Source organism: Microlunatus speluncae (assembly GCF_009299835.1).
Lineage (GTDB): Bacteria > Actinomycetota > Actinomycetes > Propionibacteriales > Propionibacteriaceae > Microlunatus > Microlunatus speluncae.
On sequence record NZ_VKCZ01000002.1, the window covers coordinates 172249 to 228273 of the forward strand.

Genomic DNA, 56025 nt, shown 5'->3' on the forward strand with positions numbered 1-56025 from the left:
CCCGAGCGCCGCCCGTCGGGCGACCCGAGCAGCCAGCTCGTGCTGATCGGCTCCGGGCTGGACCCCGTACGACTGAACGCCGAACTCGAGGCCTGCATCGCGACCGCGGACGAGGCCGCCGCCCTGACCGAGGACGATCTGATGGGCGTGCTCCGCTTCACCGGTCAACTCCAGGAGCAGGACCCGACGTGATCGCACTCTTCGCGGCCGGGGCCGCGTCCCTGATCTTCACGTTCGCGCTGACGCCGGTCGCGGTCAAGCTGTTCCGGCGGCTCGGCTGGGGCCAGATGATCCGGGCAGACGGCCCGCAGACACACCAGGTGAAGGCGGGGACGCCGACCAAGGGCGGCATCGTCTTCGTCACCGGAGCGATCTTCGGCTATCTCGTCGCGCACCTGATCATCCCGGCGACCCCGATCACGGCGAGCGGCCTGCTGGCGATCGGACTGATGACCGGCCTCGGCCTGGTCGGCTTCCTCGACGACTTCACGAAGACCCGACGCCGGCGGAGCCTCGGGCTGACCGGCCGGCAGAAGATCGCCGGGCAGGTGATCGTCGCGACCGCGTTCGCCGTCCTGGCTCTGCTGCTCCGGGATCCGGTCACCGGCGTGGCCCCGGCCTCGCCGGCCATCTCCTGGGTGCGCGACCTGCCGTTCCTCAACCTGGCCGCGCTCGGGGCGGCGGGCCTGGTGCTGTATGTGGTGTGGATCAATCTCCTCGCGGTGGCCACCTCCAACGCCGTGAATCTCACCGACGGCGCCGACGGTCTCGCGGCGGGCGCGACCATCATCGCGCTCAGCGCCTACACCTTCATCGCGCTGTTCCAGTCGCGGATGGCCTGTCAGAGCCTGCCGGTCGGGGACCCGACCTACGACCGGTGCTTCGTCGTCCGCGACCCGCTCGACCTCGCGATCTTCGCCGTCGCCCTGGCCGCAAGCCTGGTCGGCTACCTCTGGTACAGCGGTCCGCCCGGACAGATCTTCATGGGCGACGTCGGCTCGCTCGGCCTCGGCGGCGCCGTCGCGGCGCTGGCGATCTTCACCCGCACCGAACTGCTGTTGATCATCATCGGCGGCCTGTACGTCAGCGTCGCCGGCTCGGTGATCATCCAAACCACCTACTTCAAGCTCACCCGCGGCCGGCGGATCTTCCTGATGTCACCGTTGCACCACCACTTCGAGATGAAGGGCTGGCCGGAGATCCAGATCACCATGCGATTCTGGATCATCGCGGTCGTCTGCGCCATCGCCGGCGCGAGCATCTTCTACGTCAGTTGGCTGACCGGCTGAACCTCCCGGGGCTGACCACAGTCTTCGTCCATAGCGGGCGCGCCGAGAGTTCGGCGGGTCGTTCGTGATCCGAGTTTCACGGTACGTCAGCCGGCCGGGACGGTCGCCGGTGACTCCGGCCGCCAGCCCGGCGGCGGGTCCTCGCCGACGCGGCCGTCGACGGCCTCCCGGAGCAGGTCGGCATGACCGGTGTGCCGGCCGTACTCCTCGAGCAGGTCGCAGAGCAGCCGGCGCAGGCTGAGGTTTCCGCGGCCGGGCCAGGCCAGGTGGACCGGCTGACCAAGATCACCGGCGTCGAGGGCGGTCCGGAGCCGCTCCCGGGAGCGCTCGATCGTGCCGTCCCAGATCCGGTAGAGCTCGTCCGGTGAGTCGGCGGCGGCCGACTCGAAATCCCAGTCGGGCGCGGCGTCCCAGTCCACGCCGTTCCAGGGTGCGGCGGTCGGCGCTCCGCTCAGCTTGGCGCTGAACAGCTCGTCCTCGGCCCGCGCCAGGTGCTTGAGCAGGCCGCCCAGGGTCAGCGACGAGGCGCCGATCCGGAGCTGCAGCCCGGCCGTGTCGAGCCCGTCGGCCTTCCACCGGAAGGTCGCCCGTTGCCGCTCCAGCGCACCGATCAGGTGCTCGGCCTCGGTGCCGGCGAGCGGAGGTTCGCGCCAGTACGCATCGTTGGTCATGACCGAACCGTAGAACCGGTTCCGGACGATCCACGTCCGGAACCGGACCGACACCTCGACGAGTACGGTCAGCCGTCGCGACGCGGACTCTGCTCGACCGGGAACACCGTGTCCCGCTCGTCGGCCCGCTCAGCCGGCGGCGCCGCCGCCTGCTCGGGCGCCGCGGCGGCCGCGCCACCCTGATCGGGCGGTGCCGCGTTGGGATCGACCGGGGTCGACTCCGGCGGCTTGTAGCCGATCTTGGACACCAGGCTGTAGAGGACCGGGACCAGCAGCAGGGTCAGGATGGTCGACGACACCAGGCCACCGATCACCACCACGGCCAGCGGCCGGGAGATGAAGACGCCGCCGCCGGTCAGCCCGAACGCCATCGGGGTCAGCGCACAGATCGTCGCCGCCGCCGTCATGATGATCGGCCGCAGCCGGAGTCGGGCGCCGTCGATGATCGCGGCCTGCGGTTCGGCGCCCCGTTCCCGGTAGTGGTTGATCAAGTCGATCAGCACGATCGCGTTGGTGACGACGATGCCGATCAACATCAACAAGCCGACCATCGCCGGCACGCCGAGCGCAGTGTTGGTGGCCAGCAGGCCGACCAGGGCGCCGGTCGCGGCGAACGGGATGGACACCAGCAGGATCAGCGGCTGCAGCAGGCTGCGGAACGTCGCCACCATGATGATGAAGACCAGCACGATCGCCAGCAGCATCGCCAGGCCGAGCTGGACGAACGCCTCCTGCTGCTCGGTCGACGCGCCACCCTGCTCCACCGAGACACCGGCCGGCAGGTCGACGCCGTTCACGTTCGACATCAGCGCGGCCGAGACCGCTCCGAGATCGGCGCCGGTCGGCGTCGCCGTGATCGTCACCGCCCGCTGCCCGTCGACGTGCTTGACCGACACCGGGGTCTGCTCCTTCACCACCTTGGCGACATCGCCGACGGTGATCGCCCGTGCCTTCAGGTCGGCCAGGTCCTGCTGCTCCTCGGCGAGCGCCTTCTGCTCGTCGGCGAGGGCCTCCTGATCATCGGCGATCGCGTCACCCTCGTCGGCGAGCTCCTGCTGGTCCTGCTCCTGCTGCTGGCTCTCGTCCTCCTGATCCTGCATCGCCTCGAGTTGATCTTCGATCTGCTCGATGCCCGCCTCGGCCTGCTTTATCGCCGACTGGAGCTGGGCGATCGCCTGGGCCCGCTGTTCCAGCGCCTTCTGGTACGCCAACTGTTCCTGGGTCACCGGGGCGCCACCCGGCTGTCCCGGCTGCGGCGGGCCCGGCGGCGGCGCCGGCGGGGTGGGCTCCGGGCTATCGCGCAGCTCGCGAAGTTGATCACGCAGCTCGTCCAGGTCGTCCTCGGCGTCCGCGCGGGACTGCTCCAGGTCGTTGCGCTGGTCGTCGCCCTGTTCCTCGGCGTCCTCCTTCGCCTGGTCGGCCTGGTCCTCCTGCTTCTGCTGCAGAGCCTTCTGCCGGTCCTGAAGATCGTCCTGCTTCTTCTCCAGCGCGTCCGACTTCTCCTCCAGCGCGTCCTGCGCCTTCTGCTGCGCCTTCTGCTGCTGCACCTGGGATACCGGGAGCTTCAGCTTGGCGATCTCGGCCGGCTTGGCGTTCGGCGCATGGGTCCTGATCACCACGTCGTTGGTCTCGCCGTCCACGGTGATCTCGCCGACCGGCGTGCCCCGCAACGCGGCGGCGACCGCGGTCCCGATCTCGGTCTGGGTGAAGCCGTAGTCGGCGGCCTTGGTCAGGTCGACCTTGACCCGCAGCACCGGCCGCTGCTCGGACAGGTCGGTCCGGACGTCGCTCAGTCCGGGCACCGCGGCGACGGCCTGCTGCACCTTCTCGGTGGCGGTTGCCAACGCCTTCTGATCATCCCCAGTCACCGTGACGGTGACGTCGTTGGAGGTGTAGGCGGCGGTCGCCGACGTCACCCGGATCTCACCCGAGTCCGGCACCTCGGACACGGCGGCCCGCAACCGATCCGTCGCGGCACCGGCATCGGCCTGGTCGCCCAGCGTCACCGAATAGGTGACCACGTTGGGCTCGCCGGCCTGACCGATCGTCGACTGGTAGCTCTTGACGTCGGGGTCGTCACCGAGCACCTTCTCGATCTTGCTCGCGGCCTCGGCGGTGGCGTCGAGCCGGGTGCCGGACGGCAATTCCTGGTTGATCTGCAGCGCCCGGTCGTCACCCAGCGAACCGAGGAAGTCGGTCTTCAGCAGCGTCGACGCACCGAGGGTGCCGATGAAGATCACCAACGAGATCGCCAGCGTGATCACCGGGTGCCGCAGGGTCCAGCGCAGCACCGGCAGATAGCCACGCTGCAGCCGGGTCTCCCGTTCCGGATCCTCCTCGGCGGCTTTGGCCGGTGCTCCGGCCTTCGGCTTACGGCCGCGGAAGAACCAGTACGCCAGCAGCGGCACGATGGTCAGCGACACCAGCAGCGATGCCACCAGGGCGATCGCGACGGTGATCGAGAACGGCCGGAACAGTTCACCGGTCGAGCCGCTGACGAAGGCGACCGGCAGGAACACCGCGACCGTGGTCAACGTCGACGCGGTGACCGCACCGGCCACCTCCTTGACCGAGGTCACCACCTGATCGATGGTCAGTCGGCGGGCCGTGGAGCCGAGGCTGTGCCGTTTGATGTTCTCGACCACCACGATCGAGTCGTCCACCACCCGGCCGACCGCGACCGTCAGCGCGGCCAGGGTGAACAGGTTGAGCGAATACTCGCCGATCCACAGCCCGATCATCGCGATCAGCAGCGACAGCGGGATCGAGATCGCGGTGATCAGCGTGGACCGCGCCGAGAGCAGGAAGAGCAAGATCACGATGATCGCGAAGATCAGGCCGAGACCGCCCTCGACGGCAAGGTCATGCAGCGACTGCTCGATCATCGGTGCCTGGTCGAAGACCGTACTGAAGGCAGCGTTGTTGCCCAGCTCGTCCTGCAGACCCGGCAGGGCCGACTGGACGGCGTGCGAGATCTTCACCGTGTCGGCGTCCGGGGTCTTCATCACGGCCAGGCCGAGGGACGGCCGGCCGTCGGCCCGGGAGATCGAGCTGCGGGAGATCGATTCGAGCTTGACGTCGGCCAGCTCGCTCAGCGGGACCGGACTCTCGGAGGTGGCGATCGGCAGCTTCTTGATCGCGTCCACCGAACCTGGGGCCGAGCCGACCTCGACCGACAGTTCCTCGTTGCCGTCGAACGTGGTGCCGGCGGGCATCGAGGACAGCTGGGACTGGATCGCCTGGTTGACCTGCTGGGCGGTCAGTTCATGATCATCGAGCCGGTCCTGCTTGAGCGTGACCGTGACCTGCTTGGTGTCCTGGCCGGACAGGGTGACGTCGCGGACGCCGGGCAGTCCGCTCAGCGCGTTGACCGCGATGTCGTCGACCAGTGGCCCGAACTTGTCCAGCTCGAGGTCGGAGGAGACGGCCAGCTGGACCACCGGGATGTCGTCGGTGCTGCCCGCGAACACCTCGGTCTCGACGTCGTCGGGCAGGCCGGACTTGGCCGCCGAGACCGCCGAGTTGATCTCTCCGAGCACCTTGTCGTCGTCCTGCCCGTACTCCCACATCACGGTGATCTGCGCGGAGTTGGTGGAGGACAACGAGTCGACCGAGGTGACCCCGGAGACGTTGCGTACGGCCTGCTCGATCGGCGCTGTCGCCTCGTCGGCGACGATGTCGGGAGCGGCGCCCGGGAACTGCACGATCACCACGGCCTGCGGCGCGGTGATGCTCGGCAGCAGCTCCTGCTTCAGTGAGAAGGTGGCGATCACGCCGAAGACGATGATCGCCAACGACAGCAGCGCAACGACCAGTCGATTGATCAAGCTGAGCCGGGTCAGCAGGGCCATGACGGAACGGGTCCTCTCCTACACCTGGGCGGCCCAGAGTGAAGTCTCCCCCGAGGCCATGGTCCGCACCCTAGCGTTGCTAGGAGGACGCTGAGGAATCCTGACCTACCGCGCGACGCCCAGGCACGCACCCAGCTGCGTTGTCGTCGGCGTCCGTAGAACACCGCTACGACCTTCTCCTCCGCCTTGCCGGGCACGCACCTGGACGCCGCGCGCCACGGCCAGGATTCCCCAGCACCCTCCTATGAGGATGCTGGCAAAACCTTACGGATCAGGGGCAACCCTGGCCGGGTCCAGGGTGCGACTCCCCCGTTCGGGGGAGGTGGTTCAGGAAGCGTCGCGCTCGCCGGGCAGGACCTCGCGCAGTGCGTCGGCCGCGGCCATGACTTCGTCCTGCAGCGGGCCGACGGCCTCGAGCTCGGGCGGGATCGGGCCGGTGAAGACCGGCCGGACCTCGAAAGCCAGGTCGAGCATGCGATCGCGGGCCAGCTCCGACTTCCGCTGGGTCATCGCCTCACCGGCCAGCCGCCCGTATTCGGCGACCCGCTCCCGCCAGCCGGGATTCCGCAACCGGGATTGATCTTCCTTCATCGCACCGACCAGAGCGTCCAGCGCCCGCTCCAGCCGGAGCAGTTGCGCGCGCCGCTGCTCGACGTCGAGCGAGATCGGCAGATCGGGCCCCGACTCCTCGTCGTCGGACCTGCCGAACAGCCGCTTGAGGAAGTTCACGCTTCTCATTATTACTGCAGCTTTGCCGCCCGGTTCCCCACCCTTAGGTCGGGTCGGCAATAATCTGGGCGAGGAATAAGCCGATGACAATGTTTCGATCCATCGGGCACCCTGGTTGGTCGGACGGCTGATTCGACTCGAGGAGGTGCGGCATGTCCGTCTTGGCGACGACCGCCGGACCATTCCGCGCTGCCCCCGGAGTCCTGGTCCTGAACACCGACAACACCGCCCTGCACACCGTGACGGTGAAACACGCGATCCGGATGCTGGTCCGTGAGGTCGCCGTGGTCGAACAGGCCCACGAGCAGCGACGGATCGGTCCGTACCCCTGGCCGCTGGTGCTGCGGCTGATCCGCTACGTGAAGACGACCTTCCTGTACGCCCGCAGCCCGGTCTGGTCCAAGCGCGGCGTGCTCCGCCGGGACCGGCACACCTGTGCCTACTGCGGCCGGAAGGCGTCCACCGTCGACCACCTGATGCCGCAGTCCCGCGGCGGCCGGAACACCTGGCTGAACACGGTGGCCGCCTGCCAGGACTGCAACGCGCGCAAAGGGAACCGGACCCCGGCCGAGGCCGAGATGCTGCTCTCCTGGCGCCCCCGCGTCCCCGGCTGGCGCGAGCACGCCAGCGCCTCCTGAGCTTGTTCCGTTCCCTGAGCCTGTCGAAGCGCCGTCCTGAGCCTGTCGAAGGGGGCAAGCCACATCCAAGACCCTTCGACAGGCTCAGGGCACGTACCGAGAGATGAGCGTCAGGAGAGGGCGGGGTGTTGGGAGCTGGGGAGGCCGATGGCGATGCCGAGGCGGCCGTCGGCTTCGGCGAGCAGTTCCCGCGCCTTGTCCGGGCTGACGCCGCGGGTGATCATCACCGAGGCCGTCTTGACCTCCTGGTTCGCCGCGTCCAGGGCGGTTTCGGCCGGTTCGGCGTCGACCTGGGCGATCGTGCTGACCAGCCGGATCGCCCGCTGTCGCAGCTTGGCGTTGGTCGCCTGCATGTCCACCATCAGGTTGCCGTACGTACGGCCGGTGCGGACCATCAGGATCGTGCTGATCATGTTCAGCACCAGCTTCTGCACCGAACCGGCGTTGAGCCGGGTCGAGCCGGCGATCACCTCCGGCCCGGGCATCGCCTCGATCGGATGATCAGCGAACTCCGACAGCTCGGCCGGGCTGTTGCAGGACAGGGCGATCGTCACCGCCCCGCGCTCCCGGGCCCGGACCAGCGCCCCGCGGACGTACGGGGTGCGACCGCTGGCCGCGATGCCGACCACCGTGTCCAGCGGGGTGAGCTCGAGTGCGGCCACGTCCGCGGCACCGGCCGCGTCGTCGTCCTCGGCACCCTCGATCGAGTCGACCAGGGCGGTCCGGCCACCGGCGATCAGGCCGACCACCCGGGTCGGGTCGGTGTGGAAGGTCGGCGGGCATTCCGACGCGTCCAGCACGCCGAGCCGGCCGGAGGTGCCGGCGCCGACGTAGATCAGCCGACCGCCGGCGGCGAAGCCCGGCTCCGCGGCCTCGATCGCCGCGTTGATCTGGGGCGCGACCGCGGCAACCGCCTTCGGCACCGCTTGGGCCGCCTCGGTCATGGTGTCGACGATCTGAGCCACGCTCATCTCGTCCAGCAGACCGTAGCGGCGATCGTAGGCCTCGGTTCCGAGCCCGTTCACCGAGGGCCGCTCCAGAGGTGCCGTCATGTCACTCCTCGTTCCGGATCCAGCGTACGGATCCGGCGTACATGTCCAGCCGACCAAGTGCGGTATTTACCCGCACTGTCGACATTGGGTAATTTCTCTACCTACAACCCGCATCGTAACCGGAAAGGTCTCCGATGGCCGAGATATCCCCCCAGCCCGTCGCCAGCGGCGCGGACCGGCTGATCGTAGACCCTGGTCTGTTGGCCGGGAACGACCCGGTCGGCTTGATCACCAACTTCACCGGAGTGCAACGTGATCTGCGGCCGATCGCGGCCGGCCTGCTCGACGCCGGGCTCAAGCTGACCGCGCTGTTCGGGCCCGAGCACGGGTTGCAAGGGACGGCCCAGGCCGGCTTCACCGAGGATGCCGATCATGATCCGCTGACCGGGCTGCCGTTGTACGACACGTACCGCAAGACGCCGGCCGAGCAAGATCAACAGATCGAGGACTCCGGGGTCGCGACCCTGCTGTTCGATCTGCAGGACATCGGGGTGCGCTACTACACCTACGTCTGGACCATGTTCGACCTGATGCTCGCCGCCGGCCGGACCGGGCGCCGGTTCGTCGTGCTGGACCGGCCCAACCCGCTGACCGGGCTGGTCGCCGGCGGCCCCTGGCTGGAGCCGGGCAACGAGAGCTTCGTCGGCCGGGTCTCGATCCCGCTGCGGCACGGACTGACCGTGGGCGAACTGGCCGACCAGCTCAACCGGACCGCGGTCCGTGATCAACTCGGCCACCCGGTCGAGCTCGACGTGATCACCGCCGGCGGCTGGCAGCGCGGCCAGTGGCACGACGAGACCGGACTGGTCTGGATCCCGCCGTCACCCAACATCCCGACCCTGGACACGGCGCTCTGCTACGCCGGTACGGGTTTGTTCGAGGGCACCAACCTGAGCGAGGGCCGCGGCACCACCCGGCCGTTCGAGACCCTCGGCGCCCCGTTCTGCGATGCCCGGCTCGCCGCCGCGGTCACCGAGCGCGGCGTGCCCGGGGTGCTGCTCCGCGCGACCTCGTTCGTCCCGACCTTCCACAAGTACGCGGGCCAGACCTGCCACGGCGTGGCCCTGCACGTGGTCGACCGCACGGCCTTCGACCCGATCCGGACCAGCTGCGTGATCATGGAAGTCGCCGGCGAGCTCTATCCGGAGTTCGGTCAGCGCGAGGGCGGCGGCACCGGCGTGGACAACCCCGGCAGCACCAGCCACGCCCTGGACAAGCTCTGGGGCTCATCCGAGCTGCGCGACCGGATCACCGCCCGCGCCCCGCTGGAACCCCTCACCTCTCCCCCAACCCACCCCTCAACCTGGATCGCCACCCCCGCCCTCCTCCGCTACTAACGCCGACCCGTCACTAACGCACGCGTTTTGACGGCGTGTCGGAGCACAAGTGACGTCTCGGCACCGGGGTACGGAACCGGGCGGCCTACTCGGGCTTCTGCCAGACCGCGACCTGCTTGGTGCTCACCGCCGTCAGCTCGGAGCGGTCCCAATCGGACCAGCGGTGCTTCAGGGTCAGGCCGGCGATCCGGGCCATCAGGTCCATCTCGGCCGGCCAGGCATAGCGGAACGGGATCCGGTAGAACCGGCCCTGCCCGTCCGGGGTCACGGTCACGTGGTTGGACGAGAACTCCTGGGTCACGACGTCGTACTGGTCGAAGCCGAGGTAGCCGCCGCCCTCAGCGTTCGGCGCGACCGTGAACGGGACGGTGTCCTGGCCCGGCGGCAGCCGGCGCAGGTCCGGCAGCCCGACCTCGATGAGGAACAGCCCGCCCGGCCGCAGATGCGCGGCCGCGTTGCGGAAGACGTCGACCTGGCCGTCCTGGGTGGTGACGTTGCTGATCGTGTTGAACACCAGATAGACGAGCGAGAACTCCCCCGCGACCCGGGTCTTCGTCATGTCGCCGATCGTGACGTCGATGCCGGCCCCGCCGGGCTTCTCGGCGATCCGCGCCGCCATCGCCCGGCTCAGCTCGATGCCGCTCACCGTCACGCCACGCTCAGCCAGCGGCACGGCGATCCGGCCGGTCCCGATGGCGAATTCGAGCACCGGTCCATCCCCGGCCAGGTCGGCGATCACATCCACCGCGGGAGTGATCACCTCGGCTGCGTTGGCGCCGCCGGGGCTGTCATAGCCGGCAGCGACGCTCTCCGGGAACCAGCCGTCCGCCAGGTCGTCATCGGGTCCGAGTGGCCGGCTCGGTTGATCATTGCTCGCGTGGTCCGTCACGGGCGATGACGCTACGCCCCCGCACGTCCGGCGCTCCACTCATTTCCGGCGGCGCGTGTGAGGCCGAACGGGCCTGCCCTTCGACAGGCTCAGGGAACGAAACCCGAACGCCCCCTCACTCGGCCACCATCCTCGGTTCCAAACCGGGGTGCGATCGCCGTGAACTCTGATTGAGACGTCACTCGCGCACCGACACGCCGCAGAAACGCGTGCGTTTGTGCCCTGTCGGCGGATTCGGGGATGGGTTGAGAAGTCACGGGGTGGGATGGGTTGAGGGAAGTAATTGACCTCGGGTGGTGGGGCGGGTTGACTGATCATGATCACGCGCGAGAGAAAGACGGGTATGACCGACACCTCCACCACGGCCGGGGTCCGCGTTCGCGGGTTCCGGGCCGGCGACGGACCCCTGCTGGCCGAGAGCTGGACCCGGGCGGCGCCCGGGGATCCGATCAGCTATCAGAGATTCCGCGACCTGGTGCTGCTGGACCGCAACTTCGATCCGGCGGGGCTGCAGGTGGCCGAGGTCGACGGGGTGCCGGTCGGCGCGGCGTACGCGGTCCGCCGGCTGATTCCCGAGGCCGGATCGGATCTGCAGCCGGAGACCGGCTGGATCGGCTTCTTCTTCGTCGATCCGCGGGCCCAGCGGCGCGGGATCGGCCGGGCGTTGATCACCGCGGCGCTGGACTGGTTGCGGGGCCAGGGCTGCCGGACCGTCTTCTTCTCCCCCACCACGCCGAACTACTTCCTGCCCGGCCTGGACGCCGACCGCTATCCGGCCGCCGACACACTGCTCCGCGAGCTCGGCTTCGAGACCCATTACCAGGCGGTTGCCATGGACCGGAGCCTGAACGACTACGCGCTGCCGAACGACGTCCGTGATCAACTCGACCGGCTCGCGGCCGACGGCTACCGGTTCGGCAGCCCGACCTCGGACGAGCTTCCGAGCTTGATCACCATCGCCGGAGAGGCGTTCAACGCCGACTGGGCCCGGGGCATCAGGGAGGCCGTGATCGGCGGATTGCCGCTGGACCGGATCGTCGCCGTCTTCGATCCGGCCGGCGAGCCGCTCGGCTGGGCCATGCACGGCACCTACGAGCAGGTGCCGGAGCGGTTCGGGCCGTTCGGCGTGCTGCCGACGAAGCGCGGGCTCGGCCTGGGCAAGATGCTGCTACACCTCACCCTGGAACGGATGCGGGCGGCCGGCTGCCACAGCGCCTGGTTCCTCTGGACCGACACCAAGTCGGCGGCCGGGCAGCTCTATCTGAAGACCGGCTTCACCGTCACCCGGACGTTCACGATCATGAAGACGGGGCTCTGATCATGACCAACACCGTGCTGGCCGTCGGCGGCCACATCGGCGACATGGACCTCACCGCGGGCCCGACGCTGGCCAAGGTGACCGGCGACGGCGGCCGGGCCATCATCGTCGCGCTGACGTACGGCGAACGGGGTCACCCCAAGCTGTCGCCGGCGGAATACCAAGATCAGAAGGTGGCCGAGGGCCGGTCCTTCGCCGAGCAGATCGGGGCCGAGTTCCACGTCTTCGACTACAGCGACGGCTTCCTGCCCAACGACGACGAGGTGGCCCGGCAGCTGGAGACGCTGATCCGCGATACCAAGCCGGACACGCTGATCGCGCACTGGAAGCACAGCATCCATCGTGATCATGAACACGCCTCGGCGATCGCCGAGCGAGCGCGGTTCCTGGCCTCGCTGCCCAGTGATCATGAGCTGCCCCGGCACGGGATCAGACGATTCCTCTACGCCGAGAACTGGGAGGACGCCGAGGGCTACGCGCCCAATGTCTCGGTGCCGATCCCGGACGAGGCGTTCGAGCGCTGGCGGACGGCGATCTCCGGGCAGGCGTTCGCGCGCGGCGAGACGTACGGCTTCCGCTACATCGACTACTACACGGCCTTGATGACGGTGCGCGGCTGTCTGGCTGGGCACGCGCGGGCGGCCGGCTTCCGGCGCCCCGAATCCGGCAGTCAGGTGCTGACCGAGCTCTAGCGCCGATCAACTCCCGGCGGGGTCCGGGGGCGAGCCAGGCCCGCTCAGGATGTCGATGTCGGTCGCGCGCATCGGCTGGCCGCAGCCGGAACAGCGCAGTTCGACGTGGCTGATCTCGCCGCAGGCGTGGTGCCGGTACAACACCGGCGGGCCGGCTTCGCCGGCGGTCCAGCGGTCACCCCACCGCACCATCACCAGCAGCAGGTCGCACAGTTCGGTGCCCTTGACGGTGAGCACGTACTCCTGCCGCAGCGGGCGCTGCGAGTAGGCGCGCCGTTCCAGCACGCCGTTGTCGACCAGCCAGTTCAGCCGTTCGGTCAGCACCTTGCGCGAGATCCCGAGATCCTCCTGCAACTGGGCGAACCGGGTCATCCCGACGTAGACGTCGCGCAGGATCAGCGGCGACCACGGCTCGCCGATGACGTCCAGGGTGCGGGCGATCGAGCAGGCCATCTCACCGAAGTTGGTGCGCTGCATCCTCGGATCCTAGCGCAGTAGGTTCCCTTAAGGAACCGTCTTTGCTACCGTCGAAGGACGTGAACCTCCGAGGGAAGGAACCGTTGATGGCTCGCCCACAGGTCGTGACCGCCGAGCAGTGGCAGACCGAACGCGACGCGCTGCTGGTCAAGGAGAAGGAGCACACCCGGGCGCTCGACGCGCTGGCCGCCGAGCGCCGCCGGCTGCCGATGGTCCGGCTCCGCATCGACTACGAGTTCACCGCCCCGGACGGCCGTACGGTGGGCCTGACCGACCTGTTCGCCGGCCGCCGGCAACTGGTGATCTATCACGTGATGATGGCGCCCGGGCAGGACTGGATCTGCGACGGCTGTGCCTCCTGGACCGACAACGTCGGCGACCAGTCCCACCTCAACGCCCGCGACACCGGCCTGATCCTGATGGCGCCGGCCCCGCAGGACGAGATCGAGGTGGTCCGGCGGCGGTTCGGGTGGACCGTGCCCTGGTTCTCCTCCGGCGGCAGCGACTTCGACGCCGACCTCGGCATCGGCCCCGGCTTCGGGCTGAGCGTGCTGCTCCGCGACGGCGACGAGGTGTTCCGCTCCTATTACACCGACGGCCGCGGCGTGGACCGGCTGCGGCTGGACCTCAACCTGCTCGACCTGACCCCGTACGGCCGGCAGGAGGAATGGGAGGACTCGCCCGACGGCTGGCCGCAGACTCCCACCATGGCGTGGATGCGCCTCCGCGACGAATACTGACCGGGCCACCGAGACCACCGCCTCGACCGGTCCACACCCCCCCTCGCCCCACCTTGTGCGGCCTCGCGCCGGCAACAGGTGGGGCGAAGCACGAGCACGTGGGGCGAAGCAGCCGAAGAGCGACCGCACCACCTCACAAGCGGCCCGCACCGCGGGCCGGGCGAATCCGCCGGCGGGAAGGTCGAACGCGCCGCCCGCATCCGACTCGCCCGATGCCCACCCTCGCCCCACCGAGCGCGGCTCCGCGCCCACCACAGATGCCCCGAAGCATGAGTACGCGGCGCGAAGCCGGCAGCGACCCGGCCGGTTGGTGTCAGTGGCGCTTGCTGGTGTGCCGGGAACGAACGACCGCGTACGTGCTCTCCAGGGCCTCGATCGCCGTGTCGTAGTAGCGCTGGGCGACCCCGGCGAACAGGCAGTCGACCAGGGCCAGCTGGGCGATCCGGCTGGACATGGCGCCGGACCGGAAGGTGGTCTCCCGAGCCGCGGTGATCAAGAGGTGATCGGCCGCCTCGCCGATCGGTGAACCGCGGAAGTTGGTGATCGCGACAGTCGTCGCGCCCCGCCGCCGGGCCACGCCCAGCATGTCGATCGTGTCGACGGTGGTCCCGGTGTGCGAGATGCCGACGGCGACGTCGCCCTGGTTGAGCACCGCAGCCGAGGTCAGCGCCTGGTGCGGATCGGGCCAGATGAAGGAGATCAGGCCGATCCGGTGCAGCTTCTGGTGCAGGTCGTGGCCGACCAGGGCACTGGCACCGGCACCGTAGATGTCGATCCGGCCGGCCTTGGCAACGGCCTCGACGGCGGCCTCGAGCTCGGTCAGGTCCAACGCCGCGGCGGTCTCCTCGATCGCCCGGGCGTCGGCATGGGTGATCTTACGCACCACGTCGGAGAGCGAGTCGGTGGCACTGATCGTGCCGGTGATCGGGCCGTCGCCGTTCTGGCCGGACTCCTCCCACTGCGCCGCCCGGGCCAGCGCGATCCGCAACTCGGGGTAGCCGGCCAGGCCCAGCGCGCGGCAGAACCGCAGCACCGTGGTCTCGGACGTCTCGCATTGCCGGGCCACCGCCGTGATCGAACTCTCCGACACCGCGGCCGGGTCAGCCAGCACGGCCTCCGCGACGCGTTGCTCGGCGGGCCGCAAATTAGGCAGCACCCCTCGGACGCGGATCAGGATCGAGCCAGGGCGCCGGGTTTCGGCCGGGCCATTCGTCGTCGTCGGCATGTGTCCCTCTTCACTCGGTCGATACCAAAGGGGGTGGCCCCCTTTGAATCCCCCGCGTCGCGCCGCGAACCAACGCGGCACCCTAGTCTGCTGCTCCTGAGGCGAGCCTACCGAGCGCGGCCCCCGCGCGCTGGGAAGCCCGCCAGGAGGGAGCGCGATGTCGACTTCCGACCCCGCGGCGCCGGTCGTGCTGCTGCACGGCGGGATCTGGGCCGAGCTGGACGCCGAGCGTTTCTGGCATCGCCCGGGAATCAGCGCGGGCCTGACGGCCGCCGGCTTCCAGGTCGCGGCCCCGGATCGGCCCGCGCGGCCGGAGAGTTGGCGGACGGAGGCCCGGGCCCTCGCCGGACTGCTGCCCGACCGGAGGGCGGTGGTCGTCGCCGGATCCAACGGCTGCTCCGCGGCGGTACGGCTCGCGCTCGACACCCCCGACGCAGTCGGCCGGCTCGTCCTGGCCTGGCCGGCGACCGCGGGCGACCCGGCCGTCGACGCCGGCACCAGGAACCGGCTGACCCGCCTCGGCGCCCCGGAGCGGGTGGTCGGGGACCTCCTCGCCGGCGAAACCCTGCGCGGCATCGCCGATGCCGAGCTGGCCACGCTCTACGTCCCGGTCGCGGTGATCGGGTCGATCCCCGACAATCCGGCGCACCAACGGCGGACCGTCGACGCGCTGCTCCGGCTGGTGCCCGGGGCCAGGGAATCGGCCGGATCGCCGGAGCCGCCGCGGCCCGAGTTCCCGCCCCACCGGGACCGCTTCGTCGCCGCGTTGATCGCCCTGATATCTTGATGTCAAGATAACTTCGTGATCAAGGAGTACACGATGCCGACCTGGGATCCCGCTGTCTATCTCCAGTTCGCCGACCAGCGGTCCCGGCCGTACGTCGACCTCGTCAGCCGGATCGTCAGCGCCGAGCCGGCCACGGTCGTCGATCTCGGCTGCGGCCCCGGCCAGTTGACCGCCTCGCTGCGGCAGCGCTGGCCGGCGGCGACGATCACCGGCATCGACTCCTCGCCGGAGATGATCGAGCGGGCGCGGTCGTACGCCGACGAACAACTCTCCTTCGCCGTTGGCGATGTCCGGGACTGGGAGCCGGCGGCCCCCGTCGATGTGATCATCAGCAACGCAACCCTGCAGTGGATCCCCGAGCACCGGGCCCTGCTGCCCAAGCTGGCCGAGCAGCTGACCGGTGGCGGCTGGCTGGCGTTCCAGGTGCCGGGCAACTTCGACCAGCCCAGCCACACGCTGCTGTACGAGCTTGCCCGCGACCCGCGGTTCGCCGACTGGACCCGACGCAGCGAACTGCGGCCGGTCGTCACCGCGGCCGAGTATCTCGATGATCTTGCCGGGCTCGGGTTCACGGTCGACGCCTGGGAGACCACCTACCTGCATGTCCTGGAGGGGCCCGACCCGGTCTTCCGCTGGATCTCCGGCACCGGCGCCCGGCCGGTGCTGCAGTCGCTGCCGGAGCCGCAGCGCGCCGAGTTCGTCGCCGACTACACGGCCCGGCTGCGCGAGGCCTACCCGGCCCGGGACCACGGCACCGTGCTCCCCTTCCGCCGCGTCTTCGTCGTCGCGCACCGGACACAATAGGGCCATGACCACTGTCTCCGACTGGTTTCTCCCGGTCCCCCTGGCCGGCCGCCTGCTCCGGCTGGAGCCGTTGACCGAGGCCGACGCGGACGACTACGCCGCCGCGCTGGGGGACGCGCCCACCGCAGCCGAGGTGCTGGCCAACATGTCGTTCCGGCCGCCCACCTCGCGGGCCGAGGTGATCACGATCATCGCCGCCGCGCTGGCCGACCCGCTCCGGATCGCGTACGCCCAACGGCTGCGGGAGACCGGCGAACTCGTCGGCACCACCTCCTTCTACGAGATCGAGCCGAAGACCCGGGCGCTGGCCGTCGGGCACACCTGGATCGCCCGCCGACACTGGCGCACCGGGATCAACACCGACTCGAAGTTGATCATGCTCGGCCGGGCCTTCGACGGACTCGAGGCGGAGCGGGTGGTCTGGCACACCGACATCCGCAACACTCGTTCCCAGGCGGCGATCGAGCGACTCGGCGCGACCCAGGAGGGGGTGCTGCGGCATCACCGGATCAGGCCCGACGGCAGTTGGCGCGACACCGTGCAGTATTCGATGCTGCGCTCCGAATGGCCCGACACCCGCCGCCGGCTCGAGGCCGCCGGCGATCATGGACGACTGGAAGGACAGACCCGATGAGCACGATCGATCTCGATCGGTTGGAGTTCGGCCGGGATGACCGGTCCTCCCGCTACGAGGCGAGGCTGGAGGGAAAGCTGGCCGCCGTGGTCGAGTATTCGATGCGCGACCAGACCATGATTATCGTGCATACCGGCACGAAGCCGGAGTTCCGCGGCAACGGCATCGCCGCCCGGATCACCCGGCACGCCCTCGACGACGTCCGCAGTCGCGGCCTGCGCGTCGTCCCCGAGTGCCCCTTCACCGCCGAGTTCATCGCCGAACACCAGGACTACGCCGACCTCGTAGCCTGACTCCCCCGCCGAGTTGTCAGAACTGAGTTGTGTCATGGCACAACTCAGTTCTGACAACTCGGAGTGTATACGTATACACTCGCGTCAAGGCGAGAGGAGAATCACTGATGACGACAACACACGCCACCGGCCGGCAGGCCGGCTTCCCGGTCGACTCGACCCTGCTGAAGGAGCCGGCCGTCGGCCAGGCACCGCGCGGCGGGGATCCGCAGGTGCGGCAGACGGTCGAGGCGGTGATCGACGACATCGCCGAGCGCGGTGACGCCGCCGTCGCCGACTACTCGGCCAAGTTCGACAACTGGTCACCGGAGAGCTTCCGGCTCAGCCCCGAGCAGATCGACGAGATCGTGGCCCGCGTGCCGGCGCAGGTGATCGAGGACATCACGTTCGCCCAGAACCAGGTGCGCGCCTTCGCCCGGCGGCAGTTGGAGTCGCTGACCGACTTCGAGATCGAGACCCTGCCCGGCGTCCACCTGGGTCAGAAGAATGTGCCGATCCGGGCGGCCGCGGCCTACGTGCCGGGTGGCCGGTATCCGCTGCTGGCCTCGGCCCACATGACCATCGTCACCGCCAAGGTGGCCGGCGTCGAGCGCGTCGTCGCCGCGACCCCGCCGATCAAGGGCGAGATCCCCGACGCGACGATCGCCGCGATGCAGCTGGCCGGCGCCGACGAGATCCTGCTGCTCGGTGGTGTGCAGGCCGTGGCCGCGCTGGCGATCGGTACCGAGACGATCGCTCCGGTCGACCTGATCGCCGGACCGGGCAACGCCTATGTCGCCGAGGCGAAGCGGCAGTTGTTCGGCCGGGTCGGCATCGACCTGCTCGCCGGGCCGACCGAGATCTTGATCATCGCCGATGATCAGGCGGATCCGTATCTGGTGGCGGTCGACCTGCTCAGCCAGGCCGAGCACGGCCCCGACTCCCCCGCGATCCTGATCACCACGTCGGAGGAGCTCGGCCACCGAGTGCTCGAGCACATCGACCGGATCCTGCCGGGCATGCCGACCAGGGACTTCGCCGAGCCGGCCTGGCGTGATCATGGTGCGATCCATGTCGTCGCCGACCTCGCCGACGCGTGGCGGCTCGGTGATCATTACGCGTCGGAGCACGTCGAGATCCTGACCGCCGAGCCGCGCCGGGCGCTGACCGAGCTGCATCACTACGGTGCCCTGTTCCTCGGCGAGGGGACGTGTGTCAGCTACGGTGACAAGGTGATCGGCACCAATCACGTGCTGCCCACCCGGGGCGCGGCGCGCTACACCGGCGGGCTCTGGGTCGGGAAGTATCTGCGCACGGTCACCTATCAGGAGGTCACCGATCCGGCGTCGTCAGCTCTGCTCGGCGAGGTCTGCGGCCGGGCCTCGCGGACCGAGCGGTTCGAGGGGCATGCCCGGTCGGGCGATGTCCGGGCGGCCAAGTTCGGCTCCTACTCCTACGACTGGGACCCCGATCGTCCATGATCGACTTCTCGCTGGCCGGGCGGACGGCCCTGGTCACCGGTGCGAGCCGGGGGCTGGGGCAGGCCATCGCCGACGGCCTGGCCGAGCTCGGCGCGACCGTGTACGGGACGTCCCGCTCGGCCGGTGCGGCCGACAAGATCGCGGAGCGGTACGGCACCGCGCCGTGCGTGCTCGACCTGACCCGGCCGGAGACGTTCGCCGAGCTGGCCGAGCGGCTGGACGACGTCGACCTGTTGATCAACAACGGCGGGATGAACGTGCCCGAGGCCGCGGTGGACGTCCGGGTCGAGGACTACGACGCGGTGATGGCCACCAACCTGCGCGGCACCTTCTTCCTCACGACTGCCTTCGGCCGGCGTTGGATCGAGTCCGGCCGGGCAGCCGCCGTGATCAACGTCGGCTCGCAGACCGGGACAGTGGCGATCGAGGAGCGCTCGGTCTACGGCGCTTCGAAAGCGGCGCTGGACAACCTGACCAAGACCCTGGCCCTGGAATGGGGTTCCCACGGCATCCGGGTGAACGCGATCGCGCCGACCTGGATCCGCACCGAGCTGACCGAGTCGACGCTGTCCCGGCCGGAATGGGCGGCCGAGCTGCTCGGCCGGATCCCGCTCGGCCGGTTCGGCGAACCGATCGACGTCGTCGGCGCGGTCGCCTTCCTGGCCGGGCCGATGGCCGGACTGATCACCGGCCACACACTGCTCATCGACGGGGGTTACACGATCAGATGACCGAGGCACCGCAGGAGAATCTGGCCGTGATCGGCGGCGGCTACATGGGTGGCGGGATCGCCCAGTCGCTGGCCCTGGCCGGCTTCCGGGTCCGGATCGCCGATGTGGACGCCGGCACGACCCGACGACTGCGGGACGCGTTGATCACCGGCGTGGCGGAGTATGCCGAGCGCGGTCTGGTCGACTCCGAAGCCGCAAGCCGGGTGCCCGAATTGTTGATCGCCGCCGAGTCGATCGCGGACGCCGTCGCCGAGGCGGATTACGTCAGCGAGGCCGTGCCGGAGGATGTCGGGATCAAGCGGACCGCCCTGGCCGCGATCGGCGCCGCGGCGCGGGCGGACACGGTGATCGCGACCAACACGTCGTCGCTGCCGCTGGCCCCGCTGGCCGAGGTCGTGTCGCAGCCGCTCATCGCCGCGCACTGGTTCAACCCGGCCCCGTTCCTGCCGCTGGTGGAGCTGGCCGGCGACGACGAGGACGCGCTGGCGCTGGCCGAGCGGGTGCTGACCCGGGCCGGCAAGATCACCGTCCGGGTCCCGGCCGTCCCCGGCTTCCTGGCCAACCGGCTGCAGTTCGCCCTGTTCCGTGAGGCCGCCGCGATCGTCGAGGAGGGTCTGGCCACGCCCGAGCAGGTCGACCTGGTGGTGAGCAACTCCTTCGGCTACCGGCTGCCGTTCTTCGGCCCGTTCCAGATCGCCGACATCGCCGGTCTGGACGTCTACGCCGCCTCGTACGCACCCCTGACCGCTCAGTACGGTGAACGTTTCGCCGTGCCGCCCTCCCTGGCCGAACGGGTCGCCGCCGGTGATCTCGGGCTGAAGACGTCGGGCGGCTATCGCGCGACTCCCGGTGATCAACGCCAGGCCCTCGCCGATCACCGCGACCGGGCCTACGTCGCCCTCGCCGCCCTCCGGAGTGACCTCGATGATCATGGTCCGGTGGCGGACGTGACGATCCGGACCGGACGCGAGGAGGACGTGCCGCGGCTGCTGGTGATCTGGCGGGCGGCGGTGCAGGCCACGCACGACTTTCTCTCCGCGACCGACATCGACGAGCTGTCCGACCTCGTCGCCGGCTTCCTGCCGAGGATGAACGATCTCCGCGTCGCCGTGGACGCGACGGACACGCCGCTCGGGTTCATCGCCCAGGACGACGGCGAGATCCACATGCTCTTCGTCGATCCGGCCGTGCACGGCCGCGGCCTCGGCACCGCCCTGCTCGAGGACGTGGGCCGCGAGTTCCCCACCCTGCGGCTCGACGTCAACGAACAGAACCCGACCGGCCGGCGCTTCTACGAGGCCAAGGGATTCATCCAGGTCGGCCGCTCCGAACTCGATCAACAAGGCCGGCCCTTCCCCCTCCTGCAGCTGATCCGCGACTCCGGGGCGAGCGGTCAGCGGGTATCGCCGGCCAGCTGATCGGCGGCCCAGGAGCCGAGCAGCCGGAGCCGGTCGGCCGAGGGTGAGCCCGGCTCGGCGGTGTAGAGCAGCATGATGTGGCCCGGCTCGGCGGTGATCGCGAGTTCCTCGTAGACGAGGGTGAGTTCACCGACGACGGGATGGTTGAACCGCTTCGTGCCGGTCCCGTGAGTCCGCACATCATGCGATCCCCAGAGCCGGCGGAACAGCTCGCTCCGGGTCGAGAGCTCGCCGACCAGATCCTGCAGGCCCTTGTCGTGCGGGTCGCGGCCGGCCTCGGCGCGCATGATCGCCACGCACATCTCGGCGAAGAGATCCCAATCCGGATAGAAATCCCGCGACGCCGGGTCGAGGAACTGGAACCGGGCCAGGTTCGGCGTCCGGCCGCCGTCCCCGATCACCGGAGAGTAGAAGGCGCGACCAAGATCATTAGTGGCCAGCAGGTCGTGGCGGGCGTCCCGGACGATCGCGATCCCGTCCGTGAACGCGCCGAGGGCCCAATGCAGGCTGGGCCGCGTGGCCGGGTTTCCGGTCGCCCGCCGCCGCGCCCGGCCCGAAGCGGGGATCCCGTCGGCGGCGCGGGCCAGATCGAGCAGGTGGGACCGTTCGGTGTCGTCGAGTTGCAGCGCCTGCGAGATCGCGTCGATGACCGACGCCGAAGCACCGCCGATCGCGCCCCGCTCGAGCTTGGCGTAATACTCGACGCTGACCCCGGCGAGCAGCGCGACCTCGGACCGGCGCAGGCCCTTCACCCGCCGCTGGGTGCCGGCGGGCACCCCGGCCTGCTTCGGGGTGAGCTTCGCCCGTCGCGACATCAGGAACTCACGCACCTCGGCCCGGTTGTCCATGATGCCGAGGCTAGTCCCGGTCGATCGGATCAGGGATGCCCTGTCAGTACACCCCTTGACAGGGACTCCCGGAATTCGGCCGGAACTAGTTGTCTGGAAGTCATGACCGGTGCGAATCCCGGTCCTGCCCTACCGATTCTCGAGGAGTTCTGTCATGCGTGGTGTGGTGATGCACGCCCCCGGCGATGTCCGGGTCGACGAGGTTGCCGAGCCGATGATCTTGAAGCCGACCGATGCGATCATCCGGTTGTCGGCGACCTGCATCTGCGGATCCGACCTGTGGCCCTACCGCGGGGCGGACCCGGTGAACCAGCCGCTTCACATGGGGCACGAGTACGCCGGCATCGTCGAAGAGGTCGGTGCCGAGGTGAAGTTGATCAAACCCGGCCAGTTCGTGGTCGGCTCGTTCTTCGCCTCCGACAACACCTGCGAGATCTGCCGTGCCGGCTATCAGACCAGTTGCCTCCATCGCGAGGTGCTGGGCACCTCGGGCGCCGCCCAGGCGCAGCGGATGCGGGTCCCGCTGGCCGACGGCACCCTGGTGGCGACGCCGGAGGTGCCCGACGATGATCTTGTGCCGAGCTTCCTGGCCGCCTCCGACGTCCTGGGTACGGGTTGGTTCGGGGCGGTGGCCGCCGAGGCCGGTCCGGGCAAGACGGTGGCCGTGGTCGGCGACGGCGCGGTCGGGCTGCTGGCGGTGCTGGCGGCCAAGGAGTTGGGGTCTGAGCGGATCATCGCCATGTCCCGGCATCCGGACCGGCAGGCTCTGGCCCGGGAGTTCGGGGCGACCGACATCGTCGAGGAGCGCGGCGAGGCCGGCGCGACCAAGATCAAGGAGCTGACCGACGGGCTCGGCGCCCACTCGGTGGTCGAGGCCGTCGGCACCCAGCAGTCGATGATGCAGGCGATCGGCGCCACCCGGCCCGGTGGCCATGTCGGCTTCGTCGGCGTCCTCCACGATGTCGCCATCACCGGTGATCAGATCTTCATGACCCACGTCCAGCTGCACGGCGGCCCCGCCCCGGTGCGGCGGTTCCTGCCGGACCTGATGGAGCGGATCTGGCAGCGCACGATCGATCCCGGCCGGGTGTTCGATCTTCAGCTGCCGCTGGACCGGGCGGCCGAGGGTTACCGGGCGATGGACGAACGCCGGGCGATCAAGGTGCTGCTGCAACCGTGACCGATCCCGCCGCCCGGCTGGCCAGGGTCGCGGTGCCGGACCGCCGGCCGGCCGGCGTGACCGCGGGCCTGGTGGCGACCGTGGTGTTCCTGACGGCGACCGCCCCACTGGCCACTGACCTGTACGTGCCCGCCTTCCCGGCCGTGGCCGGCGAGCTGGTGGCGACCGCGACCCAGGTCCAGCTGACGCTGACCACGTTCTTCGTCGGGATGGCGCTCGGCCAACTGATCGGCGGCCCGGTCTCCGACCAGCGCGGCCGGCGGCTGCCGCTACTGGCGGGAGTGATGATCATGACGATCGCCTCGGTCGCCTGCGCGGTCGCGCCGACGATCACGGTGATGATGGTGGCCCGGTTCTTCCAGGGGTTCGCCGGCGGCTGGGCCATGGTGATCGGCCGGGCCGTGATCGTCGATCTCGCCACCGGCGCCCGGCTGATCCGCGTGCTCAACGTGATCGCCGCGGTCGGCGGGATCGCTCCGATCGTCGGCCCGCTGCTCGGCGCGTTGATCTTGCAGGTGTCGCACTGGCGCGTGTCGTTCTGGGCCGTCGCCGTGCTCGGGGTGGCGATGATCATCGCCGTGCTGGCGGCGGTGCCGGAGACCCTGCCGCGCGGTCACCGGCACGGCGGCGGCCTGCGCAGTTTCGCGCGGGCCGGCCGGGAGCTGCTGCGCAACCGCCGCTACGTCGGCTATGTGCTGGTCAGCGGATCCTCGATGGGCGCGGTGTTCGCCTACGTGGCGACCTCGGCGTTCGTGCTGCAGTCGATGAACGGGCTGACCCCGATCGCGTACTCGATCGACTTCGCCGCCAACGCCGGCGGGATGACCGTGGCCGCGCTGGTCGCGGCCCGGCTGGCCGGCCGGATCGCCACCCGCAAGATCGTCGCCGCCGGTCAGTTCGCCGCCCTCGGCGCCGGGATCGCCATGCTGGTCGGCGCCCTCTGGTTCGATGCGCCGCTGCCGGTGGCGATCATCGCGTTCTTCGTCCTGATGACGGCCCAAGGACTGATCGGTCCTAATGGAGGCGCGCTGGCCTCGGCCGAGGTGCCCGCGCATCCCGGCACGGGATCGGCACTGCTCGGGTTCGTGCAGTGGCTCGCGGCGGGCACCGTCGCGCCGCTGGCCGGCCTGGGCGGCGAACACACCGCCATCCCGATGGCGATCCTCATGATCAGCTGCATCGCCCTGTCCATGATCGGACTGCTCATCCTCGCCCGGCCGGCGACTGGCCTCAGGTCCGGCCGGACCAGCCTTCGGCGGTGGTGATCGGGCGGTCCTCGGGCTGCCGTTCCACCGGGCGGCCCTCGTACTGGGTGGACAGGACGATGTGGGTCCGCATGTCGCCGTGCACGCCGAGCCGCTCGATCAGGCCCTCGAGATGGGCCAGCGAGGTGGCGCGCGCCTTGAGCATGGTGCAGTGCTCGCCGGACAGCTTGTGCACCTCCACCACCTCCGGAAAGTCCTCGGCCGTGGTGGTGCGAAGCAGACAGTCCGCGGGCCGGCAGCGCAACTGCAGAAAGGCGAGCAGCGGCTGCCCGGCCCGGCCGGCATCGACCTTGGCGCCGTACCCGGCGATCACCCCGGCCGACTCCAGTCGCCGCACCCGCTCGGCGATCGCCGGCGCCGACAGGTGCACCCGGCGACCGAGTTCCTTGTACGACAGCCGGCCGTCGGCCTGCAGCTCACCGAGGATCCGCCAGTCGGTTTCGTCCATCTCGGACGCCTGGAAAGTCTTCACCCTGAAACTCCTTTCGCCCGGAACGCGGAAGGCCTGATCTGCCGTCAGTGGCTCATTCTCTTCCCGGTTCCACTTTCCTAGCGTAGTGGTACGAGCATCCACCGCAGGAGAACGAGGAGATTGATCATGTTCGACCAGCTGACGAGCACCGACCTGCCCAACCAGCTCTACGCCGAGCTGGTCCAGGCCCGGGAGCAGGAACGCCTGGCCCGCCGCATCGCCCGGCAGCGGCGAGCGGCCAGGGCCGCCGCCCGGATCCGGAGCCGGCGGCCGGCGTCGCTACTTCAACGACCCCGCGGTCAGGCCGCGGGTGATGTGCTTCTGTAGAAAGGCGAAGACGATCAGGACCGGCAGCACGGTGATCATCATCGCGGCGAACAGGGTGACCCACTGGCTGCCGTAGGTCGCGGCCTGGTTGAGCTGCCAGAGGCCGACCGGCAGGGTCATCCGTTCCGGCGTCGAGATGAAGACCAGGGCGTAGAAGAACTCATTCCAATTGTTCAGGAAGCTGATGATCGTGATCGAGGCCATGCCCGGCCCGAGCAGCGGCACGATCACCCGGACGAACGTCGCGGCCGGGCCGGCGCCGTCGACCGCGGCGGCCTCCTCGAGTTCCCGCGGCAGGGTCTTCATGAAGCCGACCATGACGAAGATGTTGAACGGCAGGTTGTAGGTCGCATACACCAAGATCAAACCGAGCTGGGTGTCCAGCAGCCCGAAATCCTGCAGGGTCAGATACAGCGGGATGAAGGTCACCATCCACGGCACCATCAGGCCGGAGACGAACACGGCGAGGATGATCGCCGAGCCGCGGAACCGGATCCGGGCCAGCGGATAGGCCGCCAGCACGGACAGACCGACGCCGAGCGCGGTCGCCCCGACTCCGACCAGCAGGCTGTTGCCGAAATAGGTGGCGACGCCGGCGCTGCGCCAGGCCTCGGCGAAGTTGCCGAACGACCAGGTCGCGGTGAGTGCGAACGGGGAGGTGCCGATGAAGTCGGTGTTCGTCTTCAGCGAGGCGTTCAGCACCCAGACGTACGCGCCGATCGCCGAGGCGCTGCCGATCCCCATGATCAGGTAGAAGATCAGGTGGAAGGTCCGGAACGGGGCAAGATCGCCGCGCGGCTGCCGCGCCCGGCGGCTGGTCCGGGCCGGGGCGGTCGCGGTGACGGGGTCGCTCACGGTGTCAGTACTCAAGATCATCTCGCTTCAACAGCCGGTTCAGCCCCAGCGCCACCACCAGCAGGATCGCGACCAGGACGATGCCCATCGCGGCGGCGTAACCGTAGTCGGCCTGATCGATCGCGGTCCGGTACATCAGCGTCGCGGTGATCTCGGTGGAGCCGAACGGGCCGCCGTCGGTCATGATGAAGACGAACGCGAAGGCTTGCAGACTCTGCACGAACCAGAGCACGATCAGCACCCGGAACAGGTCGCTCATCATCGGCAGCATGATCCGCCAGAAGACCTGCCACTCCCCCGCCCCGTCGATCCGAGCGGCCTCGAGCACCTCGTTCGGCAGCCGGGAGAAGCCGGCCGAGATCAGGATGATCCAGATCCCGATGCCGTGCCAGACTGCGGCGAAGGCCACCGCCGACAGCGCGGTCCGCGGATCGCCGAGCAGCACCGGGATCAGCTCACCGAGCCCGATCGTGGCGAACGCCGGATTGATCAACCCGAGGGTCGGATGGAAGATGAACTTCCACATCAGGGCGACCACGGCGACCGAGAGCACCACCGGCGAGAAGATCAGGAACCGGAAGATCCGCTCACCCCGTAGCCGGTGGTGGAACGCCCAGGCGACGGCGATCGCCGGCGGGAACAGCATGCAGCCGCCGATCACCGCCAGCAGGATCGCGTTGCGCAGCGACGTCAGATATTGGCCGTCGCCGAACACTGCCAGGTAGTTCTCGATCCCGACCAGCTTGGAGCGGCCGGTCCGGGAATACTCGCTGAGCGAGATCACCACGGTCCGGCCCAACGGATACAGGAAGAACGTGCCGAGCAGCACCAGGGCCGGCAGCAGGAACGGGATGATGATCCGACGCTGGGCCTTGGCGAACATGATCAGTTCTTGTGCTGCTTGCGCAGCGCCGCGTCCAACCGCTCGATCGTCTGCGGCGCGTCCTGCTCACCGAAGAACAGCCGGGCGATCTCGGCGTAGACCGTCTCGTACACCTTGGTCCCGCTCATCGAGAACTCGCGCGGCACCAGGGTCGACGCCTCGCTGATGATCTTGTCGATGCCGGTGACGCCGTCCGGGCTGGGCACCCCGCGCACGGCGGACAGGTCGCCGAGCTTGGTCGCCCGTTCCGTCTGCACCTCGACGCTGGTGACCCGGCTGGCCCAGGTCAGGGCCATGCCCTGGTTCTCGCTCTCGGCGTTGATCGAGATCAACTGCGCGGCCGCCATCAGCGCCTTCTGATCACCGGCGCCGCCGTCGACCGCCGGGAACGGCAGCACGCCGACCTCGAAGCCTTCCGGGATGACGTCCTTCATCTCGCTGACCAGCCAGTTACCCATCAAGATCATCCCGGCCTTGCCCTGGAAGAACAGGGCCTGCGCCGGGGTGAAGTCGGTGCCCTGGAAGCCCTTGATGAAGAACTCCCCGTCGCGCAACTCCTGCACGTGCTGCAGCCCGGCCAGGAAGCCCGGATCCTCGGTGATGTGGCCTTCGCCGCCGACCAGGACCTGGTTCGCCTTCTCCCAGCCGACCGTGCGCAGCCAGAGGTTGTCCGACCACATGCCCATGTACGGCTGGAACAGACCGGTGACCGCGATCGGGTCGACGCCGGCCGCCTTGAGCGCCTCGGCCGCGGCCAGCACCTCGGTCCAGGTGGTCGGCGGAGTGATCGACTTCTCGGTGAACAGCTTGGCGTTGTAGAAGAGCACCTGGGTCGACAGCTCGGTCGGCACACCGTAGATCTTCTGGCTCTCCGGGTGGGTCATGAAGCCCAGCGCGGCGGGCGAGAAGTTGTCCAGCCACGGCTTGCCCGAGGTCGGGTCGTTCTGCTCCAGGTACGGCCGCAGGTCGAGCAGCAGGCCGTCGTCGGCCCAGGCCAGCTGAGCCGGGTTGGTCCCGTCGAACATGCCGTAGTCGACGTCGAGCCCGTCACCGCCACGCCAGCGCTGCTCCAGGGCCGGCCGGGCCTCGGTGTTGGCGAAGGTGAGCGTGATCTTGGACCCGGCGATCTCGGCTTCGATCTTCTTCGCCAGTTGATCAAGATAGGCCAGGCCCGGCGTCCCCTTCGCGGTCAGTACGCCGACCTCGATCGGTCCGCCGGTCACCTCGGACCGCCAGTCCTCGGCCTTCGGCGCGTCGGTCGGCCCTGCGTTGCCGCCGGAATTGCACCCGGACAGCGCCAACCCGGCCCCGATGGCCCCGGCACCGAATAAGAGTTCCCGCCTTCTCATCGTCTCCCCCTCTCGCTGACTGCACTGTGGCGATCATCTTCCGAATGATCTATTTTCAGAATGTCGTAAACGTATCCAGAATACCGAGCACACTACGCCGAGCGGATCGGCTCCGCAAGCGATTCGGGGAATGTCCGGCCGCTGTTACCGACCCGCAACACGCCGGCGCGGAACACTCAGTCCAGCGCCGGCAGCAGGTCGTCGAATTCGGCCAGGAACCGGTCGATCATGGCCAGATCCTCGCCGTCCAACTCGTGCCGCGGCGGCCGGCAGTACGGGCTGCCGATCAGGCCACGCCGGAAGGAGATCATCTTCTCGGTCGCGATGATCCGCTCCGTGTCCAACATCCAGTACGAGATGTAGGGCAGCAACCGGGCGTGCAGCCGGTCTCCGCCGTCGAGATCACCGGCGGCGAACCGGCCCCAGATCTCCTGGTAGAGCTCGGTGAACGAGCAGCCCGGCTGGGTGCCGACGCAGCCGCGGCGGAACGCGTCCGGCAACTGCACCCCGGCGTAGCCCTCGACCGCCAGGATCGGTGGGTCGAGCCGGCCGAGCTCGGCGATGTAGGGGCCGGGCGGCGACGACTCGACCTTGACCAGGGCCAGATTCGGATGATCACGGACCAGGCCGGCCAGGCCCTGCGGATCAAGGCTGGTGCCGGTCTCGGTCGGCGCGTACTGCAGCACCACGGCCGTGTCCGGCACCGCCGCGAGCACGGCCCGGAGGTGCGCCTCGATTGCCGCCGCCGACGGCGCCAGCAGGTGCGGCGGCAGCAGGTTGATCGCATCCGCGCCGGCGTCGACCGACCAGCGGGCCCGGTGCACCGCCAGTCGGGTCGCGTGATCTTGGACCGCGGCGATCACCGCGACATCCGGATAGCTCGCCGCCTCCTTGATCAACACCTCGGTCAGCTGGCGCCGTTCTTCCTCGGAGAGCTTGTAGAACTCGCCGGCGAAGCCGGGGAACATGACACTGCTGACGCCGGTGTCGAGGACGTAGCCGACCACCCGGCGGAAGTCGTCGAACGCGACCTCGCCGTCATCGGTGAACGGCACCTCCAGCACCGGCGAGACGCCGCGGATCAAGGCCGAGGCCTCGACCGGGGTCCGGCTCTTGGACGCGATCATGGTCATCTCGGCTCAGTCCTTCCCGCGGGCGGACCCGTCAAGCAGCCCGGCCAGCGTCCCGCCGCTGACCGCCGCCTTGTCCTCGGCCGGGATCGGCCAGTCGTTGATCCGCTTCACCTCGCCGGCCGCGGTCGCGTACGGCAGATCGGTGCTGAAGATCACCCGGGAAGCGCCGATCTCCGGATCGCGGACGAACTCGGACAGGACCGTGTCCCACGGCGCGTAGCTGGTGTCGGCGTACAGGTTCGGCGCGTGCCGCAGCGCCGGCGCGGCGTCGATCCAGAAGTCGGTGGCGCCGCTGCGGCCCATCAGGAAGGACAGGCCGGGATAGCGACGGGCCAGCAGCGCCAGCGGCATCGGCAGGTGGCCCGGCGGCGTGCCGGTGCGGACGTAGACGAACCAGCCGACCGACTCGGCGTAGGCCAGCAGCGGATCGACCAGCCCGTCCAGCAGGTCGAAGCCCTGCAGGCTGGAGTCGACCGCCAGCGCGCGGGCGCCGGCGGCCCGGGCCCGCTCCAGCTCGGCCAGCGCCTCCTCGCCCAGCCACGGATTGGCCACGGCATAAGGGATCAGCCGGCCGTCCGAGGCAGCCGCGGCTGCCGTGGTCGCGTCGTTGCCGGCCCGATTGGCGATCGCGATCTGGGCCTCACTGGGCGCGATCATGGTCCAGTCGATGCCGTGTTCGTCCATGATCGACAACAGTTCGGCGACCTCGAGCGAGCACTCGCGGTGCTGCCCGATCCGGACGTGGGCGTCGATGATCATGAGCGGGTCCTCCTCGGATCGGCCAGCCCGAGCGCGGTGAGCGCGTCGGCGTTGATGATGTTTTCGATCACGTCCTCCGGGATCCGCGGGAACTTCGTCCCCTCGACGATGTCGTTGGCCCGGCGCAGCCCCGCCATCGCCTCACCGGTGGTGGCGATCGGGAAATCCGAACCCAGCAACAGTTTCCCGGCCGCACCCCACTCGGTGGCGAACAGCAGTGACTCGTACAGCACCCACGGCCGCAGGTAGATCGAGGAGACGTCGGCGTACACGTGCGGATGCTTGCGGATGGTGACCACGGTCTCCCGCGCCCACGGATGCCCCATGTGCGCCATCACGATCCGCAGCTCCGGGAACGCGATCGCGACCTCGTCGGTGACCAGCGGGAACGTGTAGCGCAGCGGCGCGTGCCGGATCGGCGAGGCGCCCTGGTGAAACAGGATCGGCAGCCCCTCCCGCTCGCAGTAGCGGTAGAACTCCATCGCCGGCTCGCCCAGCGGCTCGAACTCCTGGTAGTTGGCGCCGAGCTTGACGCCGACCAGCCCGAGCGAGCGGGCCCGTTCGACCTCCTCCCAGACGCCGGGCTTGGTCGGGTTGACCGACATGAAACCGATCGCCTTGTCCGGCCGGGAGGCGACGTAGGCCGCGGTCGCGGTGTTGGTGTCCTCCGGCTTGTAGGACAGCCCGGTCGAGGCGAGCGGATCGTCGGCGGCGATGTTGAACACGATCGCCACATCGGCCGGCTCGATCGCCTGATCGAAGTCCGCCCAGGTGTTGGAGGTGATCACGTCCCGGTCGGTCCGCCAGGCGCTGAACGACTTGAAGTCCTCCTCCGGCACCTCATGGGTGTGGGTCGGGGTGTGACAGTGCACATCAACGATCATGGGAGGCGCTCCAACAGCTTGGCGGGGTTGTCGATCAACATGGCCTGCTTCTCCGCGGCGGTGATCCCCCAGTGATCGATCTCGGCGACGCGGGCCTGCGCATAGTCCTGGCTGGCCTTGTCGGACAGCCCCGCGTCGGTGCCGAACAGGACCTTGCCCGGCGCGCCGCGGCGGCAGATCTCCCGGGCCGCGTACGGCGGCGTGCCGCAGATGCAGATGTAGAGGTTGTCGGTGGCGTTGGCGTACGCCAGCGACTCCCGCCACAGGTCGTGCAGGCCGGCATGGCCGAGGATCACCGGCACGGTCGGATGCCGCCGGGCCAGCGCGGCGATCTGGCCCGCGGTCGAATACGGCGGCGTGCCGTCGTGACAGAGCAGGATGCCGGAGTGTTCGGCGACGACTTCCATGATCGGATCGAGGATCTGCTCGTGCATGCTGAACCCCTGCAGCCAGGGATGCAGCTTGAGCCCCTTCAGCCCGAGCTCGGCGAAACTGCGCTTGGTCTCGGCCAGAGCCTCCGGCCGGCGCGGGTTGTAGGAGCCGAAGCCGATCAGGCGATCCGGGAATGCGGCGACGAACTCGGCCAGGGCCTCATTGGCCTGCGGGGTGGAGTTGAACAGCCCGTCGTGGCTGAGCACCACGGCCTGATCGATCGCCGACTGATCCATGAAGTCGACGAATTCGGCCGCGCCGAAGGTCGCCCCGCCGAGCCAACTGGCGGTCTCCCAGGCCGGGGTGTGGGTGTGGAAGTCGATCACTCTGCGGACTCCTCCTGTGCCAATTCGATCTGTGCCAATCCGATGATGGCGGCCTCGGTCGCGGCGACCAGCTCGTCGAGGAGCTCTTGGCCCTGCGCGGCGGTGGCCCGCTCCGGATGGTCGGTGTAACCGTCGATCGCCTTCCAGACGGCCGATCCGTGGATCGCCGCTCCGCCTGAGATCGAGCCCGCGGTCGGCGGGTCGGACCGGATCGGCCGGTCCAGCACCAGCTCGGGCCGGACGGCCATGATCATCGCCGTCTCGAACTCGCCGGCATGGCCCGGCACCGGGCCGGTGCAGGAGCGGCGGACCGACCACCGGTCGCGATCGGCACCGCCGGCCGCCCAGTAGTCGAGGTGACCGACCGTCAGCCCGGGGGCGGCATTGGTGGCCGCCGCGGCCGCCGCCGCGCAGCCGCCCATGTTGCCGCCGTGCCCGTTGATGATCAACACCCGGACGCCGCCGCTGGCCACGATCGAGGACAGGATCTCGGTCAGCATCGTGATCAACGTCGCCGGGGTGATCGACAGCGTGCCGCCGAACGGCAGATGGTGATCGGACGCGCCGACCGGCAGGGTCGGCGTGATCACCAGGTCGGTGCCCAGCACCGTGGCCGCCCGGTCGGCCGCCCGGGCGGCGACCTCGCCGGCCAGCAAGTGATCGGTGCCGGTGGGCAGAAAGGGGCCGTGCTGCTCGGTCGCGCCGATCGGCAGCAGCACCAGCGCCTCCGGCAGGATCCGGGTCAGCGTCGCGCGGTCGGTCTCGGCCCAGCGTCGTACGGTCATCGCTCGCTCCTCGTCGCGTCGTCGGCCCCGGCCGGCGGGGCGGTCGATCCGGAGTCTGCCAAAGAGCTGTCGGTGTCGAAGGGCAAGCCACTTCGTTCCCTGAGCTTGTCGAAGGGCAAGTCCGATCCATCAGCCTCCGGGGACGAACGGGCTTGCCCTTCGACAGGCTCAGGGAACGAAGGAGCCAGGGCGCGTTGCTGCAGGCGCTGGCTGGTGATCAGGGCCGCGATGCCGTCGTCCAGGCTCGGCTCGGCGGTGCCGCCGGCCAGCAGGTCGGCGAATCGGTCGACCTGCCGGTCGAAGCAGCGGGTCCCCCGGTCCGGCTCGAACCGATGGCGTACGGGTTCGCGGCCGGCCAGCTCGACGGTGAGGTCGAAGCTGCCACCGTCCAACGTCGCCAGGCCGCCGTCGCCGAAGAAGATCAACTCGCAGCGCGGCTGGGCCGGCGTGAACCAGCCGAACTCGAGCAGCACCGTCGCCCCCGGATACGTCAGCCGGCCGCCGATCAGATTCGGCGCGGCCAGGCCGGGCCGGGTGGTCGTGGCCCAGGCGTCCTCGATCTCCCCCACCCCGCCGAACAGGCTGCTCAGCCAATCGAAGACATGCGCACCCTCGTGGATCACCGGCGAGCCGTGCTGCAGGGTTTCGGTGATCAACCGATCATGATCATGATCGCCGTGGGCCAGCTCGTCGTAGATCGCGGCCCGGACCAGCAGCGGATCCCCCAGTGCGCCGTCGGTGATCAAGGTCCGCAACTCGTCCAGGGCCGGATCGTGGCGATAGGTCAGGCCGACCTGGATCCGAGCCCGCTCGGCGGCGTGCAGCACCGCGTAGAGCTCGGCGTCCTCGATCGACGGTGCGACCGGCTTCTCGGCCAGCACGGCCGGGCCGGCCCGCGCGATCCGTACGGTCAGATCGGGGGTGACCCACGGCGGCGTCGCCAGCACGACGCCGTCGGGCCCCTCCGCGAGCACCTGCTCCAGGTCCTGGTGGATCACCACGTCGGTCCGGCCGTGCCGTTCGAGCACCTCGGCCGCGAGCCGCCGCCGGTCGGACGAGGGATCGGCAACCGCCACCAACCGCAGCCGCTCGGAACGGAGCAGGGCCGGCAGATGTGCACCAAGCCCGATCTCGCCGAGTCCGACCAGCGCTACCTGCCCCGTCACTCGATGATCACCCCGTCCGAATCCGTACCGTCTAAATTCGAAATAACGAAGATACTTTCACTTCGTCGAACAAAGGCTAATGCCCGTCGAACTCGGATGCAAGATCAGCGACACCCTCCAGCCGAGTTGTAGCGGCTGGGCGCTAGGTGGCCACTCGGTTCTGACAGGTCGACACCGGGGATGTCAGCGGAGGGCGGCGTGGTAGCCGAGGCGGATCGAGATCGTCTTGGCGATCCGGAGCAGGCCGTCGGTGGTCTGCTGCAGCAGGTCGCCGACCAGGTCGCGCTTGAAGCCGGTCACCCCGACCGCGCCGGCCGGGCCGCCCTCGGCGTCGAAGAACGGCGCCGCAACACAGGAGATGTCGGCCCGCTCCTCCTCGACCTCCACCGCATAACCGCGCTTCTTGATCTCGGCCAGCTGGGTCTGGAACGCCTTCCGCCCCGGCGGCAGCGCGCCGGGGCCCTCGCCCTTGCGCAGTTGGTTCAGCAGCGGGCTGAGCCGCTCCTCGTCCAGGAACGCGGCGATCGCCTTGCCCAGCGCGGTCAGGTTGTAGGGCGCCATCTTGCCCGGATAGGTGTCGAACTGGATGAAGTCCGAGGTCGCCGCCTTGGCCACATAGACCACCGAGGCGCCGTTGAGCACGCCGATGTGCACCGGCATGTTGATCTCCGTCGCCAGCTCCCGCATCTCGTCGGCCGAGACAGTGGCAAGATCAACTTTGCGCACCAGTTGGGTGGCCAGACCGTACAGGCCGAGGGTGGCGCGCCAGAAGTGACTCCGGCCGACCACCTTGCGCGCCGCGTAACCCCGCTGTTCCAGGGTGTAGACGATCGACGCACAGGTTGCCAGCGGGATCCGCGTCGCGGCCGCCAGCGCGGTCAGCGTCATCCCGTCATCCGCGGCGACGAGCGTCTCCAACACGGTCAGCGTCCGGGCGACGGACTGCGACGGTGCCTTGGTCTCGGTCAGTTGGGTCCCGGCCATACCGGACAGGATAGGGCCGAGGACCGCCGGACGCCTTATGATCTCTGCGAAACCTCGGAGATATCTTCGAAATCTCGCACGCCCACCGACTTGGAGGAACCATCCGTGACCGCCGCCGACCGCCATCAGTCTGCCGCAGCCGAGCCGTCCCCGCTGGCTGATCCGCCGAAGATCGCCCCGGCCCGGATCTTCGGCGACCAGTTGATCACCTCCGGCCAGACCGCCCACATCGATGGTACGAACATCGCCGAGGGCATCGTCGGCGCCGGGATCGACCTCGACACCGCCCGCCGCTGCGCCCGGCAGTGCGCCCGCAACGTGGTCGAGGCCGCCCGCGGCGAGCTGATCCGGGCCGGCCAGGACCTGGACGCGATCACCGGCGTCACCCGGGTGACGATCTTCGTGGCCAGCGCCCCGTCCTTCACCGAGCAGCACCTGGTCGGCCACGCCGCGACCGACTACTTCCTCGAGGTGTTCGGCCCCGAGATCGGCTTCCACACCCGCGCCGCCCTCGGCCTCGCCGCCCTCCCCACCAACAGCCCGGTCGAGATCGAAGCCATCTTCCAACTCGCCAACTGAACCCCACCTAGAACCCCGACTTGTCAGAACTAGGGGACGCTATAGCGTGCTCTAGTTCTGACAAGTCGGGGTTTGGGGGCTTTAGGCGAAGCGGGCGGCTAGGTCTTCGGTGAGGGTTACGCCTAGGCCGGGGGCGTCGTTGAGGCGGGCGCGGAGGCCGGTGGCGTCGAGGCCGCCGGCGAGGATGTCGCTGTCGTAGTAGTGGGCGCCGATGATGTCGGACGGGATCTCCTCCGACAGGCCGTCCAGGGCGCAGGCCACGTGCAGCTGGGCGGCGGCGCCGACGCCGAGCTCGCCGTTGGAACCGATGATCACGTCCAGGCCGGCGGCGGCCGCGATCCGGCCCATCGCCACCGCCCGGCCCGGGCCGCCGCTCTTGCCGACGTACAGGCTGATCACGTCCGCGGCGCCGGCGGCGAGCACGGCCATCAGGTCGTCCAGGCCGAAGACGCTCTCGTCGGCGACGATCGGCAGGCCGAGATCGCGCAGCGACGCCATCCCGGGCAGGTCACCCGGCGGCACCGGCTGCTCGAAGAACGCCGGATCGTACGGGGCCAGCAGCCGGCCCGCCCGCCGGGCCCGGGCGCGGCTGTAGCCGCCGTTGGCGTCCAGGCCGATGAAGGTGTCCGGCCCGACCAGCTCCCGCAGCTCCCGCATCCGGGCCACGTCGGTGTCAAGGTCCATCCCGATCTTGATCTTGTACGCCTCGAAGCCGGCCGTCCGGGCGTGCTCCAGCCCGGTGCGCAGCCGGTCGCCGTTGCCGCTGAGCGAGCACTTCACCGCGACCTCGGTCCGCCGCGGGCCGCCCAACGCGACAGCCAGGGGCACGTCCAGCGTGCGCGCGTACGCATCCCAGAGCGCGATCGAGATCCCCGCCTTGGTGAACGGATGCCCGGCCAGCACCGTGTCCATCGCCGCCTCCAGCTCGGCCACCGGGGTCAGCGGCCGGCCGATCAGGGCCGGCCGGAGCACGGTGTCGATCACGTGCTGGGCGGTGGTCGAGTCCTCACCGCTCCAGGTCAGGGTCGCGCTCACCTCACCGATCCCGGTCACCCCGGCCGAGGTGATGATCTTGACCAGCAGGAAGTCGCTGCGGTCGTGGGTGCCGCGGGCGCCGCTGACCAGCAGCTCCGGCTTGACCCGCGGGCTGATCGCCACGGTGTGCAGTTCGGCCACGGTCGCCTGCAGTGAACGGCTCATGATCGGTGATTCTCCTCGCCTCGGCCCTGCGACGGGCTCAGGGAACGATCGGCGCGGCGCGCCAGGTCAGGTCGATGGTCAGGTCGAGCGATTCGCCCGGAGCCAGCAGGTGGTCCATCCGCTCGGCCGGGCTGGTCACCGGCTCGACGCAGATGCCCCGGGGATGCACCGAATAGACGGTCACCCACGGCGAATCGTGGCCGATCTCGAGCTCGCCCACGCCCGGCCAGGTCAGCGTGGTCGGCCCGTTCACCTGAAGGCAGTCGTTGAAGTCACGCTCGGCCGGATCGACCGACTGCCACAGCCCGGTCGGCGCCTCGGCCTCGTCCCGATGCTGCCGCCAGACCGGCCCGGCCAGGCCCAACTCGACCGGACCGGAGCCGGCCAGCTGCCGGACGAACCAGGGATGCCAGCCGATCGCTGCCGGCAGCTCGTGCTCGGCGGCCTCGACCCGGAGCACCACCCGCAGCCGGTCCGCGGTCAGCTCGGGCATGATCAACACCCGGACCCCGAACGGCCACCCGGTGCCGGCCGAATCGGTCAGGTCACAGCTCAGCCGGTCGCCGTCGATCCGCCACGGCAGCTTCCAGGTCAGCCCGAGCACGGCGTGCCGGCCGTCGTCGGCCGCCAGGCGATGGGTCTGGCCCCGGAAGTCGAAGCGGGCGTCCCGGATCAGGCTGGTCCACGGCGCCATCACGAACGAGCCCCAGAACCAGGGGCCCGGCTGCGGCTCGTCCGGCGGCCCGACGATCAGCTCCCGTCCGTCGAAGGCCAGGCCGGTCAGCCGTCCGGCTTCGGTGCTGAAAACGGCCCGGCTCCGATCGGTCTCCAACAGCAGCTGCTCCGGCCGTCGATGATCATTCACCGCTCCAGCCTCCCGTCTCGTCGCTCCCCTGGCGTCCCGGTGTCAAGAATTGATCACCGCCGTTGCCATCTGACATCCGGTAGGTTACGTTGATCAACGAGATATTGGTCGTATTTTCTGTTATTCGAAGATAGCTCGATCGGAGCACCGACACCATGTCCCAAGATCAACTCCCCCGCCGCTATCGTGCGCAGGGCTTCCGCGACAGTATTCCCGCCGGCGGCATCAAGTCCGCCCTGGCCGGCGGCAACACCGTCGGCGGCTGGATCCGCGAGGCCGAGCCACGTTCCGACGGCTACCGGCACGTCGACACCCCGGCCATGATCGAACTGCTGCAGCGGATCGGGGCCAACCACTACTTCTTCGGCATCTGGGACTCGCCGACCGACTTCGAGGACCTGGCCTCTGAGTTCGCACCCGCCGCCCAGCAGGCCGGCATCCAGCTGCTGCCCTACATCGTCCCGCCGTCGGAGACGTTCAGCTGGGGCCGGTCGTCGCAGCCGTACGTGATGGACTACGTGGCCTGGGCCCGCGCCTTTGCCGAGCTCTCGCTGAAGTATCCGGTACTCACCGGCTGGGCCATCGACGACTTCGACATCGGCCAGAACCCGGCCGTCTTCACCGGTGACTACCTGGCCCAGATCCGGGAGGCCCAGATCGCGATCAATCCCGATCTCGGCTTCTTCACCTGCGCCTACTACGGCTCGGCCACCTCGGACGAGTTCATGATCAAGTATGGGCCGTACATCGACGGCATCATCTATCCGTATCTGGACGGCCACAACGGCAACACGATCACTGCGACCGGGGTCCGCGATGACATCAAGGCGATCAACGCGGTGGCCGGGAAGCACGACGTCGGATTGATCTTCCTGGTCTACACCGGCCGATTCCTGGACGGCGTGCTCGCGCCGACCGCCGACTACGCCGGCTCCTGCGTCAGCCAGGCCGTCGAGGCGGCCGCCGCCGGCGAGATCCTCGGCGTCGTCTCGTACGGCCTCCAGGTCAACGGGGCGCCGACGGTCGCCAACGAACGGCGCTCGATGTACGGCGACGGCCGTGGCGCACTGGTCACCTCGCACAACGCGATCAAGGCCGGCGACTACGCGGAGCTGTCGACGCGGGTCACGATCGACCCGGCCAGCCCGCGACACGAGCTCAGCTTCTGGCACTCCCGGGCGCTGCACCTGTGGTGCCTCCCGCAGCGCGGCGACTTCCGGATCCTGGTCCAGCTCGACGGGGCCCAGGTGTGGAGTGCCGACGTGCACGACGCGACCTGGCAGCAACTCTGGGTGCAGGGCCTCGATCCGCAGGGCCAGTTCGACGTCTCCTCCGCAATGGCCGGCAAGACCGAGGCCACGTTGAGCTTCCGACTGACCGCGCTGCGCGACTTCCACGGCCGCAGCGTCGATGTCGGGCTGGACCACTTGGAGACGATCGGCTTCACCGTGCCGGATCCCGGTTTCGAGGACCCGGCGGCCTGGCAGGTCCGGTCTTCCGGCGGGCCGATCGTCGGCCTGGTCGACGTCTTCGTACCGGATCGTCCGGAACAGATCATCAATGCGGTCGGTGCCGCCTACCGAAGCAACCCTTGACAGGGCCCTGAGCCAGATTTACATTGCTCAGAACCCTCGAAAACTCGAAGCAATTTCTCGTATTTAGAAAATGAGCGTCATTCAAACAACGTAGGGTTCGACCGGTATCGGGGATGTAATCGATTTCCACCATCTTTCCGGTCGCATAACAGTGAGGTGGTGCGCCATGGCCCGGTCGGTGGATCGTCGGTCATTCCTGATCATGAGTTCGGCGGCCGCCTCGGCCGCCGCGCTCACCAGCTGTTCGGCACTCGAGATCAGCCCCAACACCGGCGGCCAGAACTCCGGCCCGGCCGTCGACACGACGCAGAAGCAGGCTCCGATGCTGCAGAAGCTCGTCGACGACGGCAAGCTGCCCGACCTGGCCGAGCGGCTGCCGGCCACCCCGTTCGTCGTGCCGATGCAGGAACAGCTCGGCGTCTATGGCGGCACGATGCGCCGGGCCCAGGCCAACCCGGGCGAGACCGGCAGCAACTACTTGACCTACGCCGGGCTGGTCGAGTGGAGCCCGACCACGCCGAGCCAGCCACAGCCCGGGCTGGCCGAGAAGTGGGAGATCAGCCCGGACGGCCGGGTGTATACGTTTACTCTCCGGCAGGGTCTGAAGTGGTCCGACGGCGAGCCATTCACCACCGAGGACATCCTGTACGTCTTCGAGAGCGTCCTGCAGAACAAGGACCTCAACCCGGTCTTCCCGACCTGGCTGACGGTCGCCGAGAAACAGGCCGTCTTCGCCGCACCCGACGAGCTCACCCTGACGGTGACCTTCGCGGCGCCGCATTCGCTGTTTCTGAAGTTCCTCTGCTTCGCCCCGTTCGGCGGCTCGGTGCTGCAGCCGAAGCACTACCTGTCCCAGTTCCACAAGGAGCTGGTCGGCAAGGCCGAGCTCGAGGCCACGATGAAGAAGGGGTCGTTCGCCACTTGGCAGGACCTCTACAACGCCAAGGCCAGCCGGCACCTCAACGCAGACCGGCCGATGCTCGGGCCGTGGCGCCTGGTGAAGTCGATCAACGCCACCACCACAACCGGCCGGATCGAGCGCAACCCGTACTACTGGAAGGTCGACGATGCCGGCCGCCAGCTGCCCTACATCGACGCGGCCACCTTCCAGGTGCTGTCATTGGACGCGATCGGGCTGCGCGCCGCCAACGGCGAACTTGATCTTGCGCTCTGGGACGTACCGGAGACGGCCCTGCCGGTGTTGATCAAGAACCAGGACAGCAAGCCGTTCAAGGTGCTGCGCTGGCAGCCGGACTCCAACACCTCGATCCTGCTCAACCAGAGCCATAAGGATCCGGTGATCGCCAAGCTGTTCCAGACCCTCGACTTCCGGGCCGGCATCAGCCACGCGATCAACCGGACCGAGCTGAACGACGCGCTGCTCGCCGGTCAGGGCAAGCCGGTGCATCCCTGTGGCCAGGCCGGCGACGCGTACTTCGACGAGGCGTTCGGCCAGCGGTTCATCGAGTTCGACCCGGACGAGGCCAACAAGCGGCTGGACGCGGCCGGCGTGGCCGAACGGGACGGCAAGGGGATGCGGCTGCGCCCCGACGGCAAGCCGATGCGGTTCACCATGCAGACCTTCGAGGTCGGCGTCGGCCTGAACCAGATGACCGTGCTGGAGTACGCCAAGCGCAACCTGGCCGAGGTCGGCATCGAAACGGTGATCAAGACGATCAGCCAGGACCTCTGGTACACCGAGATCCCGCAGGGCAACTTCGACATCATCTGCTATCCGTTCCCCGGCTACCAGTGGGACATCGATCCGCTCTGGTACGTCCCGAACTCGGATCTGACCTACTGGGCGCCGCGCTTCGGCCGGTGGAGCTACGACCCGAAGAACAAGTTCTCGGCCGAGCCGCCGCCCGAGATCAAGGCCCTGGTCGACACCTACGAGCAGCTCAAGGTGGCGCCCAACGACGACGAGCGGATCCGGCTCGGCCGGGAGATCCTCAAGCAGCACGACGAGAACGTCTGGATCATCGGCACCATGCCGATGCCGTACGTGCCGATGGTGGTCGCCGACGACCTGCGCAACGTCCGGGCCGAAGCGACGGCGAGTTTCCGGCAGCACTACGAGGGGGCGACCGACGTGGCTCAGCTGTACTTCGCCGAGCCGAACAAACATTCGTGATCTCTGCACTCGGGACCGGGGCGATGATCATGATCAACGGGGGTGACCGGCGTTGCTGAAGTATCTGCTTCGTCGGGTGGCCATGATGATCCCGACCGTGTTCGCCGTCTCGTTGGTCTCGTTCCTGGTGATCCAGCTGCCGCCCGGCGACTACCTGACCACGGTGATGGTCAACCTGCAGAAGGAAGGACAGGTGGTCCAGCCGGAGCAGTTGCTGGCGCTCCGGCAGCGGTACGCGCTCGATCAACCGCTGATCGTGCAGTACTGGACCTGGATCAGCAACATCATCCTGCACGGTGACTTCGGTCAGTCCTTCAGCTATGCCCGGCCGGTGTCGGATCTGCTGGCCGAGCGGATGCCGCTGACCCTCGGCCTGGGCATCTCCTCGTTCATGATCGGCTGGGTGGTGGCGCTGGCCGCCGGGATCTATTCGGCGGCCCGCAAGTACGGCGTGCTCGACTACATCATCACCGTGCTGGCCTTCCTCGGCGTTGCGGTGCCCGGCTTCCTGGTCGCCCTGGTCGGGATGTACATCCAGTTCCAGTTCTTCGGGCTGAGCGTCGGCGGCATGTTCTCCTCCGGCTACGCCGAAGCCAACTGGAATCTGGGCAAGCTGCTGGATCTGCTCGGCCATCTCTGGCTGCCGGCCTTCGTGCTGGTGATGGGCGGCGTCGGCGGCACCATCCGGGTGCTCCGGGCCAACCTGCTGGACGAGCTGGGCAAGCCGTATGTGGTCGCCGCCCGCGGCCGCGGCCTGGACGAACGCAGCCTGCTGCTGCGCTATCCGGTCCGGGTCGCCTTGAATCCGTTCATCGCCACCATCGGCTGGGCGATCCCGGCGATCTTCGACGGCGAGGTGCTGGTGTCGACCGTCTTCGGCCTGGAGACGACCGGGCCGCTGCTGCTGCGGGCCCTGCAGAGCCAGGACATGTATCTGGCCGGCAGCGTGCTGTTCATCGTCTGCGTGCTGACCGTGATCGGGACGTTGATCTCCGACATCCTGCTCGCCGTCGTCGATCCCCGAGTCAGGGCGGGGATGGCATGAGCGTACGGAACGTGATCATCACCGTCGGCCGAACGAAGGAGCAACCGCGATGAGCAACGTCTCCGGTGCGATCGACGTGGCCGCCTCCGACGCCGACCAGACTCCGCCCGAATCCCCGAAATCCCCGGCGCTGCAGCAATCCGTGGCCACCGCGTCGCAGCGGCAGTTGATCTGGTGGCGGTTCCGCAAGCACAAGCTGGCCATGATCAGCCTGGTCGTGCTCGCCCTGCTCTACCTGATCGGGGCGACCTGCGAGTTCGCCGCTCCCCGGGCCCAGGACTCGGCGCACCCCGAGGCCGCGTACTCGCCGCCGCAGTGGGTCAAGGTGTCGACCTCCGCGCCGCACCTCTACGTCAACGGCGTGGTCGGCGTGCCCAACGTGGAGACCCTGAAACGGGATTACAAGATCGACGAGAGCGTCCGGATCCCGGTCGGCTTCCTCGTCAAGGGCGATGAATACAAGCTGTTCGGGCTGATCCCGTCCGACGTCCACTTCTTCGGCACCACCGAGCCGGGGCTGCCGGTGTTTCTGCTCGGCTCCGATCAGCAGGGCCGAGACCTGCTCTCCCGGCTGATCTACGGCTCCCGGGTGTCGTTGTCGGTCGGCATCATCGGCGTGGTGATGAGCCTGGCCCTCGGGTTGCTGCTCGGCGGCCTGTCCGGCTATTTCGGCGGCCGGCTGGACAGCGCGATCCAGCGGATCATCGAGTTCTTCATCTCCATCCCCACCCTGCCGCTGTGGCTCGGGCTGGCCGCCGCGGTGCCGCCGGGGTGGGATTCGCTGAGCACCTATTTCGCGATCACGCTGATCCTGTCGCTGATGGGCTGGACCGGGATGGCCCGGGTGATCAGGAGCCGATTACTGCAGATCCGGCACGAGGACTTCGTGCTGGCCGCCGAGCTGGACGGGGCCCGGCCGATGCGGGTGATCAACAAGCACATGCTGCCGGCGTTCACCAGCCACATCATCGCCTCGCTGTCGCTCTCCGTGCCCGGCATGATCGGCGGCGAGACCGCGCTGTCCTTCCTCGGCCTCGGGTTGCAGCCGCCGGTGGTCAGCTGGGGCGTCACCCTCGGCGACGCCCAGTCGATCCGGGTGCTGGCCGAGGCGCCGTGGATGCTGTTCGCCGGGCTGGCCGTGGTGATCACCGTGATGGCCTTCAACTTCGTCGGTGACGGTCTCCGTGACGCCGCCGATCCGTACGGGAGGTAGCCGAACGTGTCCGAACTGATCGACATCCCGGCCGCCGGCGCCGAGACCCGGCCGGATGCTCCGCTGCTTCGGGTCAACGGGCTGAAGACGCAGTTCGCCATCCGCGAGGGCACCGTGCGCGCCGTCGACGGCGTCGAGCTGACCATCCGGCCCGGCGAAACCCTGTGCATCGTCGGCGAATCCGGTTGCGGCAAGAGCATCACCGGCCGGTCGATCATGCAGCTGGTCGACGAGCCGGGCCGGATCACGGACGGCGAGATCTGGTTCCGGGCCCGGTCCGGGCTCCGGCTCGGCCCGGCGCCGGGCAGCGGGATCCGGCGGGCCTGGCGTCGCGACACCGACCGCGACAGCCTCGGCCCGGCGCCCGACCCCGCTGCGGCCGGATCGACCGAGGGCATGGTCGACCTGGCGCCGCTGCCGACCGGCGGGCCGGCGATGCGGGCGATCCGCGGCAAGGAGATCTCGATGATCTTCCAGGAGCCGATGGCCTCGCTCAGCCCGGTGCACACGATCGGCCGCCAGCTGACCGAGATGATCATGCTGCACGACCGGCTGTCCGCGGCCGAGGCCAAGGAGCGGGCGATCGAGGCGCTGCGCCGGGTCGGCTTGCCCAGCCCGGAGAAGCGGTTCGACTCCTATTCCTTCGAGCTGTCCGGCGGGATGCGGCAACGGGCCATGATCGCGATGGCGATCGCCTGCGACCCGCAGCTGCTGATCGCCGACGAACCGACGACGGCGCTGGACGTCACCACGCAGCGACAGATCCTCGACCTGCTGCGCCGGATGCAGGACGAGCTCGGGATGGCGATGATCTTCATCACCCACGACCTCGGCGTGGTCGCCGAGATCGCCGACCGGGTGGCGGTGATGTATCTCGGGATGGTGGTCGAGGAGTGCGACGTCTATCAGCTGTTCACGTCACCGCGGCATCCGTACACCCGGGCCCTGCTGGCGTCGATCCCGGACCTCGAGGCCGCCGGCGGGCAGCGGTTGAGCACGATCCGCGGCACCGTGCCGCACCCGCTGAACCGGCCGGACGGCTGCCCGTTCGTCACCCGCTGTGATCATGCCGTCGACGCCTGCTCCGGGCAGCTGCCCGAGATGATCACCGGGGCCGCCGGCGATCGCCCGCGCGGGGTGCGGTGTGTGCACTACCCGGATCCGGCCGCGGTCGACGACGGAATCGGCCGCGATCTCGACCCGATCCCGCATGCCGAGGTGACCCGATGACCAGCCCGCCCGAGCTCGACACCGCCGACCGCGAGGTGGCCGACGCCGACCCCGCCGAGGCCACCACTCCCCCCGCGACCGGGCCGGGCCTGGACCGGCCGCCGCTGCTGGAGCTGCGCGACGTCTCGATGGACTTCCAGATCTCCCGCGGCTGGTTCGGCACCAGGGGCCGGATGAAGGTCCGGGCGGTCCGCGACGTGTCGCTCACCATCGGACAGGGCGAGACGGTCGGGCTGGTCGGCGAGTCCGGCAGCGGGAAGACGACGTTGGGCCGGTGCATCCTGCGGGCGCACCGGCCCAGCGCGGGATCGATCATCTATCACACCGCCGACGGTGATCAGGTCGACCTGGTGCAGAGCGACGCGAACGAGCTGCGCCGGCATCGCCGCGACATTCGGATGATCTTCCAGGACCCGAACTCCTCGCTCAACCCGCGGCTGACCGTGTCCCAGATCATCGCCGAGCCCCTGATCAACCTCAAGCAGGGGCTCGACAGCAAGCTGGCCCGGGGCGAACTGCAGGATCGGGTGATCGAGACGATGCGCCTGGTCGGGCTGCGGCCGGATCAGGCCGAGCGTTATCCGCACGCCTTCTCCGGCGGCGAACGGCAGCGAGTCGGCATCGCCCGCGCCCTGATCACCAACCCACGGCTGGTGGTCTGCGACGAGGCGGTGACCGCGCTCGACGTGTCGATCCGCAGCCAGGTGCTGAATCTGCTGCAGGAGCTGCAGGAGCGGCTCGGCCTGACCTACCTGTTCATCTCCCACGACCTGGCCGTGATCAAGCACCTGTGCGACCGGGTGGCCGTGATGTATGTCGGCGAGCTGGTCGAGCAGGCGCCGGCCGAGGAACTGTTCCGGCGGCCGCGGCATCCGTACACCGAAGCCTTGCTGGCCTCGTTGCCGGTGCCGGATCCGTACCGGCGGCGCGACGACCGGCCGGGCATCAGCGGCGAGATCCCCGACCCGGCCGAGCAGATCCCCGGCTGCGTCTTCCACCCCCGCTGCCCGCACGCCCAGGACCGCTGCGCCACCGACGTCCCCGGCCACCACCAGACCGGCCCCGACACCGTCTCCCGCTGCCACTTCGCCGAGGACCTGAACCTCCTCGGCATCGGCCGCCGCCCCGGCGGTTCTTCACGTTAACGTGAAGAACTGGCGCTTTGTGAAGGTTGCAACGTTCACAAAGCGTCAGGAACGTTCATCAGGCTCGCCTCGTGGTGACTGCCCGCTGCAAGCGCGGGCTTGTCCCGGATGTAAGGATGGGCCGGTGTCGGACCGATCGAAGACCCGATTCCCCGCCCTGATCATCGGCCTGCTGGTGCTCGCCCTGTCGGGCTGTACGGCAGCCGGTGGCGGCAGCGAGCCCCCGCCCGCGGGCGACGACCCGGCGCGGGCCGCCGGAGAACTCGCGGTCGGCCTCCAGTCCGGCGACCTGACCAAGGTCGAGTTCTCCCGGCTGGAATCCGCGGCGGTGGACGAGCAGTTCGACGCGCTGGTGGCCGGGGTGCGCGGTGCCAAGCGGACCGTAACGGTCGCCGGCGTCGAGACCACCGGCGAGGAGGCGACCGCCGAGCTCTCGTACACCTGGGCCTTTCCGGGCGTGAAGGATCGCTGGGTCTATACGGCGACCGCCCGGTTGGTCGCTGAGGACGGGCGCTGGCGTACGACCTGGTCCCCCGATCTGGTGCAGCCCGGACTGGACGGCACCAACCGGCTCACCGGTAGCCGCAGCTATCCCACCCGCGGTGAGCTGATCGGTGATCAAGGTGAGACGATCATGACCTTGCGGCCGGTGGTGCGGATCGGCATCGACAAGGCGAAGGCCGGCAAGGACGCGGCCAAGTCGGCCGACCTGCTGGCCCGACTGGTCAAGATCGATCCCAAGAACTACGTCAAGCTGGTCCAGGATTCCGGCACGCAGGCGTTCGTCGAGGCCATCGTCCTCCGGGAGGAGGATCCGGATCGGCCCAGCAACGCCACCGTGCTCAAGATCACCGGAGCCCGGGCGATCAGCGCCGACCGGACGCTGGCACCGACCCGGACCTTCGCCCGCGCACTGCTCGGCAATGTCGGCGAGGCGACCAAGGAGATCGTCGACGACTCCAAGGGCCAGGTGGTCGCCGGTGATCAGGTCGGCCTGTCCGGTCTGCAACGCCGCTACGACGAGCAGTTGCGCGGCCTGCCCGGCGTCGAGATCCGGCTGATCGAGGCCACTCCACCCGGCGAGGGATCATCGACTTCCTCACCCGGTACGTCACCGACACCGAAGCCGAGTCCGTCGCCCAGCAAGCCGGAAACGACCGAGCCGATCTTCGCCACCAAGCCGGTCCGCGGCGTCGATCTGACGGTTACCCTCAACGTCGGGCTGCAGGAACTGGCGGAGAAGACTCTCGAGGACGTCAAGCCCGACGCCGCGATCGCGGTCATCCGCCGCTCCGACGGCGCCCTGCTGGCCGCGGCCACCGGGCCGTCGTCGGAAGGTGAGCCGATCGCCAACTTCGGCCAGTATCCGCCGGGCTCGACCTTCAAGGTGATCACGGCGCTGGCGCTGCTCCGGGCCGGACTGACTCCGGACAGCATGGTCGAGTGTCCGGAGACGATCACCGTCGACGGTCGTCGATTCGCCAACTACAGCGACTATCCGAGCTCCTCCAATGGGCGGATCCCGCTGGCCGAGGCGTTCGCCCAGTCCTGCAACACCGCATTCATCGGACAGCTGAGCAAGATCAAGGATGCCGATCTGGCCGCGGCCGCCGCCTCGCTCGGCTTCGGCGTTGATCATGACTCCGGCTTCCCGTCCTTCTACGGCACCCTGGGCAAACCGAAGTCGGAGACCGAGCGCGCCGCGACCTTGATCGGCCAGGCGCAGGTGCTGGCCTCGCCGATGAGCATGGCCGCGGTCGCCGCCTCGGTCTCGGCCGGTGGCACCCGGCTGCCGTACCTGATCAAGGACCAGGTGCCGGAGCAGAAGGGTAAGCCGTTGACCAAGGCCGAGGGGAGCCAGCTGCGGCAGCTGATGCGCGGCGTGGTGACCTCGGGCCCCGGCCGGTTCCTGCAGGACGTGGACGGGCCGGATGTGATCGCCAAGACCGGCACCGCCGAATACGGCACCAGGGCCCCGCTGAAGACCCGCGCCTGGATGATCGCCGCCCAGGGCGACATCGCCGTCGCCGTCTTCGTCGCGGACGGGAAGTCCGGATCGACCGTGGCCGGCCCGCTGTTGGAAGACTTCCTCGACGAGGTGAACGAGTGAGCGCACGATGAGCGACGTGGTGACCTTCGGCGAGCCGATGGCGTTGCTGCTGGCCGAACGGGACCTGCCGCTGGACGCCGCGACCGGCTTCGCCTGGTCGATCGCCGGAGCGGAGAGCAACCTGGCGATCGGGATGGCCCGGCTCGGCCACTCGGTCAGCTATGCCGGCCGGGTCGGCGACGATGTGTTCGGCGCCCGGATCCGGCGCGAGCTGCGGGCCGAGGGCATCGACGTGTCCGCCTTGATCACCGATCCGGAGCTGCCCACCGGGCTGCTGATCCGGGACTCCCCGGTCGACCGGCCGATCACCGTGCACTACCGCCGGTCGGGCAGCGCCTCCACCGGCTACGCCGTGGCTGATCTTCCGGTCGAGCTGATCCGGTCGGCGCGGGTGTTGCATCTGACCGGGATCACGGCGGCCCTGTCCGAGTCGTCCTTCGAGGCCTGCCGGACGGCGATGACGCTGGCTCGGGAGGCCGGGGTGACGGTCAGCTTCGACCCCAACCTGCGACTCCGGCTGGCCGGTCCGGAGCGCTGGACCGAGATCGTCGACGCGTTGGCCCGGCTGGCCGATCTGATCTTCGTCGGCGCCGACGAGGCCGCGATGATCACCGGCGGTGTGGCGACCGAGAAGTGGTTCTTCGAGCGCGGGGCGCAGCTCGTGGTGATCAAGGACGGCGAGCAGGGGGCGGTCGAGCACCGGCCCGACGCCAGCACGGCCGTCGGGGTCCGCCGGGTCCCGCTGGTCGATCCGGTCGGTGCCGGCGACGCCTTCAACACCGGCTGGCTCTCGGCCTGGCTGCGCGGGCTGCCGACGGACCGACGGCTGGCCGAGGGGGCCGCTGTGGCATCGTTGGTGGTCGCCACCCACGGCGACGCGATCGGGTTGCCCGACGCGGAGACCCGGGACCGGATCCTCGCCGAAGGCGCGGACATCGACCGATAGGAGTTGATCATGACCTCGGGCTCGGCCGACGTACGCAGAGCGGTGATCGACAATGCCGTGATCGGCATCGTCCGCACCACCGACGCCGACGACGCGATCGTCAAGGCGCGGCAGATCTGGGATGCCGGAGTCGGCGTGGTCGAGGTCGCACTGACCACCCCGGGCGGACTGCGCGCGATCGAGACACTGGCCGCCGAGGCCGGCGACGGACGCATCATGGGCGCCGGCACGGTGCTGGACGCCGCCACCGCCCGGGCCGCGGTGCTGGCCGGCGCACGGCTGCTGGTCACTCCCACCCTGGCGCCGGAGGTGATCGAGGTCGGCCTCCGCTACGACGTGACGACCGCGATCGGCTGCGCCACTCCGACCGAGATGCTGCAGGCCAAGTCCCTCGGCGCCGATCTGATCAAGGTCTTCCCGGCCAGCCGTTGGTCCCCCGGCTCGCTCAAGGACGTGCTCGCCGCGCTGCCCCAACTCGACTGCGTACCGACCGGCGGCGTCACCCCGGAGACCGCCGCCGACTGGATCGAAGCCGGAGCCGTCGCCGTAGGCCTCGGCTCCGCCCTCACCAAGGGCCCCGACCCCGCCGCCTCCGTCGCCAAACTCCTCGCCGCCATCAAGGCCCTCCGCAACCCCTGACCTCTTTCCGAGTTGTCAGAACTGAGTTGTGGCCTGGGGCTCCTCAGTTCTGACAACTCTGGCTACGGGAGTGACTCATCCACAGGCATCTCCCGAGTTGTCAGAAGTGAGTTGCGCTATGGGGCTTCTCAGTTCTGACAACTCTGCGGGTCAGGGGCCGACGTAGCGGCCGGTGGGGCGGAGGCGGAGCGGGGGGCGGGTGTATTCGTCCAGGGCGTGGGCGATCCAGCCGCCGATCCGGGAGCAGGCGAAGATCACCTCGCCGGCCTCGGCCTCCATGCCAAGGGCCAGGGCCAGCGCGGCCAGGGCGAAATCGATGTTCGGGTGCTGACCGGTGCGGCTGGTCACCTCCGCGGCCAGAGTCCCGGCCCGGTCCAGGATCCGCTTCGTACCGGGCAGGTCTGCGAGCCGGCCGAGCAGCACGGTGGCCCGCGGATCCGGACCCGCATACAGCAGGTGGCCGAAGCCCGGCACCCCGGTCCGGCCACGCAGGGTCTCGGCCAGGGCACGGTCGGTCGGAGTGCCGGACCAGACCGCCGAGAGCAAGCGGTACGCGTCGACGCTCGCCGTGCCGTGCAGTGCGGAGTCCAGGGTGGCCAGGCCGGCCGAAACCACGCCATACGGGTCGGCCCGGGCCGACGCGGCGGTCCGCGCGGCCAACGTGGACGCGGCCAGATCGTGATCGACCAGCAGCACCAGGGCCGCGTTGAGTGCCCCGACCCGGGCCCTGGTCGGCTTGGCGGCGGTTAGCTTGGGCCACAGCCGGTCGGCCACCGGTCGACGTGGCCCGGCCAACCGCCGGGTTGGGCCGATCGGTTCGCCCTCTCCCCCGTCGGAATGGTCCGGCAGGCTCGCGATCAGTCCGCCCAGCAGGGATCCGGCCGCCCGGATCACCCGGCCCGGCGACAGGTCCTGCCGGAGCGGGTCGGCGACCGCCAGGGCCCGGGTTGCGACCATGATCAGATCGATCATGCCGGTGCCGGACGGCATCGAGGCGACGACCGACCGCGCCGCGGCCACGGCGCGCGGATCCGGCTCGAACAAGGCGGTTCCGGGCTCGTCACTGCCCCAGAGCCAGCCGGCGACGTCCTCGTACCGTCGATCGACCAGCCCGGCGATGTCCTGGCCGCGTAGATACAGCCGGCCGTCCTCGATCAGCGCGATGTCGGTGTCCAAGATCATCAACGGCGTGCCGGCCGGGCTGGCGTGCCGGCTGATCGTCTGGCCGCGGCGGCGCCGGCCGACGGCCAGTCGCTCCACCTCCAGCGGGTCGAAGGTCGAGCCGGCGCCGTCCCGGAACCGGGTGATCTGGCCGCGGGACACTTACGCGTAGAGCGTCTCCAGCCGGACCCCGAGCCGGGCGGCCGCTTCGGCACTGCTCAGCCGCGGTAGTGCTGTCACCGGCTGTTCCCTTCAGGTTGATTCAATCAACATTGACTGTCCCGACGATCAAGTTGACAGTGTCAAGGTAGCCGACACGAAGGGGAACCGCTATGCCGCACATGATCATCGACCGGATGGATGACACGCCGATCGAGGTGCCGCCCGGGCTGGCCAACGTCGTCGTCACCGAGACCGCCCTCGGGGATGTGCGCGGCCGTGAGGGCTTCTATCACTACCGGCAGTATTCGGCCGTCGACCTCGCCCGGTCGGTGACCCTGGAGGAGGTCTGGCACCTGCTACTGCTCGGCCGGCTGCCCGGTGCCGGTGAGCTGGCCGAGTTCGGCACGCGGATCGTCGCGGGACGGGCCGTGCCTGAAGCCGTCGCGGCTCTGCTCCCGCTGGTCGCCGCCGGGCCGCCGATGGCGACCCTGCGCACACTGCTCAGCGGGTACGGGCCGCGGCCGGTTTCGCCCCGTTGTACGACCAGACGCCGGAGGAACGGCTGGATGCGGCGATCCGGGTCGGTGCGGTCGCGCCCGGCCTGCTCGCGGCGGCCCACCGGTTGAGTCGGGGTGAGCCGCCGGTGGAGCCGCGGCCGGAGCTCGGCTTCACCGCGAACTACCTTTACCAGCTCACCGGGACCGAGCCGTCGCCCGACCAGATCAGCGCCCTGAGTGCGTACCTGGTGGCCGCGATCGACCACGGCTTCAATGCCTCCACCTTCACCGCCCGGGTGATCGCCTCGACCGGCGCCGATCTCGCGGCCTGCGTCACCGGCGCGCTCGGTGCTCTGTCCGGGCCGCTGCACGGCGGCGCGCCGGGCCGGGCCCTGGCCGCGCTGGACGAGATCGGCAGCATCGACCGGATCGACCCCTGGGTCCGGGACAAGATCAACTCCGGCGGCCGGATCATGGGCTTCGGCCACCCGGTCTATCGCACCGAGGACCCGCGATCGGCCATGCTCAAGGAGATCGCGCTGTCCTTCGGCGGGCCCCGGGTGGAGCTGGCCGTCGAGATGGAGCGCCAGGTGCTGGCTCTGCTGACCGAGCTGAAGCCCGGCCGGGAACTCCACACCAACATCGAATTCTTCGCCGCCGTGCTGATGGAACACTGCGGCATCCCGGCCGACCTCTTCACCCCGACCTTCGCCGTCGCCCGACTGATCGGCTGGACCGCCCACGTGTTGGAGCAGGCCGAGGATTCCAAGATCATCCGCCCCAGCTCCCGCTATGTCGGCCCGACCCCGCCCGAGCCCATACCGGCTTTGTCGGAGCGCTCGCAGGCCGGATGATCTTCGTCACCGCTGTGCAAGCGGGATCGGACCAGCCCTTCGACAGGCTCAGGGAACGAACACTCCAGTCCCCGGTCTTCCAATCGCTGGTCGTTCACCGACCACAGAGCTTCGCCATCCCTTTCGGGGTTCATCGACTTCCTAGATTCGCATACCCCCAACCCCATTCAGTTCGCCGACCCGTCACATCCGCTGCGACACGCCGCAAAATCGGCAGCGGATGTGACGGGTGGGCGGAAATAGTGGGGTGATGGCGGATGTGCAGCGGGGTGGCGAGGACGAGGGTTCGGTTCGGGTGGGTACGGGTGACGGGATCGCGGCGATCACGCTGAACCGGCCCGATCGGTTGAATGCGCTGACGCCCGAGTCGACGGTGCGGCTGGCCGAGGCGCTGGATGCCGCGTCGGCGGACGGGTCGGTGCGGGTGATCACGATCACCGGGGCCGGCCGGGCCTTCTGCGCCGGAGCCGACCTGGCCGGTGGCCTCGAGGGCGCGACGGACGAGTTGATCGACGTGTTGAACCGGATCGCCACGGCGATCTGCACCGCGCCGAAGCCGGTCCTGGCGCTGCTCAACGGCCCGGCGGTGGGGGCCGGGGCGTCGCTCGCGCTGGCCTGCGATCTGATCCTGGCCAGCTCGGCGGCCTACCTCAAGCCGGGCTTCGAGGCGATCGGGCTGATGCCGGACGGCGGCGGCACCGGCTTCTGGACCGCGGCCCTGGGCCGGGCCAAGGCGCTGCAGGTGCTGCTGCTCGGCGATGCGATCCCGGCCGAGGAGGCGCAGCGGTTGGGGCTGGTCGCGCACGTGGCCGGGCCAGAGGAGTTCGGCGCGGCGGCCGACCAGTTCTCTCGACGGCTGGCGACCGGACCGACCCAGGCGTACGCGGCGACCAAGCAGGCGGTGAACGCGGTGGCCCTGTCCGGGCTGGCGCAGACCCTCGCGTTCGAGCGCGAGCATCAGCTGGAGCTGTTGCGTACCGCCGACTTCGCCGAGGGATTGACCGCGTTCGCGGAGAAGCGGCCGCCCCGGTTCGAAGGCCGCTGAGGATCCGTCGGGTCGACCCTTCGACCAACTCGGGGATCGCACGCCGCCGGGCGGTCAGGTCGAGTGAGCGGTGCCCGGGAGCCGGAGGAAGGACGCGGCGGTGAGCGAGACGATCGCGACCAGCCCGGCGGCCGACAGCACCAGGTGGGCCCAGTTGGCGTGGGTCAGGAGCAACGCGACCAGGGCGAGGGTCGCCGCCAGCACGAGGCACAGGGCGGTCAGCAGCAACGGCCGGGGCACCCGACGGCCGAGGGGCAGGATCGCGACCAGCGAGACGAGTGCCGGCAGCAGCCCGAACGCGGCGTTGCCCAGTTGCGCGGCCGCCGGGTCCGCGACCGCTGCCGCCGCGGCTGGCGACGCCGGCGAACCGATCATGCCGACCGTCCCGATCGCCGCGAGATAGATCTTCTCCGCCACGTAGATCATCCAGTGACCGGCGCCGGCCAGGCCGGCGATCACCACCAGCCGACGCACCCGGGTTGCGGAGGACTCGGCTCTGGGTTGGGTCATGATCATGGGTCAAGCTTGCCGGTCGGGGTCACGGATCCGTTCCGGCGGTCGGGTGAATCCTCGTTGGAGGGATCCCCTTCTGGGGTGAGGATGCACCTCAGCGCGGCGCCATCCTGATCGCGCCGTCGAGCCGGATCACTTCACCGTTGAGCATCGGGTTGGCGATGATGTGCGCGGCCAGTGCACCGTACTCCGCCGGATCACCGAGCCGGGACGGGTGCGGGATCTGAGCCGCCAACGAGGTGCGCACCTCGTCGGTCATGCTGGCCATCATCGGGGTGTCGAAGATCCCCGGCGCGATCGTCATCACCCTGATCAACAACGGGGCGAGATCGCGGGCGATGGGCAGCGTCATCCCGGCCACACCGCCCTTCGACGCCGAGTACGCCGCCTGACCGACCTGTCCGTCGAAGGCCGCCACCGACGCGGTGCTGATGATCACGCCCCGCTCTTCACCCAACGGTTCGGCCGCGGCGATCCGTTCGGCGGCCAGCCGGATCACGTTGAAGGTGCCGACCAGGTTGACGTTGATCGCGCGCTGGAAATCCTCCAGCGGAAACGGGCCGCGCCGGCCGACGGTCTTGGCGGCGTTGACGATGCCGGCGCAGTTGACCGCGACCCGCAGGGTGCCGAGCGAGCCGGCCAGGTCGAGCGCCGCCGACACCGAATCGGGATCGGTGACGTCGCCAGCGGCGAAGCGCACCCCGTCGCCGAGGCCGGCTGCGACCTCCGCGCCGGCCGACGAAGGCAGGTCGAACAGCACCACCCGCGCGCCGGCGGCCAGCAGTGCCTGAGCCGTGGCGAACCCGAGCCCCGACGCTCCGCCGGTGATCAAGGCGACCTGATCTGCAATGTTCATCATCGATCCTCACCAGAGACTGTCCTTCGGCCGATCATGACATGCGGGCGTCCGAGGACGTCATCGACCAGCCGTCAGAGCAGGAGCAGGACGGCGGGGTCAGAGCCGTTCGATGATCATGGCGTTGGCCATCCCGCCGCCCTCGCACATGGTCTGCAGGCCGTATCGGCCGCCGGTCGCCTCCAGGTGGTTGACCAGGGTCGCGAGCAGCTTGGTGCCGGAGGCGCCGAGCGGGTGACCGAGTGCGATCGCGCCGCCGCACGGGTTGAGCCGCTCCGGGTCGGCGTCCAGGTCACGGGCCCAGGCCAGGGGCACCGGGGCGAAGGCCTCGTTCACCTCGTACGCGTCGAGCTGATCGAGGCTCAGCCCGGACTTCTCGATGATCTTCCTGGTCGCCGGGATCGGGCCGGTCAACATCATGATCGGATCGTCGCCGACCACGGCGAAGGCGACGAACCGGGCCCGCGGCCGCAGCCCGAGCTCGGTCGCGCGCCGCTCCGACATGATCAACGCCGCCGAAGCGCCGTCGGTCAACGGCGAGGAATTGCCGGGAGTGATCAACCAGGGCAGGCCCTCGAAGCGCTGGTCCCAGGCGTCGTCGTAGAAGGAGGGCTTGAGCCCGGCCAGCCCCTCGGCGGTGGTGGTCGGGCGGATCGTCTCGTCGGCGACGTGGGTGTGCTCCGCGCCGTCGGGCCCGGTCACGGTGACCGGGACGATCTCCTGATCGAACCGGCCCGCGGTGGCGGCGGCCGCGGCCCGGCGATGCGACTCGGCGGCGTAGGCGTCCACCGTCTCCCGGTCGAACCCCCAGCGGGCGGCGATCAGTTCGGCCGAGATGCCCTGTGGCACCAGGCCGGGCGCGAACCGATCGGCGACCCGCGGCCCGAACGGGTCCCGGCCGCCGGTGGGCGTGCCCATCGGCACTCGGCTCATCGACTCCACGCCGCCGGCGATGACGATGTCGTAGGCGCCGGCCATTACGCCCTGGGCCGCGAAGTGGGCGGCCTGCTGGCTCGACCCGCACTGCCGGTCGATGGTCACCCCGGGCACGGTGATCGGCAATCCGGCCGCGAGAGCGGCGTTGCGCGCGATGTTGAACGTCTGTTCGCCGGCCTGGGACACGCAGCCGGCGATCACGTCGTCGACCTGGGCCGGATCCAGACCGTTGCGTTCGACCAGGGTGGCCAGCACACCGGCCAGCAGGTCGACCGGATGGGTGCCGGACAGGGCGCCGCCGGGCTTGCCCCGACCGGAACCGGTCCGGATCACGTCGACGATCACCGCATCATTCATCTGACTCCCTCTGCCCGAGTGCCTTCGGTCACAGTAACTCACTCGGGTCGGGTTTGATCCGGCGACGGCTCGGGTACGGCAGTTGACTTCAACCAAGCTTCAAGTTGCAGGCTTGGGGAACGTACATCGACGACCTCGAAAGGAATAGTTGTGCCTGCCTACGAGCTTCCTGATCTTCCGTACGACTTCGCCGCCCTGGAACCGCACATCTCCGGCGCGATCATGGAACTGCACCACGACAAGCACCACGCCACCTACGT

General features: G+C 69.4%; 55 protein-coding genes and 1 pseudogene (1 of these 56 only partly in view). 31 read left to right on the forward strand and 25 right to left on the reverse strand.

Features of this window, described 5'->3' with window-relative positions:
- A protein-coding gene (locus FNH24_RS03250) for a CobW family GTP-binding protein (RefSeq protein ID WP_152360708.1) crosses the window boundary here: on the forward strand, positions 1–192 show its 3' portion. It extends 855 nt beyond the left edge of the window; the window shows 192 of its 1047 coding nt (coding positions 856–1047); the start codon falls outside the window, past its left edge; the stop codon is at positions 190–192.
- Entirely contained in the window at positions 189–1289 is a 1101-nt protein-coding gene (mraY, locus tag FNH24_RS03255) for a phospho-N-acetylmuramoyl-pentapeptide-transferase (RefSeq protein ID WP_152360709.1), read from the forward strand. The genes FNH24_RS03250 and mraY overlap by 4 nt, the downstream gene beginning before the upstream one ends.
- Positions 1290–1375: 86 nt before the next feature.
- Here the strand turns inward: mraY and FNH24_RS03260 are convergent, their stop codons facing one another.
- The 3 genes from FNH24_RS03260 to FNH24_RS03270 form a co-directional block, all read right to left on the reverse strand.
- The gene (locus FNH24_RS03260; RefSeq protein WP_425486876.1) at positions 1376–1903 is read right to left on the reverse strand and encodes a mycothiol transferase; all 528 of its coding nucleotides are present in this window, start codon (positions 1901–1903) and stop codon (positions 1376–1378) included.
- 125 nt (positions 1904–2028) lie between these two features.
- Positions 2029–5811, reverse strand: coding sequence for an efflux RND transporter permease subunit (locus FNH24_RS32135; RefSeq protein WP_152360711.1), 3783 nt, complete (start codon positions 5809–5811; stop codon positions 2029–2031).
- Positions 5812–6138: 327 nt separating this feature from the next.
- Complete coding sequence (locus tag FNH24_RS03270; protein WP_152360712.1) at positions 6139–6540, reverse strand: hypothetical protein; 402 nt, start codon at positions 6538–6540, stop codon at positions 6139–6141.
- Positions 6541–6692: 152 nt separating this feature from the next.
- On the opposite strand from FNH24_RS03270, the gene FNH24_RS03275 reads away from it, so the two are divergent.
- Entirely contained in the window at positions 6693–7178 is a 486-nt protein-coding gene (locus FNH24_RS03275) for an HNH endonuclease (protein ID WP_152360713.1), read from the forward strand.
- 110 nt (positions 7179–7288) lie between these two features.
- Here FNH24_RS03275 and murQ read toward each other — a convergent pair whose 3' ends face one another.
- Positions 7289–8230, reverse strand: a complete 942-nt coding sequence (gene murQ, locus FNH24_RS03280; protein ID WP_152360714.1) for an N-acetylmuramic acid 6-phosphate etherase — start codon at positions 8228–8230, stop codon at positions 7289–7291.
- 200 nt (positions 8231–8430) lie between these two features.
- Between murQ and FNH24_RS03285 the strand changes: the two genes are divergently transcribed.
- Positions 8431–9567, forward strand: coding sequence for an exo-beta-N-acetylmuramidase NamZ family protein (locus FNH24_RS03285; RefSeq protein WP_246186732.1), 1137 nt, complete (start codon positions 8431–8433; stop codon positions 9565–9567).
- 85 nt (positions 9568–9652) lie between these two features.
- Here FNH24_RS03285 and FNH24_RS03290 read toward each other — a convergent pair whose 3' ends face one another.
- Positions 9653–10456 carry a class I SAM-dependent DNA methyltransferase gene (locus FNH24_RS03290; RefSeq protein ID WP_152360716.1) on the reverse strand — a complete coding sequence of 268 codons (804 nt, stop codon included), beginning with the start codon at positions 10454–10456 and terminating at the stop codon, positions 9653–9655.
- A gap of 343 nt (positions 10457–10799) precedes the next feature.
- Between FNH24_RS03290 and FNH24_RS03295 the strand changes: the two genes are divergently transcribed.
- Together FNH24_RS03295 and FNH24_RS03300 are read left to right on the forward strand one after the other, a co-directional pair.
- Positions 10800–11774, forward strand: a complete 975-nt coding sequence (locus tag FNH24_RS03295) for a GNAT family N-acetyltransferase (protein ID WP_152360717.1) — start codon at positions 10800–10802, stop codon at positions 11772–11774.
- A gap of 2 nt (positions 11775–11776) precedes the next feature.
- On the forward strand, positions 11777–12466 hold the full coding sequence (locus tag FNH24_RS03300) for a PIG-L deacetylase family protein (RefSeq protein ID WP_152360718.1): 690 nt from the start codon (positions 11777–11779) through the stop codon (positions 12464–12466).
- Between the two features lie 6 nt (positions 12467–12472).
- Here the strand turns inward: FNH24_RS03300 and FNH24_RS03305 are convergent, their stop codons facing one another.
- Complete coding sequence (locus FNH24_RS03305) at positions 12473–12943, reverse strand: winged helix-turn-helix transcriptional regulator (protein WP_152360719.1); 471 nt, start codon at positions 12941–12943, stop codon at positions 12473–12475.
- Between the two features lie 86 nt (positions 12944–13029).
- Between FNH24_RS03305 and FNH24_RS03310 the strand changes: the two genes are divergently transcribed.
- Positions 13030–13683, forward strand: a complete 654-nt coding sequence (locus tag FNH24_RS03310; RefSeq protein WP_152360720.1) for a DUF899 domain-containing protein — start codon at positions 13030–13032, stop codon at positions 13681–13683.
- A gap of 313 nt (positions 13684–13996) precedes the next feature.
- On the opposite strand, the gene FNH24_RS03315 is transcribed toward FNH24_RS03310, so the two are convergent.
- Positions 13997–14839, reverse strand: coding sequence for a MurR/RpiR family transcriptional regulator (locus FNH24_RS03315; RefSeq protein WP_246186733.1), 843 nt, complete (start codon positions 14837–14839; stop codon positions 13997–13999).
- A gap of 226 nt (positions 14840–15065) precedes the next feature.
- On the opposite strand from FNH24_RS03315, the gene FNH24_RS03320 reads away from it, so the two are divergent.
- The 7 genes from FNH24_RS03320 (at position 15066) to FNH24_RS31900 (ending at position 21035) form a co-directional block, all read left to right on the forward strand.
- Positions 15066–15695 (forward strand): alpha/beta fold hydrolase, encoded by a 630-nt coding sequence (locus tag FNH24_RS03320; protein ID WP_152360722.1) that lies wholly within the window; start codon positions 15066–15068, stop codon positions 15693–15695.
- A 15-nt stretch (positions 15696–15710) separates the two neighbouring features.
- Positions 15711–16499: a trans-aconitate 2-methyltransferase gene (locus tag FNH24_RS03325; RefSeq protein WP_343031701.1), complete on the forward strand. Its 789-nt coding sequence runs from the start codon at positions 15711–15713 to the stop codon at positions 16497–16499.
- A 4-nt stretch (positions 16500–16503) separates the two neighbouring features.
- Positions 16504–17133: a GNAT family N-acetyltransferase gene (locus tag FNH24_RS03330; protein WP_152360723.1), complete on the forward strand. Its 630-nt coding sequence runs from the start codon at positions 16504–16506 to the stop codon at positions 17131–17133.
- The gene (locus FNH24_RS03335; RefSeq protein WP_161605964.1) at positions 17130–17426 is read left to right on the forward strand and encodes a GNAT family N-acetyltransferase; all 297 of its coding nucleotides are present in this window, start codon (positions 17130–17132) and stop codon (positions 17424–17426) included. Before FNH24_RS03330 ends, FNH24_RS03335 begins: the two co-directional genes overlap by 4 nt.
- Before the next feature lie 107 nt (positions 17427–17533).
- Positions 17534–18886 (forward strand): histidinol dehydrogenase, encoded by a 1353-nt coding sequence (gene hisD, locus FNH24_RS03340; protein WP_152360725.1) that lies wholly within the window; start codon positions 17534–17536, stop codon positions 18884–18886.
- The gene (locus FNH24_RS03345; RefSeq protein WP_152360726.1) at positions 18883–19617 is read left to right on the forward strand and encodes an SDR family NAD(P)-dependent oxidoreductase; all 735 of its coding nucleotides are present in this window, start codon (positions 18883–18885) and stop codon (positions 19615–19617) included. Before hisD ends, FNH24_RS03345 begins: the two co-directional genes overlap by 4 nt.
- A complete protein-coding gene (locus tag FNH24_RS31900; protein WP_217428019.1) occupies positions 19614–21035 on the forward strand; it encodes an acetyltransferase in 1422 nt (473 codons plus the stop codon). The genes FNH24_RS03345 and FNH24_RS31900 overlap by 4 nt, the downstream gene beginning before the upstream one ends.
- Here the strand turns inward: FNH24_RS31900 and FNH24_RS03360 are convergent.
- Positions 21011–21883, reverse strand: coding sequence for a helix-turn-helix domain-containing protein (locus tag FNH24_RS03360; RefSeq protein WP_152360727.1), 873 nt, complete (start codon positions 21881–21883; stop codon positions 21011–21013). The genes FNH24_RS31900 and FNH24_RS03360 overlap by 25 nt on opposite strands.
- 154 nt (positions 21884–22037) lie before the next feature.
- Between FNH24_RS03360 and FNH24_RS03365 the strand changes: the two genes are divergently transcribed.
- Together FNH24_RS03365 and FNH24_RS03370 are read left to right on the forward strand one after the other, a co-directional pair.
- Positions 22038–23063 (forward strand): zinc-dependent alcohol dehydrogenase family protein, encoded by a 1026-nt coding sequence (locus FNH24_RS03365; protein WP_152360728.1) that lies wholly within the window; start codon positions 22038–22040, stop codon positions 23061–23063.
- Complete coding sequence (locus FNH24_RS03370) at positions 23060–24328, forward strand: multidrug effflux MFS transporter (RefSeq protein WP_246186734.1); 1269 nt, start codon at positions 23060–23062, stop codon at positions 24326–24328. Before FNH24_RS03365 ends, FNH24_RS03370 begins: the two co-directional genes overlap by 4 nt.
- Here FNH24_RS03370 and FNH24_RS03375 read toward each other — a convergent pair.
- Positions 24294–24800 carry an Lrp/AsnC family transcriptional regulator gene (locus FNH24_RS03375; protein ID WP_246186735.1) on the reverse strand — a complete coding sequence of 169 codons (507 nt, stop codon included), beginning with the start codon at positions 24798–24800 and terminating at the stop codon, positions 24294–24296. The two genes, FNH24_RS03370 and FNH24_RS03375, sit on opposite strands and share 35 nt — an antisense overlap.
- Before the next feature lie 126 nt (positions 24801–24926).
- Between FNH24_RS03375 and FNH24_RS03380 the strand changes: the two genes are divergently transcribed.
- Entirely contained in the window at positions 24927–25127 is a 201-nt protein-coding gene (locus FNH24_RS03380; RefSeq protein ID WP_152360729.1) for a hypothetical protein, read from the forward strand.
- Here the strand turns inward: FNH24_RS03380 and FNH24_RS03385 are convergent.
- From FNH24_RS03385 to FNH24_RS03430, 10 genes are all read right to left on the reverse strand, one after another.
- Complete coding sequence (locus FNH24_RS03385; RefSeq protein WP_161605965.1) at positions 25080–25982, reverse strand: carbohydrate ABC transporter permease; 903 nt, start codon at positions 25980–25982, stop codon at positions 25080–25082. The genes FNH24_RS03380 and FNH24_RS03385 overlap by 48 nt on opposite strands.
- Before the next feature lie 4 nt (positions 25983–25986).
- Positions 25987–26865 (reverse strand): carbohydrate ABC transporter permease, encoded by an 879-nt coding sequence (locus FNH24_RS03390; RefSeq protein ID WP_152360731.1) that lies wholly within the window; start codon positions 26863–26865, stop codon positions 25987–25989.
- A gap of 2 nt (positions 26866–26867) precedes the next feature.
- The gene (locus tag FNH24_RS03395) at positions 26868–28214 is read right to left on the reverse strand and encodes an ABC transporter substrate-binding protein (protein WP_152360732.1); all 1347 of its coding nucleotides are present in this window, start codon (positions 28212–28214) and stop codon (positions 26868–26870) included.
- A 176-nt stretch (positions 28215–28390) separates the two neighbouring features.
- The gene (locus FNH24_RS03400) at positions 28391–29347 is read right to left on the reverse strand and encodes a dihydrodipicolinate synthase family protein (protein ID WP_246186736.1); all 957 of its coding nucleotides are present in this window, start codon (positions 29345–29347) and stop codon (positions 28391–28393) included.
- A gap of 6 nt (positions 29348–29353) precedes the next feature.
- Complete coding sequence (locus tag FNH24_RS03405) at positions 29354–30106, reverse strand: amidohydrolase family protein (RefSeq protein WP_152360733.1); 753 nt, start codon at positions 30104–30106, stop codon at positions 29354–29356.
- Positions 30103–30990: an amidohydrolase family protein gene (locus FNH24_RS03410; RefSeq protein WP_152360734.1), complete on the reverse strand. Its 888-nt coding sequence runs from the start codon at positions 30988–30990 to the stop codon at positions 30103–30105. Before FNH24_RS03410 ends, FNH24_RS03405 begins: the two co-directional genes overlap by 4 nt.
- The gene (locus FNH24_RS03415) at positions 30987–31748 is read right to left on the reverse strand and encodes an amidohydrolase family protein (protein ID WP_152360735.1); all 762 of its coding nucleotides are present in this window, start codon (positions 31746–31748) and stop codon (positions 30987–30989) included. The genes FNH24_RS03410 and FNH24_RS03415 overlap by 4 nt, the downstream gene beginning before the upstream one ends.
- Positions 31745–32533 (reverse strand): creatininase family protein, encoded by a 789-nt coding sequence (locus FNH24_RS03420; protein ID WP_152360736.1) that lies wholly within the window; start codon positions 32531–32533, stop codon positions 31745–31747. Before FNH24_RS03420 ends, FNH24_RS03415 begins: the two co-directional genes overlap by 4 nt.
- Positions 32530–33699 carry a Gfo/Idh/MocA family protein gene (locus FNH24_RS03425; protein WP_152360737.1) on the reverse strand — a complete coding sequence of 390 codons (1170 nt, stop codon included), beginning with the start codon at positions 33697–33699 and terminating at the stop codon, positions 32530–32532. Before FNH24_RS03425 ends, FNH24_RS03420 begins: the two co-directional genes overlap by 4 nt.
- Positions 33700–33882: 183 nt before the next feature.
- A complete protein-coding gene (locus FNH24_RS03430) occupies positions 33883–34683 on the reverse strand; it encodes an IclR family transcriptional regulator (protein ID WP_152360738.1) in 801 nt (266 codons plus the stop codon).
- Positions 34684–34788: 105 nt separating this feature from the next.
- Here FNH24_RS03430 and FNH24_RS31325 point away from each other — a divergent pair, with 105 nt between their 5' ends.
- Positions 34789–35262, forward strand: coding sequence for a RidA family protein (locus FNH24_RS31325; RefSeq protein WP_161605966.1), 474 nt, complete (start codon positions 34789–34791; stop codon positions 35260–35262).
- An 81-nt stretch (positions 35263–35343) separates the two neighbouring features.
- On the opposite strand, the gene FNH24_RS03440 is transcribed toward FNH24_RS31325, so the two are convergent.
- Together FNH24_RS03440 and FNH24_RS03445 are read right to left on the reverse strand one after the other, a co-directional pair.
- Complete coding sequence (locus FNH24_RS03440; protein ID WP_152360740.1) at positions 35344–36462, reverse strand: mandelate racemase/muconate lactonizing enzyme family protein; 1119 nt, start codon at positions 36460–36462, stop codon at positions 35344–35346.
- A gap of 37 nt (positions 36463–36499) precedes the next feature.
- Positions 36500–37327 (reverse strand): aldose 1-epimerase, encoded by an 828-nt coding sequence (locus FNH24_RS03445; RefSeq protein ID WP_152360741.1) that lies wholly within the window; start codon positions 37325–37327, stop codon positions 36500–36502.
- A 155-nt stretch (positions 37328–37482) separates the two neighbouring features.
- On the opposite strand from FNH24_RS03445, the gene FNH24_RS03450 reads away from it, so the two are divergent.
- The 9 genes from FNH24_RS03450 (at position 37483) to FNH24_RS03490 (ending at position 49384) form a co-directional block, all read left to right on the forward strand.
- On the forward strand, positions 37483–38922 hold the full coding sequence (locus FNH24_RS03450) for a catalase family protein (RefSeq protein ID WP_152360742.1): 1440 nt from the start codon (positions 37483–37485) through the stop codon (positions 38920–38922).
- Between the two features lie 166 nt (positions 38923–39088).
- Entirely contained in the window at positions 39089–41056 is a 1968-nt protein-coding gene (locus FNH24_RS03455; protein WP_152360743.1) for an ABC transporter substrate-binding protein, read from the forward strand.
- A gap of 52 nt (positions 41057–41108) precedes the next feature.
- Complete coding sequence (locus FNH24_RS03460; protein ID WP_152360744.1) at positions 41109–42101, forward strand: ABC transporter permease; 993 nt, start codon at positions 41109–41111, stop codon at positions 42099–42101.
- A gap of 49 nt (positions 42102–42150) precedes the next feature.
- On the forward strand, positions 42151–43314 hold the full coding sequence (locus tag FNH24_RS03465; RefSeq protein WP_152360745.1) for an ABC transporter permease: 1164 nt from the start codon (positions 42151–42153) through the stop codon (positions 43312–43314).
- Between the two features lie 6 nt (positions 43315–43320).
- Positions 43321–44544, forward strand: a complete 1224-nt coding sequence (locus FNH24_RS03470) for an ABC transporter ATP-binding protein (RefSeq protein ID WP_217428020.1) — start codon at positions 43321–43323, stop codon at positions 44542–44544.
- The gene (locus FNH24_RS03475; RefSeq protein ID WP_152360746.1) at positions 44541–45689 is read left to right on the forward strand and encodes an ABC transporter ATP-binding protein; all 1149 of its coding nucleotides are present in this window, start codon (positions 44541–44543) and stop codon (positions 45687–45689) included. The genes FNH24_RS03470 and FNH24_RS03475 overlap by 4 nt, the downstream gene beginning before the upstream one ends.
- A 124-nt stretch (positions 45690–45813) precedes the next feature.
- A complete protein-coding gene (locus FNH24_RS03480; RefSeq protein WP_152360747.1) occupies positions 45814–47799 on the forward strand; it encodes a penicillin-binding transpeptidase domain-containing protein in 1986 nt (661 codons plus the stop codon).
- 7 nt (positions 47800–47806) lie between these two features.
- On the forward strand, positions 47807–48745 hold the full coding sequence (locus tag FNH24_RS03485) for a sugar kinase (RefSeq protein WP_152360748.1): 939 nt from the start codon (positions 47807–47809) through the stop codon (positions 48743–48745).
- 9 nt (positions 48746–48754) lie between these two features.
- On the forward strand, positions 48755–49384 hold the full coding sequence (locus FNH24_RS03490) for a bifunctional 4-hydroxy-2-oxoglutarate aldolase/2-dehydro-3-deoxy-phosphogluconate aldolase (RefSeq protein WP_152360749.1): 630 nt from the start codon (positions 48755–48757) through the stop codon (positions 49382–49384).
- Between the two features lie 150 nt (positions 49385–49534).
- Here FNH24_RS03490 and FNH24_RS03495 read toward each other — a convergent pair whose 3' ends face one another.
- Positions 49535–50707, reverse strand: coding sequence for a citrate/2-methylcitrate synthase (locus FNH24_RS03495; RefSeq protein WP_217428021.1), 1173 nt, complete (start codon positions 50705–50707; stop codon positions 49535–49537).
- Between the two features lie 170 nt (positions 50708–50877).
- Here FNH24_RS03495 and FNH24_RS32400 point away from each other — a divergent pair, with 170 nt between their 5' ends.
- The 3 genes from FNH24_RS32400 (at position 50878) to FNH24_RS03505 (ending at position 53103) form a co-directional block, all read left to right on the forward strand.
- Positions 50878–51333 carry a citrate/2-methylcitrate synthase gene (locus FNH24_RS32400; RefSeq protein ID WP_281350985.1) on the forward strand — a complete coding sequence of 152 codons (456 nt, stop codon included), beginning with the start codon at positions 50878–50880 and terminating at the stop codon, positions 51331–51333.
- On the forward strand, positions 51243–52058 hold the full coding sequence (locus tag FNH24_RS03500) for a citrate/2-methylcitrate synthase (protein WP_281350986.1): 816 nt from the start codon (positions 51243–51245) through the stop codon (positions 52056–52058). The genes FNH24_RS32400 and FNH24_RS03500 overlap by 91 nt, the downstream gene beginning before the upstream one ends.
- Before the next feature lie 250 nt (positions 52059–52308).
- Positions 52309–53103: an enoyl-CoA hydratase gene (locus tag FNH24_RS03505; protein ID WP_152360750.1), complete on the forward strand. Its 795-nt coding sequence runs from the start codon at positions 52309–52311 to the stop codon at positions 53101–53103.
- Between the two features lie 54 nt (positions 53104–53157).
- On the opposite strand, the gene FNH24_RS03510 is transcribed toward FNH24_RS03505, so the two are convergent.
- From FNH24_RS03510 to FNH24_RS03520, 3 genes are all read right to left on the reverse strand, one after another.
- Positions 53158–53619, reverse strand: coding sequence for a hypothetical protein (locus FNH24_RS03510; protein WP_152360751.1), 462 nt, complete (start codon positions 53617–53619; stop codon positions 53158–53160).
- A 91-nt stretch (positions 53620–53710) separates the two neighbouring features.
- A complete protein-coding gene (locus tag FNH24_RS03515) occupies positions 53711–54475 on the reverse strand; it encodes a 3-hydroxyacyl-CoA dehydrogenase (protein WP_425486875.1) in 765 nt (254 codons plus the stop codon).
- Positions 54476–54571: 96 nt separating this feature from the next.
- Positions 54572–55765: a thiolase family protein gene (locus FNH24_RS03520; RefSeq protein ID WP_152360752.1), complete on the reverse strand. Its 1194-nt coding sequence runs from the start codon at positions 55763–55765 to the stop codon at positions 54572–54574.
- Between the two features lie 150 nt (positions 55766–55915).
- Here FNH24_RS03520 and FNH24_RS03525 point away from each other — a divergent pair.
- Positions 55916–56025 (forward strand): annotated as a pseudogene (locus FNH24_RS03525) (superoxide dismutase); the annotation flags it as partial.

Bases quoted from the DNA above. Each gene is read 5' to 3' on its own strand.
- FNH24_RS03410 (WP_152360734.1), bottom strand. From the start codon at position 30,990: ATGATCGTTGATGTGCACTGTCACACCCCGACCCACACCCATGAGGTG.
- FNH24_RS03515 (WP_425486875.1), bottom strand. From the start codon at position 54,475: ATGATGAACATTGCAGATCAGGTCGCCTTGATCACCGGCGGAGCGTCG.
- FNH24_RS03395 (WP_152360732.1), bottom strand. From the start codon at position 28,214: ATGAGAAGGCGGGAACTCTTATTCGGTGCCGGGGCCATCGGGGCCGGG.
- FNH24_RS03420 (WP_152360736.1), bottom strand. From the start codon at position 32,533: ATGACCGTACGACGCTGGGCCGAGACCGACCGCGCGACGCTGACCCGG.
- FNH24_RS03465 (WP_152360745.1), top strand. From the start codon at position 42,151: ATGAGCAACGTCTCCGGTGCGATCGACGTGGCCGCCTCCGACGCCGAC.
- FNH24_RS03400 (WP_246186736.1), bottom strand. From the start codon at position 29,347: ATGACCATGATCGCGTCCAAGAGCCGGACCCCGGTCGAGGCCTCGGCC.
- FNH24_RS03330 (WP_152360723.1), top strand. From the start codon at position 16,504: ATGACCACTGTCTCCGACTGGTTTCTCCCGGTCCCCCTGGCCGGCCGC.
- FNH24_RS03510 (WP_152360751.1), bottom strand. From the start codon at position 53,619: ATGATCATGACCCAACCCAGAGCCGAGTCCTCCGCAACCCGGGTGCGT.
- FNH24_RS03365 (WP_152360728.1), top strand. From the start codon at position 22,038: ATGCGTGGTGTGGTGATGCACGCCCCCGGCGATGTCCGGGTCGACGAG.
- FNH24_RS03455 (WP_152360743.1), top strand. From the start codon at position 39,089: ATGGCCCGGTCGGTGGATCGTCGGTCATTCCTGATCATGAGTTCGGCG.
- FNH24_RS03345 (WP_152360726.1), top strand. From the start codon at position 18,883: ATGATCGACTTCTCGCTGGCCGGGCGGACGGCCCTGGTCACCGGTGCG.
- hisD (WP_152360725.1), top strand. From the start codon at position 17,534: ATGACGACAACACACGCCACCGGCCGGCAGGCCGGCTTCCCGGTCGAC.
- FNH24_RS03450 (WP_152360742.1), top strand. From the start codon at position 37,483: ATGTCCCAAGATCAACTCCCCCGCCGCTATCGTGCGCAGGGCTTCCGC.
- FNH24_RS03490 (WP_152360749.1), top strand. From the start codon at position 48,755: ATGACCTCGGGCTCGGCCGACGTACGCAGAGCGGTGATCGACAATGCC.
- FNH24_RS03405 (WP_152360733.1), bottom strand. From the start codon at position 30,106: ATGATCATCGACGCCCACGTCCGGATCGGGCAGCACCGCGAGTGCTCG.
- FNH24_RS03310 (WP_152360720.1), top strand. From the start codon at position 13,030: ATGGCTCGCCCACAGGTCGTGACCGCCGAGCAGTGGCAGACCGAACGC.
- FNH24_RS32135 (WP_152360711.1), bottom strand. From the start codon at position 5,811: ATGGCCCTGCTGACCCGGCTCAGCTTGATCAATCGACTGGTCGTTGCG.
- FNH24_RS03485 (WP_152360748.1), top strand. From the start codon at position 47,807: ATGAGCGACGTGGTGACCTTCGGCGAGCCGATGGCGTTGCTGCTGGCC.
- FNH24_RS03300 (WP_152360718.1), top strand. From the start codon at position 11,777: ATGACCAACACCGTGCTGGCCGTCGGCGGCCACATCGGCGACATGGAC.
- murQ (WP_152360714.1), bottom strand. From the start codon at position 8,230: ATGACGGCACCTCTGGAGCGGCCCTCGGTGAACGGGCTCGGAACCGAG.
- FNH24_RS03430 (WP_152360738.1), bottom strand. From the start codon at position 34,683: ATGGCCGGGACCCAACTGACCGAGACCAAGGCACCGTCGCAGTCCGTC.
- FNH24_RS03475 (WP_152360746.1), top strand. From the start codon at position 44,541: ATGACCAGCCCGCCCGAGCTCGACACCGCCGACCGCGAGGTGGCCGAC.
- FNH24_RS03360 (WP_152360727.1), bottom strand. From the start codon at position 21,883: ATGGACAACCGGGCCGAGGTGCGTGAGTTCCTGATGTCGCGACGGGCG.
- FNH24_RS32400 (WP_281350985.1), top strand. From the start codon at position 50,878: ATGCCGCACATGATCATCGACCGGATGGATGACACGCCGATCGAGGTG.
- FNH24_RS03505 (WP_152360750.1), top strand. From the start codon at position 52,309: ATGGCGGATGTGCAGCGGGGTGGCGAGGACGAGGGTTCGGTTCGGGTG.
- FNH24_RS03335 (WP_161605964.1), top strand. From the start codon at position 17,130: ATGAGCACGATCGATCTCGATCGGTTGGAGTTCGGCCGGGATGACCGG.
- FNH24_RS03305 (WP_152360719.1), bottom strand. From the start codon at position 12,943: ATGCAGCGCACCAACTTCGGTGAGATGGCCTGCTCGATCGCCCGCACC.
- FNH24_RS03320 (WP_152360722.1), top strand. From the start codon at position 15,066: ATGTCGACTTCCGACCCCGCGGCGCCGGTCGTGCTGCTGCACGGCGGG.
- FNH24_RS03295 (WP_152360717.1), top strand. From the start codon at position 10,800: ATGACCGACACCTCCACCACGGCCGGGGTCCGCGTTCGCGGGTTCCGG.
- FNH24_RS03380 (WP_152360729.1), top strand. From the start codon at position 24,927: ATGTTCGACCAGCTGACGAGCACCGACCTGCCCAACCAGCTCTACGCC.
- FNH24_RS03390 (WP_152360731.1), bottom strand. From the start codon at position 26,865: ATGTTCGCCAAGGCCCAGCGTCGGATCATCATCCCGTTCCTGCTGCCG.
- FNH24_RS31900 (WP_217428019.1), top strand. From the start codon at position 19,614: ATGACCGAGGCACCGCAGGAGAATCTGGCCGTGATCGGCGGCGGCTAC.
- FNH24_RS03440 (WP_152360740.1), bottom strand. From the start codon at position 36,462: ATGAGCCGTTCACTGCAGGCGACCGTGGCCGAACTGCACACCGTGGCG.
- FNH24_RS03275 (WP_152360713.1), top strand. From the start codon at position 6,693: ATGTCCGTCTTGGCGACGACCGCCGGACCATTCCGCGCTGCCCCCGGA.
- FNH24_RS03520 (WP_152360752.1), bottom strand. From the start codon at position 55,765: ATGAATGATGCGGTGATCGTCGACGTGATCCGGACCGGTTCCGGTCGG.